50 protein-coding genes (1 of these 50 only partly in view) are annotated in these 50,980 nt (G+C 69.8%); 35 read left to right on the top strand and 15 right to left on the bottom strand.

Translation table 11 applies throughout. From position 1 onward, the window contains the following. Positions 1-274: 274 nt before the first annotated feature. Positions 275-2,368 carry a S9 family peptidase gene (locus CJ226_RS16865; protein WP_102209884.1) on the bottom strand — a complete coding sequence of 698 codons (2,094 nt, stop codon included), beginning with the start codon at positions 2,366-2,368 and terminating at the stop codon, positions 275-277. Between the two features lie 155 nt (positions 2,369-2,523). On the opposite strand from CJ226_RS16865, the gene CJ226_RS16860 reads away from it, so the two are divergent. The 4 genes from CJ226_RS16860 to CJ226_RS16845 are packed head-to-tail and all read left to right on the top strand — an operon-like array spanning position 2,524 to position 6,713. Then, positions 2,524-3,888, top strand: a complete 1,365-nt coding sequence (locus CJ226_RS16860) for an inorganic phosphate transporter (protein ID WP_062634935.1) — start codon at positions 2,524-2,526, stop codon at positions 3,886-3,888. After that, positions 3,885-4,220 (top strand): peptidase, encoded by a 336-nt coding sequence (locus CJ226_RS16855; RefSeq protein WP_102209883.1) that lies wholly within the window; start codon positions 3,885-3,887, stop codon positions 4,218-4,220. Before CJ226_RS16860 ends, CJ226_RS16855 begins: the two co-directional genes overlap by 4 nt. A gap of 51 nt (positions 4,221-4,271) precedes the next feature. Further along, the gene (locus CJ226_RS16850; RefSeq protein WP_102209882.1) at positions 4,272-5,201 is read left to right on the top strand and encodes a phosphodiesterase; all 930 of its coding nucleotides are present in this window, start codon (positions 4,272-4,274) and stop codon (positions 5,199-5,201) included. Positions 5,202-5,252: 51 nt separating this feature from the next. After that, a complete protein-coding gene (locus CJ226_RS16845; protein ID WP_102209881.1) occupies positions 5,253-6,713 on the top strand; it encodes an aspartate ammonia-lyase in 1,461 nt (486 codons plus the stop codon). Between the two features lie 64 nt (positions 6,714-6,777). Here the strand turns inward: CJ226_RS16845 and CJ226_RS16840 are convergent, their stop codons facing one another. Beyond that, a complete protein-coding gene (locus CJ226_RS16840) occupies positions 6,778-7,647 on the bottom strand; it encodes a fumarylacetoacetate hydrolase family protein (RefSeq protein ID WP_025103194.1) in 870 nt (289 codons plus the stop codon). An 89-nt stretch (positions 7,648-7,736) separates the two neighbouring features. Here CJ226_RS16840 and CJ226_RS16835 point away from each other — a divergent pair, with 89 nt between their 5' ends. The 3 genes from CJ226_RS16835 to CJ226_RS16825 all read left to right on the top strand — a co-directional run bounded on the left by CJ226_RS16835 (position 7,737) and on the right by CJ226_RS16825 (position 10,350). After that, on the top strand, positions 7,737-9,038 hold the full coding sequence (locus tag CJ226_RS16835; RefSeq protein WP_082802876.1) for a PrsW family intramembrane metalloprotease: 1,302 nt from the start codon (positions 7,737-7,739) through the stop codon (positions 9,036-9,038). A gap of 211 nt (positions 9,039-9,249) precedes the next feature. After that, complete coding sequence (locus CJ226_RS16830; protein WP_025103196.1) at positions 9,250-9,618, top strand: FKBP-type peptidyl-prolyl cis-trans isomerase; 369 nt, start codon at positions 9,250-9,252, stop codon at positions 9,616-9,618. A gap of 177 nt (positions 9,619-9,795) precedes the next feature. Continuing rightward, entirely contained in the window at positions 9,796-10,350 is a 555-nt protein-coding gene (locus CJ226_RS16825; protein ID WP_025103197.1) for a YceI family protein, read from the top strand. 31 nt (positions 10,351-10,381) lie between these two features. On the opposite strand, the gene CJ226_RS16820 is transcribed toward CJ226_RS16825, so the two are convergent. Next, positions 10,382-11,677 carry an MFS transporter gene (locus CJ226_RS16820; RefSeq protein WP_102209880.1) on the bottom strand — a complete coding sequence of 432 codons (1,296 nt, stop codon included), beginning with the start codon at positions 11,675-11,677 and terminating at the stop codon, positions 10,382-10,384. A 185-nt stretch (positions 11,678-11,862) separates the two neighbouring features. Here CJ226_RS16820 and rpsO point away from each other — a divergent pair, with 185 nt between their 5' ends. Then, positions 11,863-12,132 (top strand): 30S ribosomal protein S15, encoded by a 270-nt coding sequence (rpsO, locus tag CJ226_RS16815; protein ID WP_017203073.1) that lies wholly within the window; start codon positions 11,863-11,865, stop codon positions 12,130-12,132. A gap of 105 nt (positions 12,133-12,237) precedes the next feature. On the opposite strand, the gene CJ226_RS16810 is transcribed toward rpsO, so the two are convergent. Next, positions 12,238-13,242 carry an isopenicillin N synthase family oxygenase gene (locus CJ226_RS16810; RefSeq protein WP_102209879.1) on the bottom strand — a complete coding sequence of 335 codons (1,005 nt, stop codon included), beginning with the start codon at positions 13,240-13,242 and terminating at the stop codon, positions 12,238-12,240. A 150-nt stretch (positions 13,243-13,392) separates the two neighbouring features. On the opposite strand from CJ226_RS16810, the gene efeU reads away from it, so the two are divergent. The 3 genes from efeU to efeB are packed head-to-tail and all read left to right on the top strand — an operon-like array spanning position 13,393 to position 16,890. Beyond that, entirely contained in the window at positions 13,393-14,331 is a 939-nt protein-coding gene (gene efeU / locus CJ226_RS16805) for an iron uptake transporter permease EfeU (protein WP_102209888.1), read from the top strand. After that, a complete protein-coding gene (gene efeO / locus CJ226_RS16800) occupies positions 14,328-15,560 on the top strand; it encodes an iron uptake system protein EfeO (RefSeq protein ID WP_062634928.1) in 1,233 nt (410 codons plus the stop codon). The genes efeU and efeO overlap by 4 nt, the downstream gene beginning before the upstream one ends. 25 nt (positions 15,561-15,585) lie before the next feature. Beyond that, positions 15,586-16,890 carry an iron uptake transporter deferrochelatase/peroxidase subunit gene (gene efeB, locus CJ226_RS16795; RefSeq protein ID WP_102209878.1) on the top strand — a complete coding sequence of 435 codons (1,305 nt, stop codon included), beginning with the start codon at positions 15,586-15,588 and terminating at the stop codon, positions 16,888-16,890. 7 nt (positions 16,891-16,897) lie between these two features. On the opposite strand, the gene CJ226_RS16790 is transcribed toward efeB, so the two are convergent. Both CJ226_RS16790 and CJ226_RS16785 read right to left on the bottom strand, forming a co-directional pair. Next, complete coding sequence (locus CJ226_RS16790) at positions 16,898-17,782, bottom strand: serine hydrolase (RefSeq protein WP_102209877.1); 885 nt, start codon at positions 17,780-17,782, stop codon at positions 16,898-16,900. After that, entirely contained in the window at positions 17,779-18,906 is a 1,128-nt protein-coding gene (locus CJ226_RS16785; RefSeq protein WP_102209876.1) for an acyltransferase family protein, read from the bottom strand. The genes CJ226_RS16790 and CJ226_RS16785 overlap by 4 nt, the downstream gene beginning before the upstream one ends. Before the next feature lie 111 nt (positions 18,907-19,017). Between CJ226_RS16785 and CJ226_RS16780 the strand changes: the two genes are divergently transcribed. Beyond that, positions 19,018-20,244, top strand: a complete 1,227-nt coding sequence (locus tag CJ226_RS16780) for an LLM class flavin-dependent oxidoreductase (RefSeq protein WP_102209875.1) — start codon at positions 19,018-19,020, stop codon at positions 20,242-20,244. 1 nt (position 20,245) lies between these two features. Further along, entirely contained in the window at positions 20,246-20,890 is a 645-nt protein-coding gene (locus CJ226_RS16775; protein ID WP_025103206.1) for an FMN reductase, read from the top strand. Between the two features lie 129 nt (positions 20,891-21,019). Here CJ226_RS16775 and CJ226_RS16770 read toward each other — a convergent pair whose 3' ends face one another. Then, complete coding sequence (locus tag CJ226_RS16770; RefSeq protein ID WP_062634918.1) at positions 21,020-21,709, bottom strand: response regulator; 690 nt, start codon at positions 21,707-21,709, stop codon at positions 21,020-21,022. Further along, the gene (locus CJ226_RS16765; protein WP_102209874.1) at positions 21,706-22,992 is read right to left on the bottom strand and encodes an ATP-binding protein; all 1,287 of its coding nucleotides are present in this window, start codon (positions 22,990-22,992) and stop codon (positions 21,706-21,708) included. Before CJ226_RS16765 ends, CJ226_RS16770 begins: the two co-directional genes overlap by 4 nt. Positions 22,993-23,137: 145 nt before the next feature. Here CJ226_RS16765 and CJ226_RS16760 point away from each other — a divergent pair, with 145 nt between their 5' ends. Further along, positions 23,138-24,577, top strand: a complete 1,440-nt coding sequence (locus CJ226_RS16760; protein ID WP_102209887.1) for a cation:dicarboxylate symporter family transporter — start codon at positions 23,138-23,140, stop codon at positions 24,575-24,577. A 54-nt stretch (positions 24,578-24,631) separates the two neighbouring features. On the opposite strand, the gene CJ226_RS16755 is transcribed toward CJ226_RS16760, so the two are convergent. Together CJ226_RS16755 and CJ226_RS16750 are read right to left on the bottom strand one after the other, a co-directional pair. Then, on the bottom strand, positions 24,632-24,811 hold the full coding sequence (locus CJ226_RS16755) for a DUF5302 domain-containing protein (protein ID WP_025103207.1): 180 nt from the start codon (positions 24,809-24,811) through the stop codon (positions 24,632-24,634). Between the two features lie 39 nt (positions 24,812-24,850). Then, positions 24,851-25,435: a DedA family protein gene (locus CJ226_RS16750; RefSeq protein ID WP_231868211.1), complete on the bottom strand. Its 585-nt coding sequence runs from the start codon at positions 25,433-25,435 to the stop codon at positions 24,851-24,853. Between the two features lie 140 nt (positions 25,436-25,575). On the opposite strand from CJ226_RS16750, the gene CJ226_RS16745 reads away from it, so the two are divergent. After that, on the top strand, positions 25,576-27,516 hold the full coding sequence (locus tag CJ226_RS16745) for a GDSL-type esterase/lipase family protein (protein ID WP_062635230.1): 1,941 nt from the start codon (positions 25,576-25,578) through the stop codon (positions 27,514-27,516). A 13-nt stretch (positions 27,517-27,529) separates the two neighbouring features. On the opposite strand, the gene CJ226_RS16740 is transcribed toward CJ226_RS16745, so the two are convergent. After that, complete coding sequence (locus CJ226_RS16740) at positions 27,530-28,840, bottom strand: UDP-glucose/GDP-mannose dehydrogenase family protein (RefSeq protein ID WP_102209873.1); 1,311 nt, start codon at positions 28,838-28,840, stop codon at positions 27,530-27,532. Between the two features lie 358 nt (positions 28,841-29,198). On the opposite strand from CJ226_RS16740, the gene CJ226_RS16735 reads away from it, so the two are divergent. The 5 genes from CJ226_RS16735 to CJ226_RS16715 all read left to right on the top strand — a co-directional run bounded on the left by CJ226_RS16735 (position 29,199) and on the right by CJ226_RS16715 (position 34,621). Beyond that, positions 29,199-31,472, top strand: a complete 2,274-nt coding sequence (locus CJ226_RS16735) for a polyribonucleotide nucleotidyltransferase (protein ID WP_062634912.1) — start codon at positions 29,199-29,201, stop codon at positions 31,470-31,472. A gap of 214 nt (positions 31,473-31,686) precedes the next feature. Beyond that, positions 31,687-32,715, top strand: a complete 1,029-nt coding sequence (locus tag CJ226_RS16730) for an aldo/keto reductase (protein ID WP_025103211.1) — start codon at positions 31,687-31,689, stop codon at positions 32,713-32,715. Between the two features lie 73 nt (positions 32,716-32,788). Next, complete coding sequence (locus CJ226_RS16725) at positions 32,789-33,391, top strand: histidine phosphatase family protein (RefSeq protein ID WP_025103212.1); 603 nt, start codon at positions 32,789-32,791, stop codon at positions 33,389-33,391. Between the two features lie 55 nt (positions 33,392-33,446). After that, entirely contained in the window at positions 33,447-34,187 is a 741-nt protein-coding gene (dapB, locus tag CJ226_RS16720; protein ID WP_062634910.1) for a 4-hydroxy-tetrahydrodipicolinate reductase, read from the top strand. 23 nt (positions 34,188-34,210) lie between these two features. Next, positions 34,211-34,621, top strand: coding sequence for a hypothetical protein (locus CJ226_RS16715; protein WP_308409690.1), 411 nt, complete (start codon positions 34,211-34,213; stop codon positions 34,619-34,621). Between the two features lie 12 nt (positions 34,622-34,633). Here the strand turns inward: CJ226_RS16715 and CJ226_RS16710 are convergent, their stop codons facing one another. The 3 genes from CJ226_RS16710 to CJ226_RS16700 all read right to left on the bottom strand — a co-directional run bounded on the left by CJ226_RS16710 (position 34,634) and on the right by CJ226_RS16700 (position 36,150). Continuing rightward, positions 34,634-35,059, bottom strand: a complete 426-nt coding sequence (locus tag CJ226_RS16710) for an OsmC family peroxiredoxin (RefSeq protein WP_025103215.1) — start codon at positions 35,057-35,059, stop codon at positions 34,634-34,636. An 84-nt stretch (positions 35,060-35,143) separates the two neighbouring features. Beyond that, positions 35,144-35,716 (bottom strand): DUF4395 family protein, encoded by a 573-nt coding sequence (locus CJ226_RS16705; protein WP_062635228.1) that lies wholly within the window; start codon positions 35,714-35,716, stop codon positions 35,144-35,146. 20 nt (positions 35,717-35,736) lie between these two features. Continuing rightward, a complete protein-coding gene (locus tag CJ226_RS16700; RefSeq protein WP_102209872.1) occupies positions 35,737-36,150 on the bottom strand; it encodes a thioredoxin family protein in 414 nt (137 codons plus the stop codon). 113 nt (positions 36,151-36,263) lie between these two features. On the opposite strand from CJ226_RS16700, the gene CJ226_RS16695 reads away from it, so the two are divergent. Genes CJ226_RS16695 through CJ226_RS16685 form a run of 3 tightly spaced genes read left to right on the top strand, consistent with a single transcriptional unit; the run spans position 36,264 to position 38,307 of the window. After that, positions 36,264-37,073 carry a thymidylate synthase gene (locus CJ226_RS16695; protein WP_062634905.1) on the top strand — a complete coding sequence of 270 codons (810 nt, stop codon included), beginning with the start codon at positions 36,264-36,266 and terminating at the stop codon, positions 37,071-37,073. Continuing rightward, on the top strand, positions 37,070-37,546 hold the full coding sequence (locus CJ226_RS16690) for a dihydrofolate reductase (RefSeq protein ID WP_062634903.1): 477 nt from the start codon (positions 37,070-37,072) through the stop codon (positions 37,544-37,546). The genes CJ226_RS16695 and CJ226_RS16690 overlap by 4 nt, the downstream gene beginning before the upstream one ends. Continuing rightward, on the top strand, positions 37,546-38,307 hold the full coding sequence (locus CJ226_RS16685) for an SDR family oxidoreductase (RefSeq protein WP_062634901.1): 762 nt from the start codon (positions 37,546-37,548) through the stop codon (positions 38,305-38,307). Before CJ226_RS16690 ends, CJ226_RS16685 begins: the two co-directional genes overlap by 1 nt. Positions 38,308-38,314: 7 nt before the next feature. Here CJ226_RS16685 and CJ226_RS16680 read toward each other — a convergent pair whose 3' ends face one another. Continuing rightward, entirely contained in the window at positions 38,315-38,854 is a 540-nt protein-coding gene (locus tag CJ226_RS16680; protein ID WP_102209871.1) for an NUDIX domain-containing protein, read from the bottom strand. A 78-nt stretch (positions 38,855-38,932) separates the two neighbouring features. Between CJ226_RS16680 and dapA the strand changes: the two genes are divergently transcribed. The 12 genes from dapA to CJ226_RS16620 all read left to right on the top strand — a co-directional run. Then, positions 38,933-39,910 carry a 4-hydroxy-tetrahydrodipicolinate synthase gene (gene dapA / locus CJ226_RS16675; RefSeq protein WP_025103222.1) on the top strand — a complete coding sequence of 326 codons (978 nt, stop codon included), beginning with the start codon at positions 38,933-38,935 and terminating at the stop codon, positions 39,908-39,910. A gap of 53 nt (positions 39,911-39,963) precedes the next feature. Beyond that, positions 39,964-41,640, top strand: coding sequence for a ribonuclease J (locus CJ226_RS16670; RefSeq protein ID WP_025103223.1), 1,677 nt, complete (start codon positions 39,964-39,966; stop codon positions 41,638-41,640). A gap of 91 nt (positions 41,641-41,731) precedes the next feature. Continuing rightward, on the top strand, positions 41,732-44,446 hold the full coding sequence (locus tag CJ226_RS16665) for a DNA translocase FtsK (protein ID WP_102209870.1): 2,715 nt from the start codon (positions 41,732-41,734) through the stop codon (positions 44,444-44,446). After that, positions 44,446-45,021: a CDP-diacylglycerol--glycerol-3-phosphate 3-phosphatidyltransferase gene (pgsA, locus tag CJ226_RS16660; RefSeq protein WP_025103225.1), complete on the top strand. Its 576-nt coding sequence runs from the start codon at positions 44,446-44,448 to the stop codon at positions 45,019-45,021. Before CJ226_RS16665 ends, pgsA begins: the two co-directional genes overlap by 1 nt. Continuing rightward, on the top strand, positions 45,018-45,506 hold the full coding sequence (locus CJ226_RS16655) for a CinA family protein (protein ID WP_102209869.1): 489 nt from the start codon (positions 45,018-45,020) through the stop codon (positions 45,504-45,506). The genes pgsA and CJ226_RS16655 overlap by 4 nt, the downstream gene beginning before the upstream one ends. A gap of 141 nt (positions 45,507-45,647) precedes the next feature. After that, on the top strand, positions 45,648-45,956 hold the full coding sequence (locus tag CJ226_RS16650) for a helix-turn-helix domain-containing protein (protein ID WP_025103227.1): 309 nt from the start codon (positions 45,648-45,650) through the stop codon (positions 45,954-45,956). An 18-nt stretch (positions 45,957-45,974) separates the two neighbouring features. Continuing rightward, complete coding sequence (locus CJ226_RS16645) at positions 45,975-46,199, top strand: DUF3046 domain-containing protein (protein ID WP_060921072.1); 225 nt, start codon at positions 45,975-45,977, stop codon at positions 46,197-46,199. Positions 46,200-46,459: 260 nt separating this feature from the next. Then, a complete protein-coding gene (recA, locus tag CJ226_RS16640; RefSeq protein WP_025103229.1) occupies positions 46,460-47,506 on the top strand; it encodes a recombinase RecA in 1,047 nt (348 codons plus the stop codon). A 389-nt stretch (positions 47,507-47,895) separates the two neighbouring features. After that, positions 47,896-48,369 (top strand): regulatory protein RecX, encoded by a 474-nt coding sequence (locus tag CJ226_RS18525; RefSeq protein ID WP_257996719.1) that lies wholly within the window; start codon positions 47,896-47,898, stop codon positions 48,367-48,369. A gap of 49 nt (positions 48,370-48,418) precedes the next feature. Further along, entirely contained in the window at positions 48,419-49,963 is a 1,545-nt protein-coding gene (gene miaB, locus CJ226_RS16630) for a tRNA (N6-isopentenyl adenosine(37)-C2)-methylthiotransferase MiaB (RefSeq protein ID WP_060921069.1), read from the top strand. Then, entirely contained in the window at positions 49,960-50,871 is a 912-nt protein-coding gene (gene miaA / locus CJ226_RS16625; RefSeq protein ID WP_102209867.1) for a tRNA (adenosine(37)-N6)-dimethylallyltransferase MiaA, read from the top strand. Before miaB ends, miaA begins: the two co-directional genes overlap by 4 nt. Before the next feature lie 34 nt (positions 50,872-50,905). Beyond that, a protein-coding gene (locus CJ226_RS16620; protein WP_102209866.1) for a dihydrofolate reductase family protein crosses the window boundary here: on the top strand, positions 50,906-50,980 show its beginning. Its footprint extends 474 nt past the window's final position; 75 of the gene's 549 nt are visible here — the first part of the coding sequence; the start codon lies at positions 50,906-50,908; its stop codon lies beyond the right edge, outside the window.

The raw sequence follows: 50,980 nt of genomic DNA, 5'->3' as shown, positions 1-50,980 counted from the left end.
ATCCGTAAGCAACCGAAACCGCGTCACCGCTCCAGCGTCTCAACCGATCCCCTCAACCTTTGTCAGACACGCCCTAGCGCCTGATGCGGCGCGGAAGCTTGAGCCGACGTCAGACACGGGAGTGCAGGCTTCCGCCCGAGATCAGGCCAGGAGAGCCACGCCTGCCTGATGCCGCGCGAATGCCTGATGCCGCGCGAATGCCTGATGCCGCGCGCGCCTGATGCCGCGCGGGCCTGATGCCGCGCGGGCCTGATGTCGCGCGTGATCGATGCCGTCAGGCGAGGTGGAGGGTGTCGAGCAGCCAGGCGAGCTCGAACGCCCGCTCGCGCCAGGAGTTGTACCGCCCGCTCACGCCCCCGTGTCCCGCGACCATCTCGCACTTGAGCAGTACGTCCTTCGCGCCGGCCTCCCGCAGCCGGGCGACCCACTTGGCGGGCTCCACGTAGAGCACGCGGGTGTCGTTCAGCGAGGTCACCGCGAGGATCCGCGGGTACTCCACGCCGTCGCGCACGTTCTCGTACGGGGTGTACGACTTCATGTACGCGTACACCTCCGGGTCGTGCAGCGGGTCGCCCCACTCGTCCCACTCGATCACCGTGAGGGGGAGCGAGGGGTCGAGGATCGTGGTCAACGCGTCGACGAACGGCACCCCCGCGAGGATCCCGGCGAACAGCTCCGGGGCGAGGTTGGCGACCGCGCCCATCAGCAGACCACCCGCGCTGCCGCCCTCTGCGACGAGCTGGGCCGGGGTCGTGGTGCCCTCGTCGACGAGGTGCCGGGCGCAGGCGACGAAGTCCGTGAAGGTGTTCCGCTTGTGCAGGAGCTTGCCTTCTTCGTACCACTGCCGGCCCATCTCGCCGCCGCCACGCACATGCGCCACAGCGAAGACGACTCCGCGGTCCAGCTCCGAGAGTCGGGCGACGGAGAAGCCCGGGTCGATGGAGTGCTCGTACGAGCCGTAGCCGTAGAGGTGGACGGGCCGGGGCGTCGCGCCGGGCTCTCCGAAGGAGCGCTTCCAGACGAGGGAGATCGGCACGCGCGTGCCGTCCTCCGCGGAGGCCCATTCCCGCCGCTGTCCGTAGTCGGCGGGGTCGTAGTCGCCGAGCACCGTCACCTGCTTGCGGAGGACGAGTTCGCGCGTCGCGAGGTCGAGTTCGTACACCGTGCCGGGCGTGACGAACGACGTGTAGCCGAGGCGCAGGAAGGGGGAGTGCCACTCCGGGTTGCCGCTGACGCCCGCCGAGTAGAGGGGCTCGTCGAACTGCAGCTCCTCCACGGCGTCCGTCGCGTAGTTCAGGAGCCCGACCCGTTCGAGGCCCTCGCTGCGGTACTCCACCGTGGCGAAGTCGCGGAACGCATCCACCCCGAGCAGCCGTCGTCCCGGCTGATGCGCGACGACGACGCGGCGCTCGCCCTGCGGATCGTCTGCCGCCACGGAGACGAGCTCGAAGTCCAGGGCGTCGTCATTGTGCAGGATGAGCAGGCGGTCCTCGCCGTCCACGACCGCGTGCTCGAGCGAGTACTCCACGCCCTCCCGCCGCGGCCATACCGGACGCGGCTCCGCGGTGATGTCACCGGTCAGGTCGACGAGGTACTCCTCGCTCGTGATGCTGGAGCCCACGCCGATCACGAGGTAGCGACGGCTGCGCGTGATCCCGGCGCCGAGCCAGAACTTCTCGTCGGGCTCGTGGAAGAGCTGGATGTCGTCCGACACCGGGGTCCCGAGCCGGTGCAGCCACAGGGTGTCGGGGCGCCAGGCATCGTCGCGCGTCGTGTAGAGGATGCCGGTGCCGTCGGGGGTGAAGAACGCGCCCCCGGTGTCCGGGATCTCGTCGGCGAGCGTGACGCCCGTCTCCAGGTCGCGGACGCGCACGGTGTAGAGCTCGTCGCCCTCGAAATCGGTCGACCACAGCAGCTTCGTCGCGTCGTCGGAGGTGTCGAACGCGCCGAGGGAGAAGAACTCGTGCCCCTCCGCCTCGACGTTGCCGTCCAGCAGCACGACCTCGCCGGGTACCGGGACCCCCGGCTCGAGACGCGGGGGCGTCCAGTCGCCCTCGACGGCGGCGGCCCGGCAGTGGATGCCGTACTGCGCGCCTTCCTCGGTGCGGCTGTAGTACCACCACTCTCCGCGTCGCGTCGGCACGGAGAGATCCGTCTCCTGCACGCGGCCCTTGATCTCCTGGAAGAGCGTCTCGCGGAGCGCCGCCAGATGCGCCGTCTCCGCCTCGGTGTGCGCGTTCTCGGCCTCCAGGTGCGCGATGACCTCGGGGGAGTCCTTGGCACGCAGCCACTCGTACGGGTCGTCGACCGTGTCGCCGTGGTGCGTGCGGAGGGTCGAGCGGCGGGCGGCGATCGGGGCATCAGTCACCGTCCCACGCTATCCCAGGTCGAGTTTGACCGGCACGGGGGACGGTGGCAGGATTTACCGGGGCCGGTAAACGGAAGTCAAACCCACGGTGAACTCTTCGTTCGTCACGTCGATCCCGTCGACATCTCCCTCTTCCTCAAGACCGAAAGCGAACGGTGGAAACCGCAGCCCTCATCGTCGTGCTCGTCATCGCGCTGGCACTCTTCTTCGATTTCACGAACGGGTTTCACGACACCGCGAACGCGATGGCCACGCCCATCGCGACCGGGGCGCTCAAGCCCAAGACCGCGGTGCTCCTGGCCGCTCTCCTCAACCTCGTCGGCGCCTTCCTGTCGACCGAGGTGTCCAAGACCATCTCCGGCGGCATCATCCAGGAGGATGCGATCCTCGCCGCGGGGGCAGAGCTGTTCCTCTCACTGATCTTCGCCGGACTCATCGGCGCGATCACCTGGAACATGCTGACCTGGCTGCTCGGCCTGCCGTCCAGCTCGTCCCACGCCCTCTTCGGCGGTCTGATCGGCGCGACGCTCGTGGGAGCCGGCCTCGGCGGCATCGACTTCGGCGCCGTGCTGTCGAAGATCGTCCTCCCCGCTCTCATCGCCCCGATCACCGCCGGCATCATCGCCTTCGTGGCGACGAAGATCGCCTACTCGGTCACCCGGCGCTACGACGGCAAGCCCGACGGGCGCGACGGCTTCCGCTGGGGTCAGATCTTCACGTCGTCCCTGGTCGCGCTCGCCCACGGCACCAACGACGCGCAGAAGACGATGGGCGTCATCACCCTCGCGATGATCACGATCGGCTGGCAGTCCGGTGCACACCACGAGCCCGAGCTCTGGGTCATCGTCGCCTGTGCGTTCACGATCGCCCTCGGCACGTATCTCGGCGGCTGGCGCATCATCCGCACGCTGGGCAAGGGCCTGACCGACGTCAAGCCGGCGCAGGGCTTCGCGGCCGAGAGCTCGACGGCGGCGACGATCCTGGCCTCCAGCGCCCTGGGCTTCGCCCTCTCCACCACGCAGGTGGCCTCGGGATCGGTCATCGGATCGGGTCTCGGTCGCCGCGGCTCGACGGTCCGCTGGCGGACGGCCGGTCGCATCGGCGTCGGCTGGCTGCTGACCCTGCCCGCGGCCGGAGGGGTCGGCGCCCTGGCGGCGCTGCTCGTCGTCTGGCTCGGTCCCTGGGGTGTGGCCATCGATGCCGTGCTCGCGGTGGTGATCATCCTCGGGCTGTACATGCGTTCGCGACGCAACGCCGTCACGCCGGCCAACGCCATGAGCGATGTCGCCGAGTCCCACCTCGCGGTCGAGGTTCCCGAGACGCCGCCGCCCACGCGTCGTCAGCAGCGCATCGCCCAGGCGAAGGCGGAGGCGAAGGCCCGCGCCGAGGCCAAGGAGAAGGCGAAGGCCGAGGCCAAGGACAAGGCGAAGAAGAAGGCCAAGGCCAAGGCCGACGCGAAGGCCGCGAAGACCGGCAGCGCCTCCTCGTCCGACGCGTCGCAGAACGGGGATCCGGCATGAACGTCACGATCGACTGGATCGCCTTCCTGCAGGTGTTCGCCGCCGCGCTCATCGGCGCCGCCGCCATCGTCACCTTCTACGCCCTGGGTCTGCGTCTGCTCGTGCGCAGCGGACGGGCCCCCGTCGTGAGTCCGGCGGAGTTCACGGATGCCATCACGGTGATCTCCGAGAAGGAGCTCAAGCGGGCCGCCAAGCAGGCGGCGAAGGCGGCGAGGAAGAGCCCGCTCACCGAGGCGCAGAAGACCCTCGCCCTCGTGGGCGCTTACGGCTGCTTCGTGCTTTGCGGGGCCGCGGTCATCGCCGGCATCCTGCTCATCGTCGTCGGCCACTGAGCCTCCGGCGCGCCAGGAACGGGCGTCGGCACCCGCCCCTAGGCTGAGGGCATGTCCGCAACCAACGGAACGCCCCCGGTCTTCGGCCGATACGCCCCCGCGTCCCATGTCCTGATCCATGTCAGCGACCCGCACTTCCTGGCCGGCGGGGCCGCGCTGGGGGGACGGTACGACGTCGAGCACACGTTCGCGCGGACGCTCGAGGCGATCCGCGCCGTGCATCCCGCTCCCGCCGCCATCGTGATCACCGGGGACCTCGCCGACCTCGGCGAGCCGGATGCGTACCGCCGGCTGCGTGCGGCGATCGAGCCGGTCGCGGCCGAACTCGGCGCACCCGTGGTCTGGGTCGCGGGGAACCATGACGAGCGCCCGGCGCTGCGCGAGGCGCTCCTGGACGGCGAGCCCACCGAAGAGCCGGTCACCGGGGTGTGGGATCTCGACGGGCTGCGGCTCGTGGCCCTCGACACCAGCGTCCCGGGATGGCACCACGGCGACCTCGACCCGGCGCAGCTCGCGTGGTTGGCCGACGTCCTCGCGGAGCCCGCGCCGCACGGGACGATCCTGGCGATGCACCATCCGCCGCTGCCCAGCCACCTGCCGCTGTTCGACATCCTCGAGCTCCGTCATCAGGACGAGCTCGCCGCCGTCATCCGCGGCACCGACGTCCGCAGCATCCTCGCCGGCCACCTGCACTACTCCTCACACGGTCTGTTCGCCGGCGTCCCGGTGAGCGTCGCGTCCGCGACCTGCTACACCATGAACGTCGCCCGTCCGGCGGCGGAGGTGAACGGCATGGACGCCGCCCAGGCGTTCCAGCTCGTGCACGTGCGGCCGGAGACCCTCACGCACACGGTCGTCCCCGTGGTCGACGCGCCGACCGACGACTACTTCTCGGAGGAGTGGATCGCGCGGATGGCGGCGCTGACCCCGGAGGAGCGCCTGGAGGCGTTCTCCCGGAAAACCCCGCAAGGACCGGCGTAGACTGGTCGCATCCCCCACTTTTCCGTTCGCCACGACCCACGAGGATGTGACATGGCTTCTGCCGCGCCCGCCTATACCCGCACCGAGACCGATTCGCTGGGGAGCATGGAGATTCCCGCCGACGCGTACTGGGGGATCCACACCGCCCGCGCCGACGCGAACTTCCCGATCACGAAGCGCCCCATCTCGGTCTACCCCGAACTGGTGATCGCCCTCGCGATGGTGAAGCAGGCCAGCGCCAGGGCCAACAAGGAGATCGGCGTCCTCGACGCCGAGCGGGCCGACCTCATCGACCGCGCGGCACAGCGCGTCATCGACGGCGAGTTCCACGACCAGTTCACGGTCGGCGTCATCCAGGGCGGCGCCGGCACGTCGACGAACATGAACGCGAACGAGGTCATCACCAACATCGCGCTGGAGATGGCCGGACGCGAGAAGGGCGACTACGCCTTCCTCTCTCCGATCGACCACACGAACCGCAGCCAGTCGACCAACGACGTCTACCCGACCGCGGTCAAGATCGGCCTCTCGCTGACGCTGCGCTCGCTGCTCGACGAGCTGGACGCCCTGCGTGTGGCGTTCCTCGGCAAGGCGGGGGAGTTCCACGACATCCTCAAGGTCGGCCGCACGCAGCTCCAGGACGCCGTGCCCATGACGCTCGGTCAGGAGTTCCACGGCTTCGCCACGACCCTGGGCGAGGACCACAGCCGCCTCACCGAGAACGCCTCCCTCATGTTCGAGATCAACATGGGCGCGACCGCGATCGGCACCGGCATCACGACCCACCCCGACTACGCGCCCGCCGTGCTGAAGCACCTGCGCGAGATCACCGGACTCGACCTGGAGACGGCGACCGACCTCGTCGAGTCCACGAGCGACACGGGCGCCTTCATGTCGTTCTCCTCGTCGCTCAAGCGGAACGCCATCAAGCTCTCGAAGATCTGCAACGACCTGCGCCTGCTGTCGTCGGGTCCGCAGGCGGGCCTCGGCGAGATCAACCTGCCCGCACGCCAGGCCGGCTCCAGCATCATGCCGGGCAAGGTCAACCCGGTGATCCCGGAGGTCGTGAACCAGGTGGCGTTCGCGGTCGTCGGCGCCGACATGACCGTGACCATGGCGGTCGAGGGCGGTCAGCTCCAGCTCAACGCCTTCGAGCCCGTCATCGCGCACTCGATCTTCCAGTCGATCACCTGGATGCGTCAGGCCATGTGGACGCTGCGCGTGAACTGCGTCGAGGGCATCACCGCCAACCGCGACCGTCTGGGCGCGATGGTCGGCGCGTCGGTCGGCGTCATCACGGCGCTCACGCCCTTCATCGGCTACGCGGCGGCCGCCGCCCTGGCCAAGACGGCCCTACTGACCAACCGCAACGTCGCCGACCTGGTGGTCGAGGCCGGACTCATGTCCCGCGACGAGGTCACCAAGCAGCTGTCTCCCGCCCGTCTGTCGGGCCTGGAGGCGGTCACGGCGGCCATCCCGATCGTCACCCCCGACGACCTCATCCAGATCTGAGCGTCGACCGGATACGCGAAGGGGACGGGAGCTCACAGCTCCCGTCCCCTTCGTCGCGTCCGGGTCAGTCGAGGATGCGGCAGTGCGTCGTGAGCTCGCCGATGCCGTCGATGCCGACCGTGACGGTCGAGCGGTCGCGGAGGAAGATCTGCGGGTCGCGCGAGTAGCCGGCGCCGCCGGGGCTGCCCGTGGAGATCAGGGTGCCGGGGAGCAGGGTGAGCGACTGGGAGAGGTGGGCGATGAGCTTCGCCACCGAGCGCACCATCTGGTCGGTGCTGGCGTCCTGCACGGTGTGTCCGTCCACCACGGTCCAGATGTGGAGGTCCTGCGGGTCGGCGATCTCGTCGGCGGTCACCGCGAAGGGCCCGGTGGGGGTGAAGCCGTCGAACGACTTGCAGCGGGACCACTGCGCCTCGGAGAACTGGATGTTCCGCGCCGTGATGTCGTTGACCACCGTGTAGCCCCACACGTGCGTCAGGGCGTCCGCCTCCGGCACGTCCTTCGCGGGGGTGCCGATGAGCACGCCCAGCTCGGCCTCGTAGTCGACGGCCTCGCTGAGGCTCCGGGGCCAGGACGTGGTCTGGTCGTGACCGGTCAGCGAGTTCGGCCACAGCGTGAACACGGTCGGCGCGGCGTCGGTCTTGAGTCCAAGCTCGCTGGAGTGCGCGGCGTAGTTGAGACCGACGGCGAGCACGGCCGGCGGCGCGATCACGGCGGAGGCGAACCCCCAGCCGGTCAGCGGGTGGCGCGGGGCCGTGCTGTCGCGCAGGGCGGCGCGGAGCTCGTCGAGTCCGGCGTCTCCTCGCTCGATCAGCTGCTGCAGGGTGGCAGGCGCGTCGGACAGGAGATCGGAGACGAGGATGGCGTCCGAGCCCTCCACCACGGCGAGAACCGCCTGGGAGGAGTCTGGACGGCGCAGGTGAGCGAACCGCATGGTTCTACGCTACCGGGTGCGTGCGGCCGGTCGGGTGGAGGAAGCCCCCAGAGCCCGGCGCGGATGCTTGTGCCCCATAAGCTTTGAGCATGACCTTCGGAGGACCGTCCGACCCCCAGCAGCCCGCCCGGTACACGCCGCCGTCCGCGCCGCCCGCGCAGCCGAGTGCGTACTCCGCCGCGCAGTACGCACAGTCGCCGTATCTGCCGCCGTCGTTCGGACAGCAGCCGGGCTATGCGTCGGCCCTCGCGCAGCCGACGCCCTACACGCCACCGGCTCCCGTCGCGCCGTCGCCCGCCGAGTCGCTGCCGGCTCTCCCGGTGCCGAACAAGAAGGGCCGGACGATCTCGCTGTGGCTGTTCGGCTTCCTCGGGTTCCTCCTCCTGGCGCTCATCGGCTACTTCGGCTGGGCGCTCGGACCGACCGCCTCGGTGATCGGGCTCGTCCTGGCGTTGATCCCGCTCACGATCGTCTTCCTCGGGGTGCGCATGATCGACCGGTGGGAGCCGGAGCCCAAGCGTCTCGTGGCGTTCGCCATCGCCTGGGGTGCCGTGGCCGCGGTCGGCCTCACGCTCCTCGTCGACATCGGCCTCACGATGCTGTTCGACATCCGCTCCGAGGAGTTCTCCGCGGTGATCCAGGCGCCCATCGTCGAGGAGTTCTGGAAGGGCCTCGGGGTCTTCCTCATCTTCCTGCTGGCGCGACGATCCTTCGACGGTCCGATCGACGGCGTCGTCTACGGGGCGCTCGTCGGCGCGGGCTTCGCGTTCACCGAGAACATCCAGTACTTCGCCATCAGTCTGATCGAAGGCGGCGGCGAGCAGCTCGGCGTCACCTTCATCGTGCGGGCGGTGCTCTCGCCGTTCGCCCACGCGATGTTCACCTCGCTGACGGGGTTCGCGATCGGCCTCGTGGCGCGCCGGCACGCCTCCGCGGGAGCGGCCGCCGGCGCGGGCCTGGTCGGCATGGTCGGGGCGATCCTCCTGCACGGCCTGTGGAACGGGTCGGCGACCTTCGCCGACTTCTTCGGGCTCTACTTCACCCTGCAGGTGCCGCTGTTCATCGGCTTCATCCTCGGGATCGTCGCGCTGCGGCGAGAGGAGGCGCGGCTCACGCGGGCGCGCCTGGCCGAGTACGCGGCCGCCGGCTGGTTCACGCCGGAGGAGGTCACGATGCTCGCCACGCCCGCCGGGCGCAAGGTCGGGCTGGCGTGGGCGGCGCAGCTGCGCGGCGACCGCCGGCCGCTGATGCGTGAGTTCATCAAGGACGCGACGGCTCTGGCGGCGGTTCGCCAGCGGGCGATCACCGGTCGCGACCCGCTCGCGGTCGAGGACGAGCGTGCTCTGCTGATCCGCACGAGGGCGGCACGCGCCGCGCTGCTGGCCTACTGAGGGACCGCTCCGGACAGACTCAGCGCCCGGTGCTGCGGCGATGCCTGCATGTCTCCCGGGCGCTGAGTTGATCTGCCACCAGGGTGCACCCGGCCCCGGGGATGTGTCAAGGGTCTCCGCGACGGGCGGCCACGGCGGCTCGACGAGGTGTTCGCTGTGAGCAGGTGCGGTCGCGTTGACCGCGCGCGCGGCGGTCGGGTTGGATGGAGCCATGACTGATCGCACAAAGCCCGAGTTCGACGCCCCGACCGGCCCTGCCCCCGCAGAACTGGTCATCCGCGACATCATCGAGGGTGACGGTGCCGAGGCCAAGCCCGGCGACACCGTGACCGTCCACTACGCCGGCGTGGAGTTCGAGTCCGGCGAGGAGTTCGACTCGTCGTGGGGTCGCGGGGAGACCATCCAGTTCCCGCTCCGTGGCCTGATCCAGGGCTGGCAGGACGGCATCCCCGGCATGAAGGTCGGCGGCCGTCGCGAGCTGATCATCCCGCCGCACCTCGCGTACGGCCCGGCCGGGGGAGGGCACTTCCTCTCCGGCAAGACGCTGATCTTCATCATCGATCTCGTCGCTGTCGGCTGACATCCTCGTTCGGAAGCGCCCCGCACCCTGTGGTGCGGGGCGCTTTCGATGTCTCCGGACTTTCTGCTCGACACGGGAATACATGCGAATGAATGTATGTTGTCGGAAGGGTGCCGCGGACGATCGCGGTGCCATCCCTTCGCCGCCGCCGCGGCCGACGTCTCCTGAGGAGCAATCATGAGCAGCATCGACATCCCCGGTTACCGCCCCGGCACCTGGGTCCTCGACCCGTCCCACAGCGAGGTGACCTTCAGCGTCCGCCACATGATGATCTCGAAGGTGCGCGGCACCTTCGGCGTGAAGAGCGCGACGCTCGTGGCTCCGGAGAACCCGCTCGACGCCAAGGTCGAGGCCTCGGTCGACGTGACCTCCGTCGACACGAAGGACGAGGGCCGTGACCAGCACCTCCGTTCCGCCGACTTCTTCGACACCGAGAACTTCCCGACCATGGACTTCGTCTCGACCGGCGCGCGCGTCGAGGGTGGCGACTTCCTCGTGGACGGCGACCTCACCATCCGCGGCATCACCAAGCCCGTCACCTTCGAGCTCGACTTCGGCGGCTTCGGCAGCGACCCGTGGGGCAACTACAAGGCCGGCGCCTCCGCCAAGACGGTCATCAACCGCGAGGACTTCGGCCTCACCTGGAACGCCGCGCTGGAGACCGGCGGCGTGCTCGTCGGCAAGGACGTCACGATCACGCTCGACCTCCAGGGTGCGCTGCAGCAGGACTGACGCGCGCAGACCTCTCCGAACCCCGGGCCCGTCAGGGCTCGGGGTTCTCTGCGTCGTAGGCGCGGAACCGCGGGTGCCGACGGGCGAGGAGGGCGACGAGCACGATCACGAGGATGCCGCCGAGCAGCGGGGGGAACCACAGCGACGTCAGCGTCGCGAGGGTCCCGGCGTAGAGGGCGCCGACGCGGGGGCCGCCGGTCACCACGACGACGAAGAGCCCCTGCAGGCGTCCGCGCATGGCGTCCGGTACCGCGGCCTGCATCATGGTGTTCCGATAGATCGAGCTGATGTTGTCCGAGGCGCCGGAGAGCGCGAGCGCCACGCACGCGGCGACGATGAGCAGGACGTGCGGCCGGTCCTCGCCGGCGGGCGTCGCGGAGAAGGCGCCGATCAAGAGGACGACGCCGAACAGGGCGATCGCGGCGCCGTAGGCCTCGATGGCACGGGCGATCCCACGACCGTGCCACCGGTACTGCACCACGCGGCCGGAGAACAGGCTCGAGGAGAAGGTGCCGACGGCGACCGCCGCCGTGAGGATGCCGGTCGTGAACGCCCCGCCGCCGAGGATCACGGTGCCCAGCGCCGGGAAGAGCACGAGCGGCTGCCCGAAGGTCATCGCGATGATGTCCATGACGTACTGCATCCGGATGTTGCCCGCCCGGCGGAGGAAGCGCCAGCCGTCGACGAGTGAGGCGAGGCCGGGGCGCACGGTGTCGCCTTCGGGGCGCAGGGCGGGGAGGGTCCACAGTCCGAGGAACATCGACAGCATGAGCACGACGTCGATCGTGTACGTCCAGCCGTACCCGGTGAGGGCCACGAGGAGTCCGGCCAGCGCGGGGCCGACCATGACCGTGAGTCCGAACGCGACGCCGTTGAGCGCGGACGCGGCGGCGAGCATGCGGCGGGGGATGAGTCGGGGGACGATCGCCGTCCGGGTGGCCATGCCGACGGAGTTCGCCGCCGAATTCACGATGCTCAGCGCGTACAGCCACCAGATCGTCTCCGTCCCCGTCCATGTGAGCGCGGCGAGGAGCGCGGTGGAGGCGAACGTCACGGTGGCCGCGATCAGCGCGACCCGTCGGCGGTCGAACGCGTCGGCGAGCATGCCGCCGTACAGACCGGCGAGGATCATCGGCAAGAGACCGGCGACGGCGATCATCGAGACGGCGAACGTGCTCTCGGTCAGTTCGAACACGTGCAGCATCACGGTCACGATGGTGAGCTGACCGCCGATGCCGGCGAGCGTCGAGCCGATCCACATCCGGGCGAAGGCCGGGCTGGCCTTCAGCGGGGTGAGGTCGATCAGATGGCCGCGTCGGGAGCTCACAGGGCGATCTTCTTCTGCACATCCCGAGCCTAGTTGACCGGTGCGCCTCGCTCCGGACCCCGTGTCCCGCCGTGGTCGTTCGGGCTGGTAGACTCGTCAGGTTGCCGTTCGATCGGCCGCGGATAAAGAGAGCTCACGCATCAGGCGTCGGGCGCCGCGCAACAAGCAGAGAGGGGATCGAATCTATGGCACTGGAAGCAGACGTCAAGAAGGCGATCATCGAAGAGTACGCGACGCACCCCGGTGACACCGGATCCCCCGAGGTGCAGGCCGCGATGCTGACGCAGCGCATCAAGGACCTCACCGAGCACCTGAAGGAGCACAAGCACGACCACCACTCGCGTCGTGGTCTGTTCCTGCTCGTGGGTCAGCGCCGTCGTCTGCTCGGCTACCTCCAGAGCGTCGACATCGAGCGGTACCGCTCGCTGATCGCACGCCTTGGTCTTCGCCGATAAGGCACCACGGACCCAGCGTTCAATCGCGCAGAACATTCTTGAGAAGGCCGCCCCACGGTGTGGGGCGGCCTTCGTCATGTCCGGGATGCCGCGTCGCGGAGCCTGTCAGGCGGGCGTCCGGACCAGGTCGGGGTGGTGGATGGCCGCCACGTCGGGGTGTGCGCGCAGCCGGGACTTCATGGCGTTCTCGCCGTACGTCGCGTGGATCGGATTGCTCGGGTCCTCGGTGACCCCGGTCGCCTCGGCGGCGAGGTCGGCGGGGAGCTCGAGCAGCGGGAGCTGTTGATCGAGCGCCGGATTGAAGAAGAACGGGATCGAGATGCGCTCTTCCGGTGCTCGCGGCGAGATCACCCGGTGGTTCGTCGCCTTGAGGTAGCCGCCGGTGGCGTACTCGAGCAGCTCGCCGATGTTGACGACGAAGGCGCCGGGAACCGGGGGAGCCGACACCCACTCGCCGTCACGCTCGACCTGGAGCCCGCCCTTGCCGGGCTCGACCCAGAGCAGCGTCAGCACCCCGGAGTCCTTGTGCGCGCCGACGCCCTGCTGCGGTTCCGGCTCGTTCGTGCCCGGGTACCGCACGATCTTGATGAGGGTCGACGGATCGCGGAACGTCTCGTCGAAGTAGGTCTCCTCGGCCCCGAGAGTGAGGGCCCAGGCGCGCAGGAGCTTGCGGGCGATCTCCGTCAGAGCGTCGTGCCACTCGGTGACGACCTGCTTCAGCTCGGGCTGGGCGGCCGGCCAGAGGTTGGGGCCGATGAGGCGGTTGAAGGCGGGGCCACCGTCCACCGGCTCGCGCTCGGGGCCGATGTCGATCTGCTCGCGCCAGTCGACCTTGCCCTGCGTCCGTTCCCCGCCGATCCGGGTGTAGCCGCGGAAGTGCGGGCTGTTGACGTTCTCGATCGCGAGCTTGTCCTCCTCCGGCAAGGCGAAGAAGTCGAGGGCCGCCTGGTGCAGCCGCGCCTCGAGTTCCGGCGAGATCCCGGTGCCGGTGAGGTAGAAGAAGCCGACGTCGTGAGTGGCCGCGCGGAGGTCGTCGCGGAAGCGCGCCGCGGCCTCGGGGCCGTCGTCGAGCTGGGACAGGTCGAGGATGGGGAGCGAGAGTTCAGCCATGGACCGAGGCTATGTCGGGGATGTGGCCGGAGGACGCTCTGTTGCACTCCATTACCTCCGGCGGCGGTGTCGGGGCCGCGCCGGTCGCGGTGCTAGAGTCTCGGTGGTAAGGGATGCCTTACCTCAGTCGTCAGTCAGAGAGTGTCTCCCGTGCTCGCCACCTTCCTCATCGGACTCCGCGAGGGTCTCGAAGCCGCGCTCGTCGTCGGCATCCTCGTCGCCTACCTCCGCCGTCTCGGTCGCCGGGACGCGCTGCCGAAGATGTGGGCCGGGGTTGGTCTCGCGATCGCCCTCGCTCTGGGCATCGGCGCGATCCTGACCTTCGGGGCCTACGAACTGACCTTCCAGGCCCAGGAGCTGATCGGCGGCGGGTTGTCCCTCGTCGCGGTGGCGATGGTGACGTGGATGATCTTCTGGATGCAGCGCGCCGGCCGCACCATGAAGGCGACCCTGGAGGGCGGCATCGATCGCGCGCTGACGGTGGGTGGTCTCTGGGCGCTCATCGCGATCGGCTTCGTCTCCGTCGCCCGCGAGGGGATCGAGACCACGCTGCTGCTGTGGTCGATGGTGCAGTCCTTCGGCGACGCCCCCTCGGCGCTCGTCGGCGCGGTCCTGGGACTCTCCGTGGCCGTCGTGCTCGGCTGGCTCATCTCCCGCGGGGCGCTGCGCCTGGACCTGCGGCGCTTCTTCGCCTGGACGGGCGGCTTCCTCGTGATCGTCGCCGCCGGCGTCCTCGCCTACGCGCTGATGGATCTGCAGGAGGCGGGCGCGCTTCCCGGCCCGTTCACCGCCGCCGCTCCGCTCGACCCGGTCACCGGCGCCGTCGCCGTGGGCGCGGCCGGCTTCCCGTTCGGCTGGGCGTTCGACGTGTCGGCGGCGATCGCTCCCGGCGGCGCGCTGGCCTCCGTCCTGCAGGCCACGGTCGGCTTCATGCCCGCCATGACCTGGCTGCAGGTGATCGCCTGGGGCCTCTACATCCTCGTCGTGGGCGGGCTCTACCTCCGCGGCCTGCGCTCGGCACGCCCTTCGACGCGCGGCGCCTCCGCCCCCACCCCGACGTCCTCCCTCACACAGCAAGGAGCAGCATGATCACCTCGCACCGGGTCCTCGCCGCGGCAGCCGCCGCGGGTACCGCCGTCCTCCTCCTCAGCGGCTGCGTCGCGAAGAGCGATGCCCAGGCGACGGCGGCGTTCGACGTCTCATCCACCGCCACGGACTGCGCCGTCTCCGCGTCCACCGCGAAGAGCGGGACGCTGACGTTCGATGTGACGAACGACACCGACCAGGTCTCCGAGTTCTACCTGCTGGCCGAGGACGGACTGCGAATCGTCGGCGAGGTCGAGAACATCGCCCCGGCCGCGTCCCGCACCCTCACGGTGGTCGCCCAGCCGGGCGAGTACTTCACGCTCTGCAAGCCGGGCATGGTCGGCGACGGTGTCGGCCGGGCGTCGTTCACGGTGACCGGAGACCGCGTGGCGGTGGACGGCCCCGACGCTGAGCAGAAGCAGAAGGCCGTCGATCTCTACGGGGCGTTCGTGAAGGATCAGGTCGGGCAGCTCGTGCCGGCCGTGGAAGACCTCGTGGCCGCCTACGAGTCCGGCGACGACGAGACCGCCCGCACGCTCTTCCCGCAGACGAGGGCGTTCTACGAGCGCATCGAGCCCGTCGCCGAGGCGCTCGGAGACCTCGACCCGCGGATCGACTACCGAGAGGTCGATGCGGTGGCGGAGGGTCTGGACTGGACCGGCTTCCACCGCATCGAGAAGGACCTCTGGGTGCCGGCGAAGGACGCGCTGAACGCCGACGGAGAGACCCCGGCATGGCAGGACTGGGCGCCGTCCACGCCCGCGGAGCGCGCCGATTACGGCGACCTGCTCCTGGCCGACGTGCAGGAGCTGTACGACTACGTGCACTCGGACGACTTCACCACCGCGCTGGACGACCAGGGGATCGGCGGCATCTCGAACGGCGCGATCGCGCTGCTCGACGAGGTGGCCACCGGCAAGATCTCCGGCGAGGAGGACTGGTGGTCCGGCACGGATCTCTTCGACTTCGCCGCGAACGTCGAGGGCTCCAAGATGGCCTTCTCGCTGGTGCAGGACTTCGCCGCGGCGCAGGGCGACGACGGCGAGGCCCTCGTCTCCGAGATCGAGACCGGATACACCGCCCTCGAGGAGTCCCTCGCCGCGCACGGCTCGCTCGCCGAGGGCTTCGTGGGGTACGGCGAGCTGACCGAAGCCGACAAGCGCGAGTTCACCGACCTCATCAACGCACTCGCCGAGCCGCTCTCGCAGCTCACCGGCACGGTGCTCGACTGACGGCGGCACACGGAGGAGCACGGACGTGAACGAGTCGGAATCCGTCGCCCGGGAGACTCCGGCGGCCCCGCCGTCGGAGCCCTCCGGCGGCGGTCTCAGCCGCCGCGGGCTGCTCGGGCTGGCCGTCGGCGGTGGCGTCGCCGGCCTGGCCGTCGGGCTGGGGGCCGGCACGGCCGGAGGCATGGCGCTCGGGCGTGCGCGTGCCGCCGAGGACGCCGAGTCGCGGTACGAGTTCTTCGGCGCGCACCAGGCCGGCATCACGACGCCGGTGCAGGACCACCTGCACTTCGCGAGCTTCGACATGATGCCCCGCACCGATCGGGACGACCTCATCTCCCTGTTGCAGGACTGGTCGTACGCCGCGGCGCGGATGACGCAGGGGCTGGAGGTGAGTGCGAGCGGCGCGGTGAACGGTCCCGCCGAAGCGCCCCCGGATGACACGGGGGAGGCGCTGGGGCTTCCCGCCGCGGGCCTGACCCTCACGTTCGGGTTCGGGCCGGGGCTGTTCGAGAACGAGGACGGCGATCGCTACGGTCTCGCCGCTCGGCGTCCGCCCGGCCTCGAACGGCTCCCCGCCTTCCTCGGGGACGACCTCGATCCGGCGGCGTCGCACGGCGACCTGTGCATCCAGGCCTGTGCCGACGACCCCCAGGTCGCGGTGCACGCGATCCGCAACCTCAGCCGCATCGCGTTCGGGCGGGCCCGCCTGCGCTGGTCACAGCTCGGATTCGGCAAGACCTCGCGCACGACGGCGAGCCAGGCCACGCCCCGGAACCTCTTCGGCTTCAAGGACGGCACGGCCAACATCCTCGCCGACGACACCGCGGCGCTCGCCGAGCACGTCTGGGTCGCCGAGGGTGACGAGCCGTCCTGGATGGCCGGCGGTTCGTATCTGGTCGCCCGGAAGATCGCCATGCTCATCGAGACCTGGGACCGGGTGCGCCTGGCCGAGCAGGACTCGGTCATCGGACGGGACAAGGGGGTCGGGGCACCGCTCTCCGGAGGCGATGAGTTCACGGCCCCCGACTTCCGCGGCACGGAGATCGATGCGAACAGTCACGTCCGGCTCGCGCATCCGGAGCAGAACGACGGCATCCGCATCCTGCGCCGCGGGTACAACTACGTCGACGGCAACAACGCCCTGGGGCGCCTGGACGCCGGGCTGTTCTTCCTGGCCTACCAGCGTGATCCCGCCCAGTTCATCAGCCTGCAGCGCCGACTGTCGACCGACCGTCTCAACGAGTACATCCGCCACGTGGGCTCGGGCATCTGGGCCATCCCGCCGGGAGCGCGACCGGGTTCGTACGTGGGGGCGGAGCTGTTCGCCTGAGCAGGACTCAGCCGACGGCGACGTCTTCGAGGACGGCGACGGCGTCCGCGGCGAAGGCGTCCGCTCCGGCGTGATCGTGAGCGGTCACCGTCACCACCGCGTCGCCGAGGAACAGCAGCAACTGGCCGTGCGCCCCGTGCAGCCGCCACGCCCGCCCCGGACCCTGCCAGCCCGCGAGCGCATAGCGGTCGTAGCCCGGGTTGACGCCCGCGACGACGCCGTCCTCGTGCATGGCGTCGATCCACTCCGGGGCGACCAGCCGACGACCTTGCCAGGAGCCGCGATCGCGGATGAGCAGACCCAGGCGCGCCACCTCCTCGGTGCGGAGCGGCAGGCCGCCACCCGCCTCGATGCGGCCGTTCGGGCAGCGGGACCACGCCACGTCCTCGATGCCGAGCGGGGCGAAGAGGCGGGTCGAGAGGTAGTCGCCGACGTCGCCCACCCGGGTCGCGAGAGCGGTCATCGCGGTGTAGGTGCTCGCGTTGGAGTACTGGAACACGCGGCCGCGTGATGGCCGTCGCAGGAACTCCCGGGCCAGATCCGGCCAGTCCGTCATCAGCGTCTCCGACCACGGCAGGTCGATGCCGCTCGACATCGACAGCAGGTGACGCAGGGTGACGTGAGCGACGCCGTCGCCGAGTTCGTGGTCCGGCAGGAGGGTGGCCACGCTCTCGTCCAGGCGGATCAGCCCGTCATCGGCGGCGAGGGCGGCGGCCAAGACGCAGACGCCCTTCGCGATCGAGTGCACGTCCTCACGGACATCGGGCGTCCAGCGGTGATCCGCGGTGTCGTCGCCGATGCGCACGTGGAGCCCGTGCGCGGCGAACCCCTGGGAGTCGGCGATGGCGACGAGCCGATCCCGGACCTCGGACGCGGGGTGGGCGCCTGTCATCGCGGACGCCGGGAGCCGGTCGGATCGTTGCGGCGACCTTCCCGCGACGCGAGCTCGGGATCGGCGAACAGCCACCGCGGCCGCGGCTCCACGAGCGGACGGAACACCCGCCGCACGGGCGTGGTCGCGAGCAGCAGTGCGAGGACCACCGAGAGCGCCGTGACCGCAGGGAGCCAGAACCAGGTCGGCTCGAGGTCGCGCAGCACGCCGCTCTCGCGGAACGGGTAGAGCACGAAGGAGTGTAGGAGGTAGACGTACATCGTGTACTGACCGAATGTGGTCCACCAGTACGCCCCGCGGGGGATGAGGGCGAAGAAGGCGGCGCACAGCACGACCGCGAGCAGCATGAGCAGGATGCGGATGCCGCCGGCCCACCACTGGTCGCCGACGAGGTCGACGTAGGAGTCCTCGTAGAACAGCCAGTGCCGCAGGTCGACCGCCTGCCACAGCGGCAGCCAGTTCCACGCGGCCCATCCGGCCGTGCCGAGGACGACGAGCGCGAGGACGCGGCTCCACCACGGGCGGACGTCGAGGAGACGGAGGCGGTCGACGACGTTCTTCTCCCGGAGCCACCAGCCCAGGGTGAAGAACGGCAGCAGGCCCAGGGTCCGGGAGAGCGAGAACGTGCTGTCGACGTTCGGCAGGTAGCCGGCGCCGATGGAGATCACGATCGTCCACAGCAGCGGCCAGCGCAGCAGCGCGAGGTAGGGGAGGACGAGACGGAAGATCCCGAGCGCGAGCAGGAACCAGAGCGTCCAGCTGGGCTGCGTCGGGTTCGGGGTGGTCTCTCCCTCCACGAGCCACTTGGTGAGCGTCCAGAGCGCCTCGAAGATGACGTAGGGGAGGATGATGTCGGTGATGACGCGGGCCATCTGCGTCCGGGTGGGAGAGCCCGACTTGGAGAAGTAGCCGGAGATGATGGCGAACGCCGGCATGTGGAACGCGTACAGCGCCAGGTAGAAGGCGAAGGCGATGTCCGAGTCGTAGCTGAGGCGCTGGATGGCATGGCCCAGCACGACGAGGACGATGCAGGCGTAGCGGGCGTTGTCCCAGAAGGGCACGCGTCGGCGTTTACGGGCGGGCCCTGTGTGGGGCCCCGTCGTCCCGACTCCGGTGGTGCTCATTCTCCGAGGCTACCGGCCGGGAATAAAGTTGCCCTGCACGCGTTGACCCAATTACATTCAAATGAATAGAACCGGATGTGGAGCATCCGATTCGGAGAACACGGAGCAATCATGAGCGAGCAGTCAGGCGCGCAGGCGATGCAGTTCGGCATCATGTCGGTCAGCGACATCACCCGCGACCCCACCACGGGAGTCACCCCCAGCGAGCAGGAGCGGATCAAGGCGACGCTGGCCATCGCCACGCATGCCGAGGAGGTGGGCCTCGACGTCTTCGCCATCGGCGAGCACCACAACCCGCCCTTCTGGTCGTCGAGCCCCACGACATTCCTCGCGGCGCTCGCCGCCCAGACGGAGCGCCTCATCGTCTCCACCTCGACGACGCTGATCACGACGAACGACCCGGTCCGCATCGCCGAGGAGTACGCGATGCTGCAGCACGTCTCGGACGGCCGCATGGACCTCATGCTGGGCCGCGGCAACACCGGCCCGGTGTACCCGTGGTTCGGGCAGGACATCCGTCAGGGCCTTCCGCTCGCGATCGAGAACTACGCCCTGCTGCACAAGCTGTGGCGCGAGGACGTCGTCGACTGGGAGGGCAAGTTCCGCACGCCGCTGCAGGGCTTCACCTCCACGCCCCGTCCGCTCGACGGCATCGCCCCGTTCGTGTGGCACGGTTCGATCCGCACCCCGGAGATCGCGGAGCAGGCCGCGTACTACGGCGACGGCTTCTTCGCGAACAACATCTTCTGGCCGAAGGAGCACTACCAGCGGCTCATCGAGCTGTACCGTCAGCGCTTCGAGCACTACGGCCACGGCACGCGCGAGCAGGCGATCGTCGGTCTCGGCGGCCAGGTGTTCATGGCCGCGAAGTCGCAGGACGCGGTGAACCAGTTCCGCCCGTACTTCGACAACGCGCCCGTCTACGGTCACGGCCCCAGCATGGAGGACTTCACCGAGATGACCCCGCTGACCGTGGGGTCGCCGCAGCAGGTGATCGACCGGTACGCGGCGATGCGCGAGCACTACGGCGACTACCAGCGCCAGCTGTTCCTCATCGACCACGCGGGTCTGCCGCTGAAGACGGTCCTCGAGCAGCTCGACATCCTCGGCGCCGAGGTGGTGCCGGTGCTCCGCAAGGAGCTCGCGAAGGGCCGCCCGTCCACGGTGCCCGACGCGCCGACCCACGCCGCGCGCGTGCAGGCGACGTACGGCGACGGGCCCACCCGGCAGGCGCGTCCCGGCGCGAACCGCGGCGACAACCTCACCGGGGACTCGCCCTACCAGGACACGCCGGCGCCCGCCGGTGCCGCATTCGGACTCGGCCGGAAGGAGGCCTGACATGACCACGCGTCGCATCGCCGTCGTCTCGGCGGGGCTGTCGAACCCGTCGTCCACCCGGATGCTCGCCGACCGTCTGGCCGCGGAGACCGTGAAGGCGCTCGCGGAGCGCGACATCGAGGCCACCGTCGACGTGATCGAGCTGCGTGACCACGCGCACGACATCACGAACAACATGCTGACCGGCTTCGCGCCTCCCGCACTCGAGACCGCGATCAACACCGTCGTCTCGGCCGACGCCCTCATCGCGGTCACCCCGATCTTCTCGACGAGCTACTCGGGCTTGTTCAAGTCGTTCATCGACGTGCTCGACCCGGACGCGCTCACCGGGAAGCCGGTGCTGATCGGAGCGAACGCGGGAACGCCGCGGCACTCCCTCGCGATCGACTACGCGATCCGACCGCTGTTCGCCTACCTGCATGCCGAGGCCGTCTCCACGGGTGTCTTCGCGGCGTCGAGCGACTGGGGCGGCGCGGGAGACGACGTCGCGCCGCTGGCGAAGCGGGTCGAGAAGGGAGCGAGGGAACTCGCCGAGGCGGTCGCGCGCCGGGACGCCGCCGCCGTCGTCGACCCGTACGACCCCGCCACCTACCTGGGTGAGGGGCGCTCCTTCGGTCACATGCTCGGCGGTCTCGCCGGGGAGTGAGTCACGCATGACGCCATCGACGATGTCCGAGGGACGTCGTGCGATGGCGTCATGCCTGCGCACCGGCGTGAGCCTCGCGATCCAGTCGGGAGACCGCAGCTGCTCCACGAAGGACCCCGACACGCTCACCTAGGCGGGAGGCGATCCAGGACATCTCCAGTCGTACTCGGTCTCCGGCCGGCCCCGCGTGCCGTAGCGTGCAGCCCGTGTCAGCACGCGCTCGGCGACCAGGTGCTCGAGGTACCGGCGCACCGCGACCCTCGACATGCCCAGTCGCTCGGCCGCCTCGCGTGCCGACAGGGGGCCACCAGCGCGCAACACTGCGACGACTCGGTCCAAGGAGGTCGTCGAGAGCCCCTTCGGCAGCGCGATCGCGCCTGTGGTGCGGCCGAGCAGCGCGTCGATCTCCGCTTGTGTGGCCTCGCCTTCAGTGGACCGCGCCTGCTCTCGGTACGCGCGGTACTGTTCCATCCGCTCGCGGAAAACGCTGAACGGGAACGGCTTCACGAGGTAGTGGAACACCCCGAGGGCCGCCATCTGCCGCACCGACTCGGCGTCGCGCATGCTGGTGATCGCGATCACGTCCAGGGCGGCGGAGCGTCCTCGGAGTGCGCGAAGCACGTCGATACCTGAGCCATCCGGCATCGTGATGTCGAGCAGCATGAGTTCGAATGCGTCGGGTCGATCGAGCACGGCCGTCATCGCGGCGCGAGCGCCCGTGCATTCGCCGGTGACCTCGAAACCGTCGAGACGGGCCAGGTAGTCGCGGTGCAGTTCGAGAGTGAGTGGATCGTCGTCGACGATGAGCGTGTGTATCATCGTCGCCGGCCGTGCTGATCTCGCGCAGCGGGGAGGACGACGCGGAAAGTGGTCGGAGCGTCTGTCACCGTCACCGATCCACCCGCCCCGCTTACCACCGAGCGCACGAGTGCCAGGCCGATGCCACGCTCCTGCGCACCGGCGGGCTTCGTGGAGAAGCCCTGGTCGAACATCCGCTCGCGCACGGCCGCCGCGATCCGGGGACCGCTGTCGGAGACCTCCAGCACGACTCCGTGGCCCTCGTGTGGACGGAGCGAAATTCGCACCCAGCGGTCCTGCGAGTTCGCCGCGGCATCCATGGCGTTGTCCACCAGATTGCCGAGCACGGACACGGAATCCACGGTCGACAGGGTCGTGCGTGGGGTGTCCGGCTCGATATGCACCCGCCAATCGATGCCGCGTTCCCTGGCCTGAGAGGCCTTCCCGAGGAGGAGCGCTCCGACGGCCGGATCGCCGTGGCGTCGCGCGGTGACCTGGTCGACGAGGGACTGGCTCTGACGGGACGTCTCCGTGAGGATCTCGATCGCCTCGTCACGGCGTCCGAGTTCGAGCAGAGCGACCGCGGCGTGCATCCTGTTCCCGTGTTCGTGCGTCTGCGCCCGCAGCGCTTCCCCCAGAGTGCGGATCGATTCGTACGACGACACGGCGTCGCGCAGCTGGCCGGGCGGGAGGTCGCCGGCGATTCGGCGGGTCACGCGGCGAGCGATGATCGCGCCACCGGCACCGAGGGCGACGAGGGCGATCGTGATGCCGAGCGTGAGAGGCAGGCGGCGGATCAGCGTGTCGCTGATGGACTCGGTCGTCACCCCTGCGGCGACCCAGCCGATCATGTCGTCATCCGGCGCGGTGACCGGGACGATGGTCCGTACCGATGGTCCTAGGGTGCCGGTGAACTCCTCCGTGAGCGTGCGCGGCGACGCGGGGATCGTGCCCAGGTAGGTTCCGCCGATCTGGTCGGCGTCGGGGTGGGTGATCCGCGTGCCGTCCGGAGTCATCACGGTGATGAAGTCGAGCCCCGCACCGGCGACGACGGTCAGCGAGTAGGGCTCGAGCGCCCGCGTGGCTGCCGCGCGGTCTTCTGAGCTCAGCCCGTCGATCACGTCCGGGGAGGCGGCGAGCGAGACGGCAGTGGCGGCCGTGACCCGTTCCGCCTCGGCGCGGATCGATCGTTGCGCCTCCAGCACCAGGAAGCCCGCGACGAGGATGCCGACCACGACGGCGACGACCAGCAGCACCGCGAACACACGGGAGGCGGTGCTGCGGGTGCGGGAGGGGCGCGCCATCGCTTCCTCCGATCGTCGATGCTCAGATGCCGTGACCAATACGACCACAACTCGCCCCGACGCGGGAAGTCGAGGACCGTGAACTCTGATCGGCGGCGAAGCAGCCGCCCACCGGACGATGACGTCGATGATCGAGGAGGACGCGATGGCGCTCACAACAGGATTCTCACTGCCGAAGTTCAACTGGCGGCGAGGGAAGCAATCGTGGGACCGGCACACCTGGCTGTATGTGTCGGTGCTCCTGGCGGTCGTGCTCGGTGCGGTCGTCGGTCTCGTCTGGCCCGAGGTCGGACAAGCTTTCGAGCCGTTGGGCAAGGGATTCGTTGCCCTGATCAAGATGATGATCGCCCCGATCATCTTCTGCACGATCGTGGTCGGTGTGGGGTCGATCGCCAAGGCGGCCACCGTCGGCAAGATCGGCGGACTCGCGCTGCTGTACTTCATGGTCATGTCGACCTTCGCCCTCGCGATCGGTCTCGTGGTGGGCAACATCATCCACCCCGGGTCCGGACTCGACATGGCCTCATCGACGTATGATGCGGTCGAGGCGGAGGCCAAGACGACACAGGAGTTCATCCTCGGCATCATCCCGACCACATTCTTCTCGGCGTTCACGGGGGAAAGCGTGCTGCAGGTGCTGTTGATCGCGCTCCTCGTCGGTTTCGCCCTCCAGGGGCTCGGCGACCGTGGCGCCACGATCATGGAGGCGGTCAAGCAGCTCCAGAGGCTCGTCTTCCGCATCCTCGGCATGATCCTGTGGCTGGCGCCGCTCGGTGCCTTCGGCGCGATCGCCGCCGTGGTCGGCAAGACCGGCATCGCCGCGATCTGGAGCCTGGGCACGCTGATGGTCGCCTTCTACATCACCTGCGTCCTGTTCATCGTGGTGATTCTCGGGGTGCTGCTGTGGGCCGTCGCGCGGGTGAACATCTTCGCGCTCATGAAGTACCTCGCCAGGGAGTACCTGCTCATCGTCGGAACGTCGTCTTCGGAGTCTGCACTGCCCCGTCTGATCGCGAAGATGGAGTTCGTCGGCGTCTCCAAGCCGGTCGTGGGCATCACCGTTCCGACCGGGTACTCGTTCAACCTCGACGGCACGGCCATCTACCTGACCATGGCCTCGCTGTTCATCGCCACAGGCATGGGCCAGCCGATGACGATCGGCGAGCAGATCGGTCTCCTCGTGTTCATGATCATCGCGAGCAAGGGAGCGGCCGGGGTCACCGGAGCAGGTCTCGCCACCCTCGCCGGCGGCCTTCAGGCTTACCGCCCCGACCTGGTCGATGGCGTCGGTGTGATCGTGGGCATCGATCGGTTCATGTCTGAGGGGCGAGCGCTTACAAACTTCACCGGTAACGCGGTCGCGACCGTGTTGATCGGCACGTGGACGAAGCAGATCGATCGTGGACGTGTGCGACGCGTGCTCAGCGGCGAGCTGCCCTTCGACGAGTCCCTGCTCGACGGCGTCGATGCGCACGGACCCGCGGGCAGCGGGAAGGACGCGGACATGCAGGAGCTGCGGGAAGCAGCCGTCGCCGAGATGACGGCGAAGGAGGAGCGGGCTCGACTCCGCGGCGACCGTCGTTGACACGCACGTGCGGGATGCGGGAGCCCGGCCGAGCCGGCTCCCGCATCCTCACGGTCAACCGCTCTTGCGTCGGAACTCGCGCCGCGTCTGCGGGGCGTGGGCGGCGTGCACGGCGGAATCGCCGTCGAGGTGAGCCTCGCCCTGCCGGTGGTGCGCGTTCTTCTTCTCGAGCGCTTCCTTGAACTTGCGCTTCATGTCCTCGGAGGAGGAGCCGGCGCCTTCTTCGGTGCTCATGCTCCCGAGCCTAGAGCACGGCCGGACGTGCGGCGAGGGTCACCGCTCCCGTCCCCGTGTGAGTCGGTCGAGCCCGAGCCCCAGGGCGACGGCGAGTGCCACCGATACCGGGACGGCGACGAGAGGGCCCCCGGGCAGTACTGCGGCGACCATCGCTCCGACGGCGGCCTGGTAGCCCGCCCACCCGAGCGCGGCCAGGGTCACGAGTACCAGGTAGCGAGGCGGATGAATGCGGGAGGCGCCCGCCACGAGGTTCACGGCGAGCCGGGCGAACGGCACGAAGCGCGCGGTGAACAGCACCGTGGCCGTGCCGTGGTCCAGCCGGTCGCGTGCCCAGGCGAGGGCCTGCCGGACGCGGCGCCCTCGCATCCAGCCCCAGCGCTCGGTGCCGACGACGCGGCCGATCAGATAGCAACAGGCGTCGCCGAGCACCGCTGCCCCCGCAGCGCAGAGCACCACCGCCCAGAGCGCGGGCGTTCCGGTGGTCACCGCCACGGCGCCGAGGGCGGTCACGGCGATCTCTCCCGGAACGACCACGAAGAACGCGTCACCGAGCACGAGCAGGCTCATCGCGGCCAGGCTCCAGGGGCCGGCGAGGACGTCGGCGATCAGGTCTGTCGGCACGGGCGTCACTCTGCCCCGGGGCGGTGAACGGGAACCAACGCGCGGATAACCGGTGACCCGTGATCCAGCATCCGGTGAACATCCGGTGCCCGACCCCGATTCCCCTCGGCGGGGACGGGGAGCGCGGCCATCCTGAAGGGGTGAGAGTCGCGATCGTCACCGAGTCCTTCCTTCCGCACATGAACGGTGTGACCGGATCCGTGATGCAGATCCTTCGTCACCTGGAGCGCCGAGGGCATGACGCCTGTGTGCTCGCTCCGGCCGCGATCGGAATCCCCGCAGAGCTGCACGGCGCGCCCGTCACCGCGATTCCCAGCGTCCCGCTCCCGGGATACCGGGACGTCCGCGTAGGCGCGGCGACGGCTCGAAGGATCGGCACGGAGCTCGACCGCTTCCGTCCCGACGTCGTCCACCTGGCGTCGCCGTTCGCGCTCGGGTGGCGGGGCCTGCTCGCCGCGGAACGCGGAGGTGTCGGGACGGTCGCGGCGTACCAGACCGACGTGGCCGCGTACACGGAGAGATACCGCGTCGCGGCGACGACCGGGATCGCCCATGCCCACATCGCCCGACTGCACCGCAGGGCGACACTCACGCTCGCGCCGTCCACCGAGTCGGCACAGCAGCTGAGCCGGCTCGGCATCGACCGCATCCGGTCCTGGGGGCGGGGTGTGGACGCCGAGCTCTTCCACCCCTCGCGGCGCAGCGGCGCGCTCCGGGCCGAGTGGGGAGCCGAGATCGTCATCGGCTATGTCGGACGCCTCGCCCCCGAGAAGCAGGTGGAGGATCTCGCCGCGCTGCACGGCATTCCCGGCACGCGTCTCGTCATCGTCGGAGACGGCCCCCGGAGGGAGCGGCTGCAGGAGCAGCTTCCCGACGCCCTCTTCCTCGGGCGGCTCGACGGGGAGGTGCTCGCGGCGGCGCTGGCCTCCTTCGACGTCTTCGTGCATCCGGGGGAGAGCGAGACCTTCGGGCAGACACTCCAGGAGGCCCATGCGAGCGGTGTCCCCGTGGTCGCCACAGGCAGAGGGGGCCCGCTCGACCTCGTCCGGCCCGGCGTCGACGGGTGGCTGTACCGACCAGGAGACCTCGCAGACCTCCGCCGTCGCGTGACCGAGCTCGCCGGAGACGAGCGCCGGCGTCGGGCGTTCGGGGAGGCGGGCTGGAGCGCGGTGCAGGGCCGGAGCTGGGCGCACCTCGGAGATCAGCTCCTGGATCACTTCGAGGAGGCACAGACGCTGCACGTCGTGGACCGTCGTCTGCGCGCTCGCCGCCTCGTCCGGCCGGAGCCGGCCCCGCACGCCCCCGCGCGCCGCTGGCGGCGGATCGTCGCCCTCGGCGACTCGGTGACCGAGGGGCTCTGCGATCCCGGACCCGATGGGGCGCTCCGCGGGTGGGCGGACCGGCTCGCGCTGCTCCTCGCCGCGCGGGGAGGCCTCCACTACGCGAACCTCGCGATCCGGTCGAAGCGCGTGGCCGACGTATGCGGACCGCAGCTGGAGCGGGCGCGCGAACTCCGCCCCGACCTGGTCACCGTCCTGGTGGGTGCCAACGATCTCGTGAGGCACCGCGTCGACGTGCCCGCGCTCGCCGCGAGCCTGGAGACCGCGGTACGGCGGCTGCGCGCGACCGGTGCCGACGTGATCCTGGTCACGCCGTTCCTGCCCGCCCGTCGCGCGGCGGCGCTGTACGCGCGGCGCTTCTCCGCCTTCGCCACGGCGCTCGCCGGGGTCGCTGCGCGGACCGGTGCGATCCTCATCGACACCGATCTGCTCCCGGCGCTGGGGGAGCGACAGCACTGGGGCGAGGACCTCGTGCATCTCGGCAGTCGGGGTCACCGCGTGCTCGCCTATCGCGTCGCGGAGGTGCTCGGGGTGCCGCACGCCGATGCGCTGGGAGCGCTGGATGCGGCGTTGCACGAGAACGAGCCGATCGGACGCGCGGCCTGGTGGCGGCAGTACGCGCTCCCGTGGGTGTGGCGACGACTGCACGGCCGCGCCGCGGGGGACGGGCGTCGGGCGAAGCACGACGACTACGTCTACCTCGGGCGCTCCACCGTGCCGCAGGATGCCAGCGTGGTCTGACCGGCGGGAAGCCTCAGCGTCGCCCCATCCCGTGGTAGGTCCAGCCGGCAGCCCGCCAGGCGTCGGCGTCCAGACAGTTCCGCCCGTCGATCACGATGCGGCCCCGCACGAGCCCGCCGGCGTGCTGGGGATGGAGCTCCCGGCGGTACTCGTCCCACTCCGTGACGACGACGACCGCATCCGCGTCCCGCAGCGCCTCGTCCCTGGACGAGGCGTACCCGAGTTGCGGATGCCGTGCGCGGGCGTTCTCGATCGCCGCGGGGTCGGTCACCACGACATCGGCGCCCAGTCCGCGCAGCCGCACGGCCACCTCCAGGGCGGGGGAGTCGCGGACGTCGTCGCTGAAGGGCTTGAAGGCCGCACCGAGGACGGCGATCCTCCGCCCGAAGACGAGGCCGCCGAGCGCATCCACCACGAGGCGCACCGCCCGATCCCGTCGGCGGAGGTTGATGGCGTCCACCTCGTGGAGGAACCCGACGGCCTCCCCGCGTCCGAGCTCCTGGGCGCGCGCCGCGAACGCGCGGATGTCCTTGGGCAGGCAGCCGCCCCCGAACCCGATCCCCGAGCCGAGGTAGCGGCGGCCGATGCGCGAGTCGTGTCCGAGTGCTTCGGCGAGGAGGGTGACGTCCGCTCCGGCCGCCTCGGCGATCTCGGCCATGGCGTTGATGAACGAGATCTTCGTCGCGAGGAACGCGTTGGCGGCACCCTTCACGAGCTCAGCGGTGGCGAGGTCGGTGACGAGGAAGGGCGCGCCCGCGTCGATCGCCGCGGCGTACACGCGGCGGAGCAGGTCGACGGCGGCGGCGCCCTGCGGGGTGTCCTCGGCGCCGACCACCAGACGGTCGGGGCGGAGGGTGTCGTGGACGGCCCAGCCCTCCCGGAGGAACTCGGGGTTCCAGGCGAGCGTCGCGCCGGTCTGCGCGATCCGACGGGCGAGACGGGCGGCGGTGCCCACGGGGACCGTCGACTTCCCGGCCACCACCGCCCCGGGTCGCAGGTGCGGGAGCAGCCCGTCGATCGCCGCGTCGACGAAGCGGAGGTCGGCTGCGGGCCCGGAGGCGGACTGCGGGGTGCCGACCGCGAGGAAGTGCACCTCCGCCCCGGCAGCGGCCGCCGGATCCGCGGCGAAGCGCAACCGCCCTGACCGCACCCCCTCCTCGAGGAGCTCGGCGAGGCCCGGCTCGAAGAAGGGCGCGGCGCCTGCGGTGAGGTCGGCGACCTTGCCCTCGTCCACGTCGATCCCCACGACATCGTGACCGAGCGAGGCCATCGCCGCGGCGTGCACCGCTCCCAGATACCCGCATCCGATCACTGACATTCGCATGCGCTCAGCACAGCCGAGCCTTCTCTCGCTCCGGCGCACGCGCGGTGAACACCGGGTGACGGTCGGGTGTCTGGACCGGGTCGCGCGCGGAGCCCGGGTCTTTTGGGCACACGCTGGTAGTGTGGTCGAGGGCGACCCCGGTCACCCGACAATTTCACATCGACTCATGGAGCGATCGGCGGAGAAGCTGGTCCCCTGTGGTGGGTTCCTCGGCGCAGGTCGGGTGACTTTCTACTGGTGGCCAGCGCAGGCGAGATTCGCGGGAATGCCCGCGCGCCCGAACCCTTCCGTTCCGCTCCTTTGAACACGCTCGCGCGTCACACGGATTCGCGAGTCTAAACAAAGAAGGAGAGACCTCTTGGAAGGTCCTGAAATCACCGCCACCGAGGCCGTTCTCGACAACGGCCGCTTCGGCACCCGCACCATCCGCTTCGAGACCGGCCGCCTCGCGCAGCAGGCTCAGGGCGCCGTCGCCGCCTACCTGGACGGCGAGACCATGCTCCTGTCGGCCACGAGCGCGGGCAAGCACCCGCGTGAGGGCTTCGACTTCTTCCCCCTGACGGTCGACGTCGAGGAGCGCTCCTACGCCGCCGGCAAGATCCCCGGCTCGTTCTTCCGTCGTGAGGGTCGTCCCTCGACCGAGGCGATCCTGGTCTGCCGTCTGATCGACCGTCCGCTCCGCCCGTCGTTCGTCGACGGCCTGCGCAACGAGGTCCAGATCGTCATCACGGTCCTCTCGATCGCGCCGGGCGAGTTCTACGACGCCCTCGCGATCAACGCCGCGTCCGCGTCCACCCAGATCTCGGGTCTGCCGTTCTCCGGCCCCGTCGCCGGTGTGCGCCTCGCGTTCATCCCCGGTCACGGTCAGCACGAGGACCAGTGGGTCGCGTTCCCGACCGCCGAGCAGGTCTCCGAGGCCGTGTTCGACCTCATCGTCGCCGGCCGCGTGGTCACCAAGGCCGACGGCTCCGAGGACGTCGCGATCATGATGGTCGAGGCCGAGGCGACCGAGGGCAGCTGGAACCTGATCAAGGCCGGCGCCACCAAGCCCGACGAGACCATCGTGGCCCAGGGCCTCGAGGCCTCGAAGCCGTTCATCGCCCAGCTCGTCAAGGCCCAGGCCGAGCTCGCCGCCACCGCGTCGAAGGAGCCGGGCGTCTACCCGGTCTTCCCCGCGTACAGCGACGAGGTCTACGACTTCGTGTCCGAGCGCGCGTTCGCCGAGCTGAGCGACGTCTACCAGATCGCTGACAAGACCGAGCGCCAGAACGCCGACGACGCGATCAAGGACCGCGTCAAGGCCGAGCTCATCGAGGCCACCGAGGCGGGCTCGCTCCCGGCTGCGGCCCCGCTGGAGTTCTCCGCGGCGTACAAGTCCGTCACGAAGAAGATCGTGCGTGGTCGCATCCTCACCGAGGGCACCCGCATCGACGGCCGCGGGCTGGCGGACATCCGTCCGCTCGACGCCGAGGTGCAGGTCATCCCGCGCGTGCACGGCTCCGCGATCTTCCAGCGCGGCGAGACCCAGATCATGGGTGTCACCACGCTGAACATGCTCAAGATGGAGCAGCAGATCGACTCGCTGTCGCCCACGACGAGCAAGCGCTACATGCACCACTACAACTTCCCGCCCTACTCGACCGGTGAGACCGGCCGCGTTGGTTCGCCGAAGCGTCGCGAGATCGGGCACGGCTTCCTCGCCGAGCGCGCTCTGGTGCCGGTTCTGCCGAGCCGCGAGGAGTTCCCGTACGCGATCCGTCAGGTGTCCGAGGCGCTGAGCTCCAACGGCTCCACCTCGATGGGCTCCGTCTGCGCGTCGACCCTCTCGCTCCTCAACGCGGGTGTGCCGCTGCGCGCCCCCGTCGCCGGCATCGCGATGGGTCTCGTCTCCGACGAGGTCAACGGGGAGACCCGGTACGCGGCGCTGACCGACATCCTGGGTGCGGAGGACGCGCTCGGCGACATGGACTTCAAGGTCGCCGGCACGAGCGAGTTCGTCACCGCCATCCAGCTCGACACGAAGCTCGACGGCATCCCGTCGTCGGTGCTCGCGGGCGCGCTGACCCAGGCCAAGGACGCTCGTCTGACGATCCTCAACGTCCTGAACGCCGCGATCGACGCTCCCGACGAGATGGCGCCCACCGCGCCGCGCGTCATCAGCGTCCAGATCCCGGTCGACAAGATCGGCGAGCTGATCGGCCCGAAGGGCAAGACGATCAACGCGATCCAGGACGAGACCGGTGCGCAGATCTCCATCGAGGAGGACGGCACCGTCTACATCGGCGCGACCGACGGCCCCTCGGCCGAGGCCGCCCGTGCCCAGGTCAACGCCATCGCCAACCCGACCAACCCGGAGGTCGGCGAGCAGTTCCTCGGCACCGTCGTGAAGATCGCCACCTTCGGCGCCTTCATCTCGCTGCTGCCGGGCAAGGACGGTCTGCTGCACGTCACCGAGGTGCGCAAGCTCGCCGGTGGCAAGCGTGTGGAGAACGTCGAGGACGTGCTCTCCGTCGGCCAGAAGATCCTCGTGAAGATCACGAAGATCGACGACCGCGGCAAGCTGTCGCTCGAGCCCGTGCTCGACGACGCGCCCGCTGCGGACGAGACTCCGGCCGAGGACGCCGCCGAGTAAGACAACGGATGACACGGAACCCGGGTCTCTCCGTCGGAGAGGCCCGGGTTCCGTCGTCTGTGCCGTGATCGAAACGTTATGGGAAGTTTGCGCGCCGTTCCCCGGATTGGTCGGGACGTTCGCGCATGTCGCATACCCTCGAAGTACGCACCGGGGGGTGCCAGCGAAGCAGTGATGTCGATCGGCTCCGGCCGATCACGGCGGGGGTGAGAGTATGCGGTTGTTCAGCGTAGGCGCAGGAACACCTGCTGAACGCGCCCCGCAGGAGCACGAGGACCACCCGTCCGCCCCCATCCCGATCGTCGGGCCCGGCGTGGGGGAGTCCATCCGCGCCGCCCTCGGCGAGACCGGGTATGAGACGTTCCCGCTGATGCTCGGCGCCGCGGAGTTCGGATGGAACGTCGATCTCGAGACGAGCCACGGCATCCTCGACCGCTACGTGGAGTTCGGCGGCAACGCCATCCATACCGCGGACGGGTTCTCCGGCGGGCGGAGCGAGCACATCCTCGGGCAGTGGCTGCGGTCGCGGGACCAGCGCGAGCGGGTCGTCCTGAGCGTGCGCATCGGCGCGCACGCCGACAACCCCGGCCTGGGATCGGTCAACCTCGTCCGTGCCGTCGAGGGGTCGTTGACCCGGCTCGGCGTCGAGCGCATCGACGTGCTGTACCTCGACGCCACGCTGGACGCGACGACCAACCTCGAAGACACCCTCGCCACGGTCGAGTGGCTCGTCGAGGCGGGGAAGATCGGGGCGCTCGGCGCATACGGCTTCACGCCGGAGAGGCTCGTCGAGGCGCGGATCCTCGCGTCGGCGGGGTATCCGCGTATCACGGTCATCGACACGCCGTACAACCTCGTCCGTCGGCAGCCGTTCGAGGGCGACCTGCGGCTCGTCGCCGGCGCGCAGAACCTCGCCGTGACGCCGTCCCACGCGCTGGAGCACGGATTCCTGTCCGGCCGTCACCGGACGAAGGCGGTCGCGTCCCGCGGCGTCCGCGGCGAGCAGCTGCGGGGTCACCTCAACCGCCGAGGGACCAAGGTGCTGCGTGCGCTGGATCAGGTCGCGGCGGAGCTCGCCGTGCCTGTCGCGGCCGTGTCCATCGCGTGGCTGCTCGCGCAGCGCACGGTCGCCGCGCCGATCGTGAACACGTTCGCGACCGACCACGTCGACGAGCTCATGCAGGGCGCGGGCGTGACGCTGTCCCGGGTACAGGTCGCCGACCTCACCCGCGCGGGCGCCTGAGCTCTCGGCGCCCGTGACATAGGGTGGAAGAGGAAGACCGGCGGATGCTGGCGACGAGGCGAGCGAGCGAGTTGTGACGCACTACATATATCTGGTCAGACACGGTGAACATCAGGATGCCGAGCACGGCCTCGCCGACGGACCCCTCTCCCCGCGCGGTCAGCGGCAGGCGGAGCTCATCGCGGATCGCCTCTCCGGCCTCCCGCTCGACGCGGTGTGGCATTCGCCGCTCCTGCGGGCCGCGGAGACGGCGCGAGCGATCGCCGGCCGACTCCCGTCCGTGGATCCTGAGCCCTCCGCGCTGCTCTTCGACTGCGTGCCGACGGGGATGACGGAGGAGACGCCGGCGGTGTTCGAGCCCTTCTTCGGCTCCGTGACCGAGGCGGAGATCGAGGCGGGCCGCGCGCAGATGTCCGATGCCGTCAACGAGTTCCTCGTGCGGAAGACCGGCGACGTGCACGAGGTGCTCATCACCCACAACTTCGTGATCTCGTGGTTCGTGCGCGAGGTCCTCGCCGCACCGGACTGGCGCTGGATGACCCTGAACCAGTCGCACTGCGGGTTGACGGTGATCGCGCAGAAGCAGGGACGGCCATGGACCCTGCTCACGCACAACGACACCGGCCATCTTCCGATGGAGCTGCGGACGGGCATCCCGGACGCGTTGCTGGTCTGATCGACGCCTCCGCGCGCCGCGACCCCCGGCCGACGCCCGGAAATAGACTGGACGCATGACCACGAAGGTAGCCCTCGTCGGCGGGACCGGAAAGCTCGGGACGATCATCGCTGCGGTGATCGAGGAGCTCGAGGGCTTCGAGGTGAGCCGGGTGCTGACGTCGGCGAGCGACCTGTCGGAGCTCGCGGGCGCCGACCTCGTGATCGACGCCTCCACGCCGCAGGTCAGCATCGACGTGGTGCGCACGGCCGTGGAGCACGGGCTCAACATCCTCGTGGCCACCTCCGGCTGGTCGGCGGAGCGGATCGCCCTCGTCCGGCCGCTCGTCGAAGCCGCCGACACGGGAGCGGTGTTCATCCCGAACTTCTCCCTCGGCTCCGTTCTTGGCTCGGCCCTCGCGGCGGCCGCCGCGCCCTACTTCGGCTCGGCGGAGATCGTCGAGGCGCACCGGGAGACGAAGGTGGACTCGCCCAGCGGGACCGCCGTCCGCACGGCGGAGCTCATCGCCGCCGCGCGTGCAACCCAGGGTCCGGTGAGTGCGCCGCATGCCGATCAGCGCGCCCGAGGACAGCAGGTCGGCAGCGTGCCCATCCACTCGCTTCGCCGTCCCGGGGTGATCGCCAAGCAGGAGGTGATCCTGTCCGGTCCGGGGGAGTCGCTGACCTTCACGCATGACACAACGGACCCGGCCCTGGCGTATGCGCCGGGGATCCGCCTGGCCGTGCCCTATGCGGCCACCGCCACCGGCGTCGTGGTGGGCCTGGAGAACATGCTCGACATCGGCATCCGCTCGTGATGTCGCGGATCGGGGTCGGGCTGATGGCCGCAGCCCTCCTGCTCTACCTCGTCGTGGCGGGCTGGCTCGCCGTCATGTTCCTCGCGGTGGGCACGCCTGTCTCCATCGGGATGGGCATCACGCTCCTCGTGCTCGCACCCGTGGGCGGGTGGGCGCTGGTGCGCGAGATGCTTTTCGGGTTCGGTGCCGACCGTCTGGGACGCCTGCTCGACGCCGAGGGCGGCATGCCGCCCGTGGAGACCGAGCTCACGCCCAGCGGACGCATCGCCCGCAAGGACGCCGACGCGCTCGTTGCGCGGTACACGGCGGAGGCGGAGGCGGCGCCCACCGACTGGCGGGCGCGCTATCGCCTCGGCGTCGTGCAGGACGCGGCGGGACGCCGCAAGGACGCCAGGGCGAGCATTCGACAGGCGATCAGCCTCTCCCGCGCCTGACGTCCACGCGGCTCAGGCGAGAGTCGCCTCGAGCGTGATCTCGATGCCCGCGAGAGCCTGGGACACCGGGCATCCGGTCTTCGCCCCCTCGGCGATCTCCTGGAACTTCTCCGCGGTCAGACCCGGAACCGTCGCGTTGACGTTGAGGTGGCTGCCGGTGATGCCGACGCCCGGCTTGAAGGTGACCGAGGCGCTGGTGTCTACGCGCTCCGGGGGCGTGCCGTTCTCGGCGAGTGCGTGCGAGAGCGCCATGCTGAAGCAGGAGGCATGCGCCGCGGCGATGAGCTCCTCCGGCGTCGTGGTCGTGTCGCTGCCCTCGCTGCGCGACTTCCAGTCGATCGGGAACGTTCCCAGATGCGAGGAGGAGAAGGCGACCGTGCCAGAACCCTCCGTGAGCGATCCGGTCCAGGTGGCGGCGGCTTCACTGGTGACGGGCATGGTTCCTCCGGTTCTGACGCCACCGGGGGAGCGGCGTCACTTGCTCGTCAGCCTACCGAGCGACCGGGCCTTCGGAAACCGGCGTCAGGCGGCGCGGCGCGGTCGTCCGGTGAGTCCGACGCGCTGCAGCAGGAGGTAGAGCTGGCACCCGAGGCACAGTCCGAACACGGCGTTGAGGAAGGCGGCGAGGAACGCGGCGGCGGTGGCGATCGGAAGGGCCCACGGCACGCCGGCGAGGTGGAGCAGGAGGCCGAGTCCCACGACGACGAGACCCACGCCCTGGGCGAATCGCGGGGGACGAGGATCCTCCAGCTCTGCGGGCGGCGCGAGGCGCGGACGGACGAAGCGGCGGAAGAGGACGCCCCACGGTGCGGTGGCGGGAGAGACGACGCCCCAGAGGAAGAGCCCCGCGATCAGCGTGGCCAGGACGAAGCCAGGGTCGAGCACGCGCGCGACGAGCCCTGCAGTGGATACCGCCCAGCCGCCTCCTCCGATGAACGCGAACTCCGACGACGTCGTGAGCGCGAACCAGCGATCGGCGGTCCGCGCCGTGGAGATCCCGATGAGGGCCAGGAACGTCGCGACGGCGAGCAGGAGTGCGGTGATCCCGGCGGCGAAGCGGGGCCCGCGCGGATCGATTCCGGGGGGAGGGGTCATCATCTGCTCCAGACGGGGTCTCAGACGGCGGCGAGGGCGTGGGTCAGGCTCTCGCGAGCGGGTATGCCCGCGAACCGGGCACTGACTCGCCCGGTGGCGTCGAGCACGAAGGTGGTCGGCGTCTGCAGCACACGGTAGCGCGCCGAGAGATCCGGGCGGTGCGTGAGATCGACCTCGATGTGCGCGAGGCCGGCGTCCTCAGACGCATAGGAGCCGAGAAGACGACGCACTTGGGGGCAGCGGGCGCAGGTCTCCGTGCTGAACTGCACGAGCGTCGCCGTGGCCCCCAGCGCCGCGCCCTCCGCATCAGCGGGATCGAACCGCAGGTCGCCGCCGTCGCGGCGGCGGCCCTCTCTCCCGCGGAGCACGAGCCCGACCACGGTCGCGAGCACCAGCAGCGCGGCCAGGGCAGCGAGAGCGAGCGCGGGGGACATCCCTCGAGGCTAGAGCCGTGGCGGCAGAAGCGTCGCGATGTTTCGGTCCGTGACGTGCGGATCGTGTCACGGCCACCGCCCCCGCCGGGAGCGAGGCGGGTATCCTGACAACCATGAGCGCCGCTGTCCCGACTCCGTACGAAGACCTGCTCCGCGACGTGCTCGAGACGGGCACGCACAAGAGCGATCGCACCGGGACCGGGACCACGAGCGTGTTCGGGCGGCAGATCCGCTTCGATCTCGCGGAGGGCTTCCCCCTCATCACCACGAAGCGCGTGCACTTCAAGTCCATCGCGTACGAGTTGTTGTGGTTCCTGCGCGGCGATTCCAACGTCCGCTGGCTGCAGGAGAACGGGGTCTCGATCTGGGACGAGTGGGCGGACGAGGACGGCGACCTCGGCCCGGTGTACGGCGTCCAGTGGCGGTCCTGGCCGACTCCCGACGGCGGCAGCATCGATCAGCTGACCGAGGTCATCGAGCAGATCCGGCGCACACCCGACTCGCGGCGTCTCCTCGTCTCCGCCTGGAATCCCGCCGACATCCCGGACATGGCGCTCGCACCGTGCCACGCACTGTTCCAGTTCTACGTCGCCGACGGAAAGCTCTCCTGCCAGCTCTACCAGCGCAGCGCGGACATGTTCCTCGGCGTCCCCTTCAACATCGCCTCCTACGCGCTGCTGACGATGATGATCGCGCAGCAGGTGGGGCTGGAGCCCGGCGACTTCGTGTGGACCGGCGGGGACTGCCACGTCTACGACAACCACGTCGAGCAGGTGCGCGAGCAGCTCACGCGAGAGGCCTACCCGTACCCGACGCTGCGGTTCGCGCGGAAGCCGGAGTCGATCTTCGACTACCGGTTCGAGGACTTCGTCGTCGAGGACTACCAGCACCACGCACCGATCAGGGCGGCGGTGGCGGTATGACCTGGGTGGGGCTCATCTGGGCCGAGGCCGCCGGAGGCGTGATCGGCGCCGAGGGCGGCATGCCCTGGTACGTGCCGGAGGATCTGGCGCACTTCAAGGAGACCACGCAGGGAGCTCCGGTCGTCATGGGACGCAAGACCTGGGACTCGCTGCCCGAGCGATTCCGTCCCCTGCCCGGTCGCGACAACATCGTCGTGACCCGCCAGCAGGACTGGACGGCGGAGGGCGCCCGCCGTGCGTCCACGGTGTCCGAGGCCGTGCGCGGCCAGGAGAAGGTGTGGATCATCGGCGGTGCGGAGATCTTCCGTCAGGTGATCGCCGACGCCGACCGGCTCGAGGTCACGGAGCTCGACCTCACGGTCGACGGCGACACGTTCGCTCCGCCGAAGACCGGGTGGCGCGTGGTCGACGAAGGGGACTGGCAGACCTCCCGGACGGGCGTCCGGTATCGCTTCCTGAGGTACGAGCGCTGATGCCCACCGCACTGATCACCGGAGCCAGCGCGGGGCTGGGCGCCGAGTTCGCCCGTCAGCTGGCACGTCGACGCGCCGACCTCGTGCTCGTGGCCCGCTCGGAGGAGTCGCTCTCGGCTCTCGCGGGGGAGTTGCGCGGCGAGTGGGGAGTGGCTGTCGAGGTGCTCCCGGCCGATCTGTCCGAGGAGGCGGGCGTCGAGCTCGTCGCGGCTCGGCTCCGTGATCGGGACGATCCGATTGACCTGCTCGTGAACAACGCCGGGTTCGGATTGCCGTTGCAGTTCGCCGACAACGACATCGAAGACGAGGTGCGGCATCTGCGTGTGCACGTCGAGGCCTCCATGCGCCTGATGCACGCGGCCCTGCAGACCATGCGGGGGCGGGGCGGTCGGATCATCAACGTCGCCTCGGTGGCCGGTTTCATCTCGCGGTCGACGTACTCCGCCTGCAAGGCCTGGCTCATCGACTTCAGCCGGTGGGCGAACACCGCCTACGGCCCGGACGGCGTGAGCGTCACGGCACTCTGCCCCGGTTTCACGCACACGTCCTTCCACGAGCGGATGGGTCTCGCGGTCGGCGAGGAGGGCGTGCCGACCTTCCTGTGGCTCGATGCCCGAGACGTCGTGCGCGAGGGGCTCCGTGACGCGGCGCGCGGCAAGGCCGTGTCCATCCCCTCCGTGCGGTACAAGGCCGTCGTGGCCGCGACGAAGGTGCTGCCCCGATCCCTCACCGCGGCGGTCGCCCGTCGGGGTCGGGTCTGACCCGCCGTCAGCGGAACCTCCCGAGACGGATCCCGGCGAGGGCGATGGCGGCGATCGTCTCGCCGTCCGTGATGCGGCCGTCGGCGATCATCCGCAGGACCTCGCCGAACGCCACCCACTCCACGGTGTCGATGCCCTCCTCCGCGCGGCTGTCGACCGCATCGTCGACGCGCTCGATCTCCCGGGCCAGGAAGACGTGCTCCGTGGCCTCCGCGACGCCGTCGAGCGCGTGCGTCGTACCCAGATGCTCCCACCGGAGCGCCCGGTACCCGGACTCCTCGAGGAGCTCGCGTTCCGCGGCGGCACGCGGGTCCTCACCGTCGGTGCCGCCGGCGGGCACCTCGACGGACGAGCCGATCGTGTAGCGATCGACGGTGACCAGGCAGACCCGGTCGTCGGCGTCCATCGCGACGATGAACACCGCCGGGTTCCGCACCGTCATGACGCCGTAGACGCCTCGGCCACCGGGTCCGGTGACGTCGTCCTCGCGGACGCGGATCCAGGCGTTCTCGTAGGTCGTGCGTGAGGCGTGCGTGATCCAACCCATGGTGCGAGCCTACGGCCGACAGGGGAGGAGGACCGGACGCGTCCGCGACAGCGGCATCCGACCCGATACGCTGGACGCATGACGCACTCGGGCAACCCCTTCGGACAGGTTCTCGTCGCGCTCGTCACTCCGATGACGGCCGACGGCGAAGTCGACTGGCCCGCCGTCGAGAAGCACATCGATGACGTGATCACCGCAGGCGCGGACGGCATCGTCGTGACGGGAACGACCGGCGAGACCTCGACCCTGACGGACCCGGAGAAGCTCAAGCTCGTCGAGGTCGGCAAGTCCGTCTCGGCGGGACGCGCGAAGATCATCACGGGTGGCGGGTCGAACGAGACCGCGCACGCCATCGAGCTGTACAAGGCCAGCGAGAAGGCGGGCGCCGACGGCATCATGATCGTCACGCCGTACTACAACAAGCCGACGCAGGCGGGCATCCTCACGCACTTCCGGCTCGTCGCCGACGCCACCGACCTGCCGGTCATCCTGTACGACATCCCCGGGCGGACAGGTGTCCCGATCAAGTACGAGACGATCCTCCGGCTCGCGAAGCACCCGAACATCCTCGCGGTGAAGGATGCCAAGGGCGATTTCTCCGAGGTGAGCCGTGTGCTCAACCAGACCGACCTCATGTACTTCTCCGGTGACGACGCGAACGTGCTGCCGCACCTGTCGATCGGGGCGACCGGCCTCATCGGCGTGACGGCGAACGTCGCCGCCGCTCCGTACCGGACCATCATCGACGCGGTGAACCGGGGCGACCTCGCCACCGCGACCGCTGAGCACAAGCGGCTGGAACCGCTGGTCCGGGCCGTCATGACGCACGTCCCCGGCACGGTCGCCGCGAAGTACATCCTGCACGGGCTGGGTCGCATCTCCAGTCCGCGTGTCCGCCTTCCCCTCGTCGGCCCGGAGGAGTGGGAGGCCGCCCTCATCGAGGACGAGCTCGATCTCGTCAGCGGCGTGCCGGGGGCGGACTTCTCGAACTTCCGGCCCGACCGCAACGCGGCCGCGGGCGGCGCCCTGCCGAAGGTGCACGGCACGACGCGCTGAGCCGCGTCACCATGAACGAACGGACGCGTGGAGTGTCCGACTGAGGAGACAGCATGTCCATTCCCCTGGCCGAACCGTCCGCTCTCGACGAAGGGACGCTCCGGGTCATCCCGATCGGCGGCCTGGGGGAGATCGGTCGCAACATGACCGTGTTCGAGTATGCGGGCAAGATCCTGATCGTGGACTGCGGGGTGCTCTTCCCGGAGGAGCACCAGCCCGGCGTCGACCTCATCCTCCCCGACTTCGAGCCGATCCGTGACCGTCTCGACGACATCGTGGGCGTGGTGCTGACGCACGGGCACGAGGACCACATCGGGGCGGTTCCGTACCTGCTGCGGCTGAAGAGCGACATCCCGCTGATCGGCTCCGGACTCACGCTCGCCCTCGTCGAGGCGAAGCTGAAGGAGCACCGCATCAAGGCCTTCACCCTGACCGTGAAGGAGGGTCAGCACGAGAAGGTCGGGCCGTTCGACCTCGAGTTCGTCGCGGTGAACCACTCCATCCCTGACGCGCTGGCCGTCGCGATCCGCACCCCCGCGGGCATGGCCCTCGCCACCGGCGACTTCAAGATGGACCAGCTGCCCCTGGACGGCCGCATCACCGATCTGCGCGCGTTCTCGCGCCTGGGGGAGGAGGGCGTCGACCTCTTCCTCGTCGACTCCACCAACGCCGACGTCCCCGGCTTCACGCCCACGGAGCGCTCCATCGGCCCGGTCCTCGACCAGGTCATCGGCAAGGCTCCGCGCCGCGTGATCGTCGCGAGCTTCTCCAGCCACGTGCACCGCGTGCAGCAGGTGATCGACGCCGCGCACGCGCACGGGCGTCGGGTCGCGTTCCTCGGCCGCAGCATGGTCCGCAACATGACGATCGCGGAGCAGCTCGGCTACCTCAAGGTGCCGGCGGGAGTGCTGATCGACTTCAAGAAGGCACGCGACCTCCCGGACGAGCAGATCGTCTACATGTCGACCGGTTCGCAGGGCGAGCCGATGGCCGTGCTGAGCCGCATGGCCAACATGGACCACGCCATTGAGGTGAGCGAGGGCGACACCGTGATCCTGGCGTCGAGCCTCATCCCGGGCAACGAGAACGCCGTCTACCGCGTCATCGACGGGCTCACGAAGCTGGGCGCGAACGTCGTGCACAAGGCCAACGCGCGGGTGCACGTGTCGGGGCACGCCGCGGCCGGCGAGCTGCTCTACTGCTACAACATCCTCAAGCCGAAGAACGTCCTCCCGGTCCACGGGGAGTACCGGCACCTGATCGCCAACGCCAAGCTCGCCCAGGACACCGGGATCCCCGAGCAGAACACGATCATCGCCTCCAACGGCACCGTGATCGACCTGAAGGACGGAGTCGCCCGGGTGGCCGGGCAGCTCGACCTCGGGTTCGTCTACGTCGACGGCTCGACCGTCGGCGAGATCACCGATGCCGACCTCAAGGACCGTCGCATCCTCGGCGAGGAGGGGTTCATCTCGGTCATCGTCGTCGTGGATGCCGCGACCGGGCGCATCATCTCGGGGCCGGAGATCCACGCGCGCGGCGTCGCCGAGGACGACGCCGTGTTCGACGACGTCGCTCCGAAGATCGTCGCCGCGCTGAAGGAGGCGTCCGGCAACGGTGTGCGCGACACGCACGCGCTGTCGCAGGTCGTCCGCCGGACGATCGGCCGCTGGGTGAACCAGAAGCTGCGTCGTCGCCCGATGATCGTCCCTCTCGTCATCGAGGCCTGACCCTCGGATCACGGCGTGCCGTCGCGCGCCGTGATCGTCGAGTTCCGCGTGGTGACGCGGAGATGTCGGTCGCGGGTCGTACCGTGGAGGCATGGCCAGGAGCAGCACCAAGACCGAGCGCGCCTCGACGAGCGCCCCGTCGCGCCCCAAGCGGCAGGCGGCTCCGAAGGCGCAGCCCGCACCCAAGAAGTACATCGACGAGGCGGACAAGCCGCCTGTCGCCGCGCGCGCCTGGAACGGGCTCGCGCACGGCGTCGGCGGACTCTTCCGGGCCTTCGGGCCGGAGACGCTGCAGAAGGACGACCGCAGGGACGGATTCCCGTTTCTGCTGGTGATCCTGGCGGCGCTCGGTGCCGTCAACGAGTGGTTCTTCATCGGCAACGAGGTCGCGGCGAACATCAGCGCCTACTCGGTGGGGCTCTTCGTCGGTCGGGTGGCCTTCATCATGCCGGTGCTGCTGCTCCTCCTGGCGGGATGGCTGTTCCGGCATCCGTCGTCTGTGCACGACAACGGGCGCATCGGTATCGGCTTCGGGATGTTCGTGCTCGCTCTGGCGGGGATCTTCCACGTCGCCGGCCCTCGTCCCCACCCGAACCAGGGCATGCCAGCGCTGAGCGAGTCCGGTGGCCTGCTCGGGTGGCTCGTGGGCCAGCCCCTGACGTACCTCACCGACATCCCGGCGTACCTCATCCTCGGGCTGCTCGCGGCCCTGAGCATCCTCATCCTCACGAAGACCCCGCCGAACCGCATCGGTGCCCGGCTGGGAGACCTCTACGCGTGGATGTTCGACGCGGAGCGCCCGGAGAAGCCGGCGAAGGACACCGCGGCCGCGGTCGACGAGGCCGACAAGGTCGACGACCCGGACGTGCTGCCCTGGTGGCGACGCAACAAGACCGGTCGCGAGGAAGACCCCGACGAGGGCACGCTCGCGTCCGACGACATCACCGCGCTCCTGTCCACCACGGAGGCCACCCCCGCATACGACCAGGCCGTGACGGTGGCGAACCCGTACGACGCGGCGACCGAGGTGCTCAGCGACGTGCGCTCCGTGACCGACGCGCTCGCGGAGCAGCAGACGACCGCGCTGCTGGACGACGAGTCGGACACCGGCGAGATGCCGGAGCTGCCCGGACTGGACGGCTTCGGCACGGAGGGCCCCGGCGACCGCGGCCCGCAGGCCCCTGTGGCCCCCTACATCCTCCCGTCGCCGGGCGTGCTGTCCGAGGGACCGCCCTCGGTGGCTCGCTCGGAGGCGAACGACCGCATCGTCGAGCAGATCACCAGCGTCCTCGACCAGTTCAAGGTCGACGCCAAGGTCACCGGCTTCTCCCGTGGTCCGACGGTCACGCAGTATGAGGTCGAGGTCGGCCACGGCGTCAAGGTCGAGAAGATCCTGCAGCTCAGCAACAACTTCGCCTACGCGGTCGCCTCCAACGACGTTCGCATCCTCTCGCCGATCCCCGGCAAGAGCGCGATCGGCATCGAGATCCCGAACACCGACCGCGAGACGGTCGCCCTCGGCGACGTGCTGCGGTCGGCGGCTGCGCAGAAGAGCACGCACCCGCTCACGATCGGTGTCGGCAAGGACGTGGGTGGCAACTTCGTCGTCGCCAACCTCGCGAAGATGCCGCACCTCCTGGTCGCCGGTTCCACTGGCTCCGGTAAGTCCAGCTTCGTGAACTCGATGATCACGAGCCTGCTCATGCGGGCGCGCCCGTCCGACGTGCGCATGGTCCTCATCGACCCGAAGCGTGTGGAGCTGACGAGCTACGCCGGTGTCCCGCACCTGATCACCCCCATCATCACGAACCCGAAGAAGGCCGCCGAGGCGCTGCAGTGGGTCGTGAAGGAGATGGACATGCGGTACGACGACCTCGCGTCGTTCGGCTTCCGCCACATCGACGACTTCAACCGCGCCGTGCGCGCGGGCGAGGTGGAGGTGCCCCCGGGCAGCGAACGGGTGCTCAAGCCGTACCCGTACCTCCTCGTCGTGGTCGACGAGCTCGCGGACCTCATGATGGTCGCCCCGCGCGACGTCGAGGACTCGATCGTCCGCATCACGCAGCTCGCCCGCGCCTCCGGCATCCACCTGGTGCTCGCCACGCAGCGCCCGAGCGTCGACGTCGTCACCGGCCTCATCAAGGCGAACGTGCCGTCCCGTCTCGCGTTCGCGGTCACGAGCGTCACCGACAGCCGCGTGATCCTCGACAGCCCCGGCGCCGACAAGCTCATCGGCCAGGGTGATGCGCTCTTCTCGCCCATGGGCTCGTCGAAGCCGTTCCGGCTGCAGGGTGCGTGGGTCGACGAGAAGGAGATCGACGCGGTCGTCAAGCACGTCACGCGTCAGGCGCGTCCCGAGTACCGTGCCGACGTCCAGGAGGCGATGGAGCCGGCGAAGAAGAAGGAGGTCGACGAGGACATCGGCGACGACCTCGAGCTCCTGCTCGCGGCGGCCGAGCTCATCGTCTCCTCGCAGTTCGGATCGACGTCGATGCTGCAGCGCAAGCTGCGGGTCGGCTTCGCCAAGGCCGGACGCCTCATGGATCTCCTCGAGTCGCGCGAGGTCGTCGGCCCCTCGGAGGGCTCGAAGGCGCGCGATGTGCTCGCGACCCCCGAGCAGTTGCCGCAGGTCATGGCGAAGCTCCGCGGCGAAGACGTTCCGTCGGCTCCGGCGGCTCCGGCTGCGCCCGCCGCCGCAGCGGTGCCGCCGGCCGAGCGGGACCCGTTGGAGGCGCAGTACGACGGCCTGCCGGTCGTCGAAGCGGAGGGCGACGAAGACGCCTGGGGCCTGACGGGACGCGACTGATGGCGATCCCTCGGCAGCTCCCCAACGCCATCACGGTGGCGCGCATCCCGCTCGCCGTGGTGTTCTTCGTCCTCCTGCTCGTCGGCGGGACGTACGGCCTCGCCGATCTCACCGTGCGCTGGATCGCCGCCGTCCTCTTCATCGTCGCCATCTCGACCGACTGGGTCGACGGCTACCTCGCACGTCGCTACGACATCGTCAGCGACTTCGGCAAGCTGTGGGATCCGATCGCGGACAAGCTCCTCACCGGCGCCGGATTCGTCGGGTTGGCGATCCTGGGCGAGGTCTCCTGGTGGATCGTGGTGATCATCCTCGTCCGCGAGTGGGGGATCACCATCCATCGGCTGGTCGTCGCAAGCGAGCATGTGGTCGCGGCCGCCTGGATGGGCAAGATCAAGACGGCCTTCCAGGGCGTCGCCCTCGGCTGGGCTCTCCTGCCGCTGCACGTGTTCATCGGACTCGGCCCGTGGACTGTCGTGACGACCGTCCTCATGGTCATCGTGCTCGTGCTCACCGTCGTCAGCGGGATCGACTACATCGTCGCGCAGGTGCGCGGCGCGCGTCAGAGCCGATGAGCGGCACGACGCCGGCCGAGGCTCTGGACGCTCTGCGGGAGCGAGGCTGGACCCTCGGTGTCGCGGAGTCGCTCACCGGCGGTGCGGTGTGCGCGGCGCTCGTCGCGGTTCCCGGCGCCTCCGCGGTGCTCCTCGGCGGCGTCGTCGCCTACGCCACCCGCGTCAAGCACACGCTGCTCGGCGTCGACACGGACCTGCTGGAACGGTACGGGCCGGTGCACCCGGAGGTCGCGCGGCACATGGCTGCCGGAGTGCGCGAGGCCGTCGCGGTGGACGGTCTCCCCGCCGATGTCGGGGTGTCCACCACGGGGATCGCGGGCCCGGAGTCCCCGGATGGGCAGCCCGTGGGGACCGTCCACATCGGCGTGGTCACCCCGACGGTGAGTCTGACCCGGCCGTTCCGCTTCGAGGGGGATCGCGACGCGGTGCGAGCGCAGACGGTCGCGGCGGTCCTCGATGTGCTGGCAGCTGCGCTGCGGGAATAGCGGCCCCCCGCGTCATGTTGATACGGATGTGCTCACATTCAAACCACAGAGTGCAAGGGTAGATTCTGTGCAAGCCAGGAGGACTAGACTGGCCGTCTCTTCGAGGGAGACCTCGATTCACGAACTGCGGAGGAGGTTCCGATGATTCTTGTACGACAGGAGATCGGCGACGTGCTGAGGGACTTCCGTCTGCAGAAGGGGCGGACGCTCCGGCAGGTCGCGAGCAAGGCATCCGTCGCTCTCGGTTACCTCAGTGAGGTCGAGCGCGGACAGAAGGAGGCCTCGAGCGAGATCCTCGCCTCGGTGGCAGAGGCGCTCGACGTCCCCATCTCCACCATCATGCGCGAGGTCGGGGACCGCATCTCGGTGCTCGAAGGCATCCAGGTCTTCCCGGACGTCGTTCCGGACGACCTGGTCGCGTCCGTGGAGCCCGAGCTCTCGCTCCGCTGACACTCGGAGATCACCCTTATGCGACGCAGTGAGTTCCTGCGCGCCGTCGACGCCGAGTTCCACGCCCGAGCCTCTTCGCTGGTGAATGACCTCGTGCTCTCCGGCATGGGGGGACGCACGGCGCTCGAGGCTCTCGAAGCCGGGGTACCTCCGCGCGACATCTGGCTCGCGCTCTGCGCCGACATGGATGTCCCCGAATCCCGTCGCCACGGCGTGGGGCGTCTGGAGCCGCGCGGCCGGTGACGGCGGCTTCCCGGGTGTGCGGAAGTCCGACACGCCGAACCGGCGTGTTGTCGAAAATCTGTTCGAACCAGGCGTAGTCTTCTGCACAAGTGGTCAGACGGTTCTGGTCCCCACGATCCGCGGCTCCTCGACGCAATGTCGGAGGCCCGTCGTACCGTGAGGTCCAGGCTGAAAAGCCATACGCCTTGTCGGAGAGTTCCTTCCGCCGGAAGAGCCGCGACAGCCTACAGGCGGCAGCACACGCGCAGAAGGAGCACACCATGCCATCACCCGCCGACCGCGAGAAGTCCCTCGAGACCGCCCTCGCCCAGATCGACCGCCAGTTCGGAAAGGGCTCGGTCATGCGGCTGGGCAGCGATGAGCGTGCCCCTGTGGCCGTCATCCCCACCGGCTCCATCGCCCTCGACGTCGCCCTCGGCGTGGGAGGTCTGCCGCGTGGCCGCATCGTCGAGATCTACGGCCCGGAGTCCTCGGGTAAGACGACGCTGACGCTGCACGCCATCGCCAACGCCCAGCGGGCCGGCGGTATCGCGGCATTCATCGACGCGGAGCACGCGCTCGACCCCGACTACGCCGCAAAGCTCGGCGTCGACATCGACGCCCTTCTCGTCTCGCAGCCCGACACGGGTGAGCAGGCTCTCGAGATCGCCGACATGCTCGTGCGCTCCGGTGCCATCGACCTCATCGTCGTCGACTCGGTGGCGGCCCTGGTGCCGCGTGCGGAGATCGAGGGCGAGATGGGAGACTCCCACGTGGGTCTCCAGGCCCGCCTCATGTCGCAGGCGCTGCGGAAGCTCACCGGTGGTCTGAACCAGACGAACACGACGATGATCTTTATCAACCAGCTGCGCGAGAAGATCGGCGTGTTCTTCGGCTCCCCGGAGACCACTGCCGGTGGTAAGGCGCTGAAGTTCTACGCCTCCGTGCGTATGGACATCCGCCGCATCGAGACGCTCAAGGACGGCACGGACGCCGTGGGTAACCGCACCCGCGTCAAGATCGTCAAGAACAAGATGGCCCCGCCCTTCAAGCAGGCGGAGTTCGACATCCTCTACGGCGTCGGCATCTCCCGCGAGGGCAGCCTGATCGACTTCGGCGTCGAGCACGGCATCGTCAAGAAGTCGGGATCGTGGTATACCTACGACGGCGATCAGCTGGGCCAGGGCAAGGAGAACGCGCGCACGTTCCTGCTCAACAACGCCGACATCGCCCTGGCGATCGAGAGTCAGATCAAGCAGAAGCTCGGTATCGGCGGCCCGGCCGCGGCTCCGGGTGCTGATGAGCTGGCCGAGCGTCGCCCGGCCTGATGAGTGACCAGCGTGGGGGCGATTCCGAGCGGATCGCCCCCATCATCCCTCTCTTCGGCGGACCCACGCGTGCGGAGCATCCGGCCGGTGGCGGTGCAGACGAGTCGTCGTCCGCACCGCCTGCGCGGTCGGGGCCGCCCGCAGACGCGGCGGGACTCTGGCGGTCGACGTGGCACGAGCCCGCGTCGGCAGGGGCCCCGTCGGTCGACGACGGTTCTCCCAGCGCGCGGCACCCGGCCCGGGGTGCCTCGGCGCGAGCCGCTTCCCGGGGCGGGAAGACCACCACGTTGCGCGCCGTCGGCGGCGTGTCCCGCTCGGCGGAAGAGGGGGCGGACGCAGAGAGCGGCCCCTCGGCGGCGGAGATTCGAACGACGGCGGAGGAGTCGTTGGTGCGGAAGCTCCGCACGCGGTCGCTGTCCGTCTCCGAGGCCTGGCTGGTGTTGAAAGGGCACGGGCTTGCGACGGACGCCGTCGAAGACGTGATCGACGACTTCGTGCGTCGCGGATACCTCGACGACGCCATGCTCGCGGAACTCCTCGTCACGTCCGGCGTCGAACGCAAGGGCCAGGGGCGGGTCGCGCTGTCTCGAGCGCTCGCGCAGCGGGGCATTCCTCGTGAGGTCATCGACGCCGCGCTCGATGAGCTGCCGGACGACGATGCGGAGCGGGCACTGGAGTTCGCCCGGACCAAAGCGCGTTCGATGGGACGCCTCGACCCCGACGCGGCGCTCCGCCGGTTGGTCGGGCAGCTGTCGCGCCGCGGGTACGGGGGATCGGTCGCCATGAACGCGGCGAAGACGGCGCTGCGGGAAGCCTCGTTCGGCGGGGGCGTCTCCGGCGTCCGGTTCGTGGATTCCGACTGACGGTTCGAACACGATCGGCTCTCGGTGACGCTCGTACAATGGGAGCATCATGACTATCCCCCGCAGTGAACCGACGATCATCAGCGCATCGTCGGCGGCCGTCGACGACGACGGGCGCCAGCGATCCTACGAAGTGCGCACCTTCGGCTGCCAGATGAACGTCCACGACTCCGAGCGTCTGTCCGGGTCCCTGGAGAGCGCCGGCTACATCCGCGCTGAGGCCGGAGCCGAGGCCGACGTGGTGATCATCAACACCTGCGCCGTCCGGGACAACGCCGCCGGGAAGCTCTACGGGACGCTCGGGCACCTGGCCGCCGTCAAGCGCCGCAAGGCCGGGATGCAGATCGCCGTCGGCGGCTGCCTGGCGCAGATGGACAAGCAGGCCGTGCTCGACAAGGCCCCCTGGGTCGACGTGGTCTTCGGCACGCACAACATGGGGTCCTTGCCCGGTCTCCTGGAGCGCGCGCGCCACAACGGTGACGCCGAGCTCGAGATCCTCGAGTCCCTCGAGGTCTTCCCGTCGACGCTTCCCACCAAGCGCGACTCCGCGCACAGCGGCTGGGTGTCGATCTCCGTCGGCTGCAACAACACCTGCACCTTCTGCATCGTCCCGAGCCTCCGGGGCAAGGAGAAGGACCGTCGCCCGGGCGACATCCTCAACGAGATCCGCCTGCTGGTGGAGGACGGCGCCATCGAGGTGACGCTCCTCGGGCAGAACGTGAACTCGTACGGGGTGGAGTTCGGCGATCGTCAGGCGTTCGGAAAGCTCCTCCGCGCCGCGGGCGAGATCGAGGGGCTCGAGCGCATCCGCTTCACGAGCCCGCATCCCGCCGCCTTCACGGACGACGTGATCGACGCGATGGCGGAGACGCCCGCCGTCATGCCGCAGCTCCACATGCCGCTGCAGTCGGGGAGCGACCGGATCCTCAAGGCGATGCGTCGCTCCTACCGCAGCGAGCGCTTCCTGGGCATCCTGGACCGCGTCCGCGAGCGCATCCCGCACGCGGCCATCACGACCGACATCATCGTCGGCTTCCCCGGCGAGACCGAGGAGGACTTCGAGGACACGATGCGCGTCGTCGAGCAGTCGCGCTTCTCCGGAGCCTTCACCTTCCAGTACTCGATCCGCGAAGGCACCCCTGCGGCCACGATGCCGGACCAGGTGCCCAAGGACGTCGTGCAGGCTCGCTACGACCGGCTGATCGCGCTCCAGGAGCGCATCTCGCTCGAGGAGAACCAGAAGCAGGTCGGCCGGGAGGTCGAGGTTCTCGTGTCCACGGGCGAAGGCAAGAAGGACACGGAGACGCGTCGCCTGACCGGGCGGGCGCAGGACAACCGGCTCGTGCACTTCGAGGTCACTCCCGGGTCCGAGCTGCCGCGCCCAGGGGATGTCGTCACGGTGACGGTGACGCACGCCGCGCCGTTCCACCTCCTCGCCGACGACCCGACCGGTGCCCCGCTCCGCATCCGCCGGACGCGTGGCGGGGATGCCTGGGATCGGGGACAGGCCGAGTCGTGCGCCGTGCCGGCACCGAGCGACGGCGCTCCGCGCGCCGTCTCCCTCGGCCTGCCGACCCTCCGCGTCGGAGTGTGACCGCGCCTCGGCTCTGGGCCGTCGTCGGCGCGACCGGCACGGGGAAGAGCGATCTGGCGCTCGATCTCGCCGAGGAGCTCCGGCGGCGCGGCAACCCGGCGGAGATCGTCAACGCCGACGCCATGCAGCTCTACCGTGGCATGGACATCGGTACCGCGAAGCTGTCGGTCGCCGAACGTCGCGGCATTCCGCACCACCTCTTCGACGCGCGAGAGGTGACGCAGGACGCCGCCGTGGCCTGGTATCAGCCGCTCGCACGAGAGGCCGTGCGGCAGATCCACGCGGCAGGAGGAGACGCGATCCTCGTCGGTGGATCCGGACTCTACGTGTCGAGCGTCGTCTACGAGTTCCACTTCCCGCCCCGGGACCCCGCTATCCGCGAGCGTCTCGAGCAGGAACTCGATCGCGAGGGCGTCGGGTCTCTGCTCCAGCGGTTGCGTGAGCGCGATCCGGAGGCCGCGGCCCGAGTGGACCCGCGCAACGGGAGACGCGTGATCCGCGCGCTCGAGATCATCGAGCAGGGGAGCGAGACGCATGGTGCCGTCCTCCCCGAGACGCCGACGCTCTGGTATCCGCACACGCGTCTGATCGGGCTGCACGTGGATCGGGGCGAACTCGTCGCCCGCCTCGATGCGCGCGTGCGTCGGATGTGGGAGCAGGGCCTGGTGGCCGAGGTCGCCGGGCTGCGGGACCGCGGTCTGGAGCGGGGGACGACAGCCCCGCGGGCGATCGGATACGCGCAGGCGCTCGCACAGCTGGACGGACGCTCCACCGCCGAGGAGGCGATCGCCGAGACGCAGGCGCTCACGCGGCGCTACGCCCGTCGGCAGGTGTCGTGGTTCAAGCGCTACCCGGAGCTGGAGTGGGTGACGCCACCCGTGGCCGTCGTCGACCTGCTGCGGGACTGACCGCGATGTCGGTGGCCCGTGCGAGCATGCGCGTATGGCCACTCACTACTTCACCGCGTCGAGCCTGGACGGCTTCATCGCGACTGCCGAGCACTCCCTGGACTGGCTG

Origin of the sequence: Microbacterium sp. UMB0228 (assembly GCF_002871415.1) — a bacterium.
Taxonomy (GTDB): domain Bacteria; phylum Actinomycetota; class Actinomycetes; order Actinomycetales; family Microbacteriaceae; genus Microbacterium.
This window is presented reverse-complemented; position numbering and strand designations above follow the sequence as displayed.

Excerpts from the sequence above, each read along its gene's own strand:
- CJ226_RS16715 (WP_308409690.1), top strand. The coding sequence starts at position 34,211 with ATGGCCGCAGCCCTCCTGCTCTACCTCGTCGTGGCGGGCTGGCTCGCC.
- CJ226_RS16740 (WP_102209873.1), bottom strand. The coding sequence starts at position 28,840 with ATGCGAATGTCAGTGATCGGATGCGGGTATCTGGGAGCGGTGCACGCC.
- CJ226_RS16790 (WP_102209877.1), bottom strand. The coding sequence starts at position 17,782 with ATGACAGGCGCCCACCCCGCGTCCGAGGTCCGGGATCGGCTCGTCGCC.
- CJ226_RS16710 (WP_025103215.1), bottom strand. The coding sequence starts at position 35,059 with ATGCCCGTCACCAGTGAAGCCGCCGCCACCTGGACCGGATCGCTCACG.
- CJ226_RS16810 (WP_102209879.1), bottom strand. The coding sequence starts at position 13,242 with ATGGCTGAACTCTCGCTCCCCATCCTCGACCTGTCCCAGCTCGACGAC.
- CJ226_RS16845 (WP_102209881.1), top strand. The coding sequence starts at position 5,253 with ATGGCTTCTGCCGCGCCCGCCTATACCCGCACCGAGACCGATTCGCTG.
- dapB (WP_062634910.1), top strand. The coding sequence starts at position 33,447 with ATGACCACGAAGGTAGCCCTCGTCGGCGGGACCGGAAAGCTCGGGACG.
- CJ226_RS16855 (WP_102209883.1), top strand. The coding sequence starts at position 3,885 with ATGAACGTCACGATCGACTGGATCGCCTTCCTGCAGGTGTTCGCCGCC.
- CJ226_RS16775 (WP_025103206.1), top strand. The coding sequence starts at position 20,246 with ATGACCACGCGTCGCATCGCCGTCGTCTCGGCGGGGCTGTCGAACCCG.
- CJ226_RS16645 (WP_060921072.1), top strand. The coding sequence starts at position 45,975 with ATGCGACGCAGTGAGTTCCTGCGCGCCGTCGACGCCGAGTTCCACGCC.
- miaB (WP_060921069.1), top strand. The coding sequence starts at position 48,419 with ATGACTATCCCCCGCAGTGAACCGACGATCATCAGCGCATCGTCGGCG.
- CJ226_RS16785 (WP_102209876.1), bottom strand. The coding sequence starts at position 18,906 with ATGAGCACCACCGGAGTCGGGACGACGGGGCCCCACACAGGGCCCGCC.
- CJ226_RS16760 (WP_102209887.1), top strand. The coding sequence starts at position 23,138 with ATGGCGCTCACAACAGGATTCTCACTGCCGAAGTTCAACTGGCGGCGA.
- CJ226_RS16840 (WP_025103194.1), bottom strand. The coding sequence starts at position 7,647 with ATGCGGTTCGCTCACCTGCGCCGTCCAGACTCCTCCCAGGCGGTTCTC.
- pgsA (WP_025103225.1), top strand. The coding sequence starts at position 44,446 with ATGGCGATCCCTCGGCAGCTCCCCAACGCCATCACGGTGGCGCGCATC.
- CJ226_RS16685 (WP_062634901.1), top strand. The coding sequence starts at position 37,546 with ATGCCCACCGCACTGATCACCGGAGCCAGCGCGGGGCTGGGCGCCGAG.
- CJ226_RS16690 (WP_062634903.1), top strand. The coding sequence starts at position 37,070 with ATGACCTGGGTGGGGCTCATCTGGGCCGAGGCCGCCGGAGGCGTGATC.
- CJ226_RS16700 (WP_102209872.1), bottom strand. The coding sequence starts at position 36,150 with ATGTCCCCCGCGCTCGCTCTCGCTGCCCTGGCCGCGCTGCTGGTGCTC.
- CJ226_RS16665 (WP_102209870.1), top strand. The coding sequence starts at position 41,732 with ATGGCCAGGAGCAGCACCAAGACCGAGCGCGCCTCGACGAGCGCCCCG.
- CJ226_RS16825 (WP_025103197.1), top strand. The coding sequence starts at position 9,796 with ATGAGCAGCATCGACATCCCCGGTTACCGCCCCGGCACCTGGGTCCTC.
- CJ226_RS16835 (WP_082802876.1), top strand. The coding sequence starts at position 7,737 with ATGACCTTCGGAGGACCGTCCGACCCCCAGCAGCCCGCCCGGTACACG.
- CJ226_RS16650 (WP_025103227.1), top strand. The coding sequence starts at position 45,648 with ATGATTCTTGTACGACAGGAGATCGGCGACGTGCTGAGGGACTTCCGT.
- CJ226_RS16830 (WP_025103196.1), top strand. The coding sequence starts at position 9,250 with ATGACTGATCGCACAAAGCCCGAGTTCGACGCCCCGACCGGCCCTGCC.
- CJ226_RS16695 (WP_062634905.1), top strand. The coding sequence starts at position 36,264 with ATGAGCGCCGCTGTCCCGACTCCGTACGAAGACCTGCTCCGCGACGTG.
- CJ226_RS16765 (WP_102209874.1), bottom strand. The coding sequence starts at position 22,992 with ATGGCGCGCCCCTCCCGCACCCGCAGCACCGCCTCCCGTGTGTTCGCG.
- CJ226_RS16705 (WP_062635228.1), bottom strand. The coding sequence starts at position 35,716 with ATGACCCCTCCCCCCGGAATCGATCCGCGCGGGCCCCGCTTCGCCGCC.
- CJ226_RS16755 (WP_025103207.1), bottom strand. The coding sequence starts at position 24,811 with ATGAGCACCGAAGAAGGCGCCGGCTCCTCCTCCGAGGACATGAAGCGC.
- CJ226_RS16655 (WP_102209869.1), top strand. The coding sequence starts at position 45,018 with ATGAGCGGCACGACGCCGGCCGAGGCTCTGGACGCTCTGCGGGAGCGA.
- CJ226_RS16850 (WP_102209882.1), top strand. The coding sequence starts at position 4,272 with ATGTCCGCAACCAACGGAACGCCCCCGGTCTTCGGCCGATACGCCCCC.
- rpsO (WP_017203073.1), top strand. The coding sequence starts at position 11,863 with ATGGCACTGGAAGCAGACGTCAAGAAGGCGATCATCGAAGAGTACGCG.
- efeO (WP_062634928.1), top strand. The coding sequence starts at position 14,328 with ATGATCACCTCGCACCGGGTCCTCGCCGCGGCAGCCGCCGCGGGTACC.
- CJ226_RS16780 (WP_102209875.1), top strand. The coding sequence starts at position 19,018 with ATGAGCGAGCAGTCAGGCGCGCAGGCGATGCAGTTCGGCATCATGTCG.
- dapA (WP_025103222.1), top strand. The coding sequence starts at position 38,933 with ATGACGCACTCGGGCAACCCCTTCGGACAGGTTCTCGTCGCGCTCGTC.
- CJ226_RS16770 (WP_062634918.1), bottom strand. The coding sequence starts at position 21,709 with ATGATACACACGCTCATCGTCGACGACGATCCACTCACTCTCGAACTG.
- recA (WP_025103229.1), top strand. The coding sequence starts at position 46,460 with ATGCCATCACCCGCCGACCGCGAGAAGTCCCTCGAGACCGCCCTCGCC.
- CJ226_RS16680 (WP_102209871.1), bottom strand. The coding sequence starts at position 38,854 with ATGGGTTGGATCACGCACGCCTCACGCACGACCTACGAGAACGCCTGG.
- CJ226_RS16730 (WP_025103211.1), top strand. The coding sequence starts at position 31,687 with ATGCGGTTGTTCAGCGTAGGCGCAGGAACACCTGCTGAACGCGCCCCG.
- CJ226_RS16670 (WP_025103223.1), top strand. The coding sequence starts at position 39,964 with ATGTCCATTCCCCTGGCCGAACCGTCCGCTCTCGACGAAGGGACGCTC.